The sequence below is a fragment of the Paenibacillus pectinilyticus genome (genome assembly GCF_001700435.1).
Classification (GTDB): Bacteria; Bacillota; Bacilli; order Paenibacillales; family NBRC-103111; genus Paenibacillus_E; species Paenibacillus_E pectinilyticus.
Window position 1 is genome coordinate 173,015 of sequence record NZ_LYPC01000012.1, and the last position, 56,816, is coordinate 229,830.

Sequence of the window (56,816 nt, forward strand, 5' to 3'; positions counted from 1 at the left end):
ACACGCAAAATCGCCGCCATGGCAGAGGCTTATGACGTTGCGCTTGCACCGCACTGTCCGCTGGGCCCGATTGCATTGGCAGCGTGCCTGCAGTTGGATACCTGCTCGCCCAATGCGTTCATCCAAGAGCAAAGCCTAGGTATTCACTATAACAAGGGCAGTGATTTACTGGACTATTTGAAAGATCCTGCCGTATTTCAATATGAGGCCGGCTTCGTCCGAAATCTGACAGCGCCAGGTCTTGGCATTGAAATCAACGAAGCGAAGGTTCGAGAAATGGCGGCTATCGGCCATCAATGGAAAAATCCGCTCTGGCGTCAAGAAGATGGCACGGTAGCCGAGTGGTAATAGGGCGCTAGCCAAAAGAAAACACCTAATTCCCATCAGGAATTAGGTGTTTTCTCCTTCTATCAACCCGGCTACAATTGCCGTCATTCTACTGAATTGGATCGGGAATCAGATCAATCTCGAGAAGCTCGCTGTTGGTTTTCATATGTTTCATTTCATTCCCAAGCTTTTTCATCTCACCGATATCCTGGGCCATGGACCCGTTATTGGCATCTTCCAATGATTTACCTGTTGAGCCGTTACATAGCTGCTCGAGTTCTATCAGTTTATCTAGAGCAGCCCGGCGAACTTGAAGCGGTACGAAGGTATTCCCTTCGAAATCCGCATCATGGAAGTGCACAGTGGTGTTACCATGTTCAGAGGTTAAGGTTTTTAACGTTAACGGATAGGCAACGGAGGTGGCCCCGTTATAGATATCAATTCGGTACACGGATTTCTCCAAGTATTCGATTCGTTCTAATCCAAGGTCCGTAAGCTGGCGATGCAGGGTAATCTTATCCATTGGAACCTCTCCCTTAATTTTTTTTATCTACAATTTCTGCCGTTTTTTGGCTGACATAATCGGCAATCGATTTTGATGTATCACTCACGGAGGAGGCAATCTCCTCTGTTTTATTACTCATTTTGGATGCGATGTCCTCCGTTTTATCACTTATTTTGGAGGTAACCTCATCTGTCTTTGAACATAAGGTAGAGGCAATCTCGGTTGTTTTATCCTGCCATGTGCGATACATACTCCAGATATTCTTACGCAGCTTCGCTCCTGTTTGAGGAGCTATTAGTAAGGAGGAGACAGCACCGATGGCACCGCCAATTACAAGACCTACCCATAATCCGCCTTTATTCGTTTCAACTGTTTCATTCATACGTCATCTCTCCTTTTAATCAAGTATAAGGTAACGAGCTCTCTTACTTGTTTGTACCCTGCTAGCGAAATGTTGAAACAGGAACACGATAAGTTTCTAACTATTTGCAAAATTCCCCCCAGTCTGGTTGAATTGTCTCAGCTAGGGTTATAGGATAGTAGGATAGACGATTGGAAGTAGATTCTGGCGTTGCCTACTATTTTACTTATTTACCCGAAAGGGGTTAGCGTATGAGTATCGTGATTGTGGATGATAATGCAACGAATTTATTAATCATTGAAAAGATTTTGAATAAAGCTGGTTATGCAGATTTAATTGCCGTCTCCTCAGCTAAGGAACTCTATAACGTGTTAGGTATGGATGTATCCGACGAGGTGGAAGTAACCGTTGACCTCATTCTCATGGATATGATGATGCCGGAGATCGATGGGGTCGAAGCGTGCCGTACGGTGCAAGCCGATGAGCGGTTCAAGGATATTCCTATTATTTTCGTAACGGCGATGGGGGATTCGAATAAGCTGGCGGAAGCGCTGGATGCGGGAGCATTGGACTACGTCATGAAGCCCATCAACAAGGTGGAGCTGCTTGCCCGAATTCGTTCTACGCTTCGCTTGAAATATGAGAAGGATTGGCACAAAGAGCGAGATAAGCGGATCAAATATGAGCTTGATTTGGCTAAACAGATTCAATTGAGTGTGCTTAGCAGTCCGCTGAAGAATGATCATATCGAAATTTCAGCTGTGTATAAGCCTTCTTCTGAACTTGCGGGTGATTTCTATGCGTGGTACCCGATAGGTCCTCACCGGTATGGCATTATTTTGCTGGATATGATGGGACATGGCATCTCTTCTTCGCTCGTGTGTATGTACATCTATTCTGCATTGAAGGATACGATCACGGGGGTTTGCGAGCCGATTCGTGTTATGCAGGAGTTAAATCGGCGAATGAATCAGCTGCATATCACGGATAGCTTGATTAATTATTATTTTACGGCGATCTACATGGTTCTTGATACGGAGAAGCGTACGATCGATTATGTGAACGCGGGACATCCCGCTGGCGTTGCGTTGCTGGATGGTAAAGTGGCGTTGCTGACTGAAGGCTGTTGTGCGATTGGTTTTTTTGATCATATCGAAATTACCCAAGGTCATGCCACTTACGAGAAGCAAGCCCAAATTGTCCTATTTACGGATGGTTTAACGGAATGGATTGAGGATGAAGAGCATGACGGTATTGCTGAAATTATGGGCAGTCTCAAGGAACTGTCCACACATGATCCGGAAGGGCTGATTGAACGTATTGTTCCTTCTGCCAAAAGCGGTTCCCCGCAGGATGATATGTGCCTAGTGATGATTACAGCTCCATAAGCTTCTAACGCGCAAGTATATTCCCTCGTGGAGTAAACTTGCGCATTTTTGTTTCAATGTCACATTTTGCGTGTAAGAAGATGTAGGTAATGGAACCTATCTCGCACGAAAGGATGAGATGATGATGAGGAAGCAGGAATGTGTAGCGATGTTATTAGCTGGAGGTGAGGGCTCAAGGTTGAGTCCATTAACCAAGCATATTGCCAAGCCGGCCGTACATTTTGGCGGAAAATACCGAATTATTGATTTCTCTTTGAGCAATTGTCATCATTCAGGCATCCATACGGTTGGCGTACTGACGCAGTACAAGCCCGCCGCCCTTCATGCCCATATTGGAAATGGGGAAACGTGGGGAATGGCGAGCGATCAAGGCGGACTCTCTATTTTGGAAAGAAAAGAGGGCGCACCTAATGCTTATTTGGGTACGGCTGATGCGATTTATCAGAACGAAGCGTTCATTCAATCTTACGATCCCGCCTATGTGTTAATTCTTTCGGGCGATCATATTTACAACATGGACTACCGAGCCATGCTGGCCCATCATCAAGCAACAGGCGCTGTGGCTACGATTGCTGTTACGCCTGTTCCGATGAAGGAAGCAAGCCGATTCGGTATTATCAGCACGGATGCGGAGCACCGGATTACCGATTTTGCGGAAAAGCCTAGTAAGCCAGCAAGTCATTTGGCTTCTATGGGCGTTTATCTTTTTAATTGGGACATGCTTCAAAAGGTCTTATTGCAGGATGCGGCCGATGGGACCTCAAGCCATGATTTTGGCCATGATATCATCCCTCAGCTGTTAGCTGCTGGCGAACATTTATCCGCTTACCCGTTTGATGGCTATTGGAAGGATGTCGGTACCCTGGCTAGTCTATGGGAATCGCACATGGATATACTGGGATATACCCCTCAGCTGGAATTGGAATCCGAGCAATGGTCTGTTATGACGCCCAAGCGATACGAGGCCAATGGCTACGTTGGGATCAATGCTAGAGTGAATAATGCTTGGATTAGTGACAGCAGTCGAATAGAGGGTAATGTTAGTCATTCCGTCGTGTCGGATGGGGTGAGTTTGGGGGCGCATAGCAGGGTAATCAACAGTGTGATTATGCCCGGTGTCCAAATTGGCAAGCATGCACAAGTCCTTAATGCCATCGTTGGCGAGGGTGCAATCATTAAGGATGGCGCCATTGTAGGAAATCTAGGCGATACTAGCATTACGGTCATCCCGGAGAAAACGGTGATCGGAAGACATTACGCTGCTCAGGTGGCGGTACCCGGCAGGCGTCATAGAGGACAAACCGGATTGGTTAGCGAAGGGTACCGTGCGTAGCGCAAATCGCAAGATGAACTTGTATAAAGGTGCATGACTTGTTACTATTTAGGAAATGACGAATAGGGAGTGTGGCTCATGTCAACGGACAAATTCCAGGTAGATCAAGAAGAATCGGAGAATACGATACAGCTTCATGTTCGTGGGGAGTTAGATTTGGCAGCGGCGCAAGCATTCCGTCAAGTACTGGAAGCTGTTATTCATCGGGAAGACAAAGAACTTATCTTTAATTTGAGGCAGTTAACTTATATCGATAGCACTGGCATTGGCATTGTGGTCTCTACATTGAAGCTTCGTGATGAGCTGAAGGCTCCATTCGCTGTGCGGGACATTCCGGCAGGCATTAGAAAGCTTTTTGACCTGACGGGCATTTCGGGATTTCTCAAAGAAGGGGTCGAAGGCAGCGCATGAACGTCATTCGCTTACACATCCCTGCAGCGGCGGAATATTTAGAAATCGTCAGGCTCAGCTTATATGGGACAGCGACGAAGCTGGGTTTCTCTTATGAGGATATCGAAGATATGAAAGTAGCCGTGTCCGAAGCTTGTACAACGGCGATTCTTCATGCAGAGCCAGGAGCTGAAGCGGGACATATTGATATCAGCTATGAGTTGGGCGATGATTGGCTGCGAGTAACAGTAAAAGATAGCGGTGTAAGCCATGAGGCTTACGCCTCTGAGCAGCAAACGGGACCTTACACAGGCACAACACCAAGCGAACTCAATGCAGATCGTCTTGGTGTTTATCTCATGGAGGCGTTGATGGACGAAGTAGAGATGACTACATCGGACGAAGGAACTGAAGTTACGCTAGTTAAATATTTACAAAGCAAAAACCACGGAATGACGGAGTAACCGCCAAACCGTGGTTTTCTTGTACTTCCTATTTGCCAAGATAAGCAGCGAGCATCCAGCTGTGTTTCTCCAAAGATGATCGAATGGTGATCAGCATATCAGCAGTAGGTTGATCTTTCTGATCCTCAGCCAATTGAATGCCTTCAGTCAACTCTGAGCACAGCAGCGTGAAGTCGTTAACGAGCTGTTCGACCATGACCTTACCATCTGTAGATTGCTTAGCCTCCTTAATGGAAGCCATGTTGAGATGCTCCTGCAGGGAAGCAGTCGGGATGGCACGAAGAGAAAGCATTCTCTCAGCGATGGTATCAAGATGAAGCGTGGTCTCCGTGTACAACTCTTCAAATTTTACATGCAGCGTAAAGAAATGTTCACCTTTCACATACCAATGAAAATTATGTAACTTCATATAGAGTACTGAGAAGTTAGCCACCTGTTTGTCGAGCACGTCAGTTAATGAACTTGCTTTTGTTGTAGTGTTAGCCATGAGAATCCCTCCAATTATTGTTGTGATTGTGTATATACAACTAAAATACCCTGATTGGCGCTGTTTGAAACAGAGAAATCTTATTGAAAAATAGTTCCGCATGTGGTGTTTCATTTGTCCTCAACAAGGGTAAAGAAGAAGTAATCAAGCTAATTGGGGGGATTATCATGTTACTTCAAATAAGTGCAATCGTCGTAGCTATTGCCTTTGTGTTCCTTGTCTTCTATTTGATTCAAACCTTAAAATCACTGAAACATTCTCTTGATGAGATAACGTCAACCATGGGTCAAATGAAAGATGAAATAACTGACATCACCTCGGAAGTGAAGGATGTGCTGCTCAATACGAATGAAGTTGCGATTGATATGCGTATGAAGCTATCGAATCTGAATCATTTGTTTGGCTCTGTTCAAGATGTGGGTCAAGTACTTCATGAACTATCTTCTTCCTTTAAGCAATCAGCTTCGGGCTTCATATCCGCTATCAAGCAGACGGGGAAGCCTAAACCGAGCCAATCACGAAGTGATAAATGGCGATCAATCCTCAAAGGCGTGGCCATTTCTCTGGATATATGGGATGGTATCAAAAGTAAAAAAACATCACCACAGACGGGTGCGATGAAATAGAAAGGGGTAATCACATGAACGCGATACGTAAATTCATGTTTTATAAACATTCTAATGGGGAAGAGAACAGAATCTATTTAAGCGGGGAGCTCGATCTCTCGGCTGCTCCTTCCCTAGCTGCTGTATTGGATACCGTGGTAAGAAAAAAAGATGAGGCGTTTATTTTAGATTTGAAAGAATTAAAATATATCGATAGTACGGGTATCGGGCTAATCGTGTCTGCCATCAAAGTCAGGGCTGCCATGAATGCCTCGTTCCAAATCGATCATATTCCAACGAAGGTAAGACGGTTATTCGAAATTACCGGGGTTTCCAGTTATTTGGATGACAAAGGAAGTTTACAAACAAATCAAGACATAAGCGAAAGGGAAGAACAAATCATATGAGCCCATACATCGGATTGACCATACCTGCACAAGCGGAATATTTAGATATTGTTCGACTAACTTTATACGGCGTTGCTACCAAGGCGGGCTTTTCATTTGAAGATATTGAGGATATGAAGGTAGCCGTTGCTGAGGCTTGCAACAATGCGATCCTGCATGCATATCGGGACGGTGAACTAGGTACAGTAGAAATTCAGTTTGAGCATGGTGATGGTTATATGAAAATAGCCGTGAAGGATGAAGGAAACAGCTTTCATTACGTGCAAACAGAACCTGAAGAAGTGACCTTACATCACAAATCAATCAGCGAAGCTACGGTAGGCGGATTAGGCCTCTTTCTGATGCAAGCATTAATGGATGACGTGCAGGTGCATGCACGAGGAGGTCAGGGCACTGAGGTTATCCTTACTAAGCAGCTGACAAGAAAAGAGGAGATGGTATGAACAGAAGAGCTTCAGCCTCTTCCTCTGATCCTTTATATGATATCTACGAAAAGAAAAAGATTTACCGGGAAACAGGATGCCAAGAGGCGGCAACGGAACTTCTCCTGCACTATGAACCGATTGTTCGGATGGCTGTAGGTAAGATGTCACGAAGCCGTCCAGATCTATATGAAGATCTTTTTCAAGTGGGTCAGATGGCATTGCTGAAACTATTTGTGCAGTATGACCGCACGATGGAGGTACCTTTTGAAGGGTATGCCATGAAGAGCATTATCGGACATCTCAAGAATTATTTACGCGATAAATCCTGGTACATACAAGTTCCTCGGCGTATTAAGGAAAAGGGTGCGCAAGTTCAGCGGGCTCTGGACGAGCTGACCGTTAAGCTGGAGCGTTCTCCGAATGTAGATGAGATTGCGGCTTACCTGGAGCTGAGCGCGGAAGAAACGATTGAGATCCTTGCAGGGCGTGATTATTACCACTACACGTCGCTAGATACCCCGCTAACGAGTGAAGGGGAGGGAGCAACGATCGGCGATATGCTTGCAGGAACCGCGGATGACTATCAGGACTTGGAGAGACGAATGGATCTGGCCGAAGCCATGGATAGTTTGAAGGAAGATGAGCGAGCGGTGATTGGCCTCATTTATCAGGAAGGTCACTCCCAGCGTCACATTGCTGATCAGCTCGGTATTTCTCAAATGAGTGTCTCCCGTATTCAGAAGCGAGCCATAACGAAGCTGAAGTCAGTCTTAACCCAGCACTTGTAAAGCTTACCTTCACGTGAGAGATGGTAAATGTGGTATAGTAGGTTAGTAGAATGTATACTTACATTTGCTACCAACTGTGCTAGGAGGCTTTTCGCCATGTTGCCAACCATCCAATTGAAAATTAAACCCAAAATTATACTAGGCTATATCTCCGTTCTTATTTGTCTGGGGTTAGCGCTTATGGTCGTGAGCAGTCGAGTGACTTCACTCCAGGGGGAAGTCAGTTTTATTTCTTCGCATGATATTGAAGTGCATGATCAGGTAAGCAGCCTGCAGAAAAGTGTGCTGGATATGGAAACGGGTATGCGCGGCTATGTCATAACAGGGGAAGACCAATATTTAGAACCCTATACGGCAGGTAACCGTTCCTGGCAAGATACGTATAATAAGGTTCATCAGCTCGTTAGCGATAACCCATCACAAGTGCAGAATATCGAGAGTATTAAAGATACGATTGAGGATTGGCTGGATACGGGTGGCGCTAATGTCATTCGGATGAAAAAAGAAAACAATGTGTCTGGACTTAATGAATTTTTCAAGCAAAATGCAGGCAAACAACTGATGGACCAACTTCGCACACAGTTTGACTCTTTTCTCGTGACGGAGAAGAAGCTGACAACGAAAAGAGTCCAGCAAATCGCCCAAAGCAACTATAATTTGCGGGTTGTTCTTTATACGATATTAGGCCTTATTTCCATTATTGCAGTTATTGTGGCATTGATTCTGTCGAATTCGATTACTAGGACCATCGGGCAGGTCACCCAGATGATTCGGGACATTACGGCTTCAGAGGGGGATCTGGCTTCTCGCATCGAAGTGAAAACGAATGATGAAATTCGCGTTTTGGCCGAGGCTACGAATGAACTGTTAGCAAGCTTGGAGAAGCAAAGTTGGATTCAGACGAGTATTACTGAAGTCTCTACGCTGTATCAAGGTATTCGCGATGTGACTGCGCTGAGTGAAGCGTTCATTCATAAGATCGCGCCTATGTTAGACGCTAGCTACGGTGTCATTTATTTACGGCAGAACGAAGGCGGACAAACTAGTTATGTGAAAATAGCGGGCTATGCAGCCTTCGGACAGGACCACGCGGTGGCGAGCTTTCAGCTAGGCGAAGGTTTGGTGGGACAATGTGCAGTTGATAAACGCATTTTCCTTATGGATAATCTGCCTGATAATCATGTGAAAATCACATCGGGCTTAGGGATATCGACGCCGACCAGCTTACTAGTGGCACCAATTCTAGTCGAGGGAAGAGCGGAAGCCGTTATTGAATTAGCGGCCTTAAAGCAATTCCAATCGAAGCATTTGACGTTAATTGATTCGCTGCAAGAGAAATTCGGGACAGCCATCACGAGTGTTCGTAGTCGGATGGAGGTTGAGCGTCTGCTGTCGGAATCGCAAATTCTGACCGAAGAGCTGCAAGTGCAATCCGAGGAGCTTCAGACACAGTCGGAAGAACTTCAGATGCAGCAGGAGCAGCTGCGGATGACGAACGAGTTTCTGGAGGAGCAGAACCATTTTGTCGAACAGAAAGCGGTGGAACTCGAGAAAGCCAAAGACGAGCTCGAAGAGTATTCGCTGCAACTAAAGACCAGCTCGCAATACAAATCCGATTTCTTGGCGAATATGTCGCATGAATTACGAACACCGCTGAATAGCATCATGATTCTTTCGCAAATGCTAGCTGAGAGCAACGGTGACTTGCAAATGTCCGAGGTTGTGGAGTACTCGCGCGTAGTAAATACGGCGGGGCATGATCTGCTCTCCTTGATTGATGATATTTTGGATTTGTCCAAAGTAGAGGCTGGCAAAATCGAGATTGTGTCCGAAGAAGTGAATGTCACAGAGCTTCCACAGTTGATGCAGTTGATGTTCGCTCCTATTGCGGCGAAGAAAAAGCTAATCTTCGAAGTCATTCTTGAGCCCGATGTGCCGTCGGTCATCTTAACAGATGGGCAGCGGTTGCAGCAAATTATAAAAAATCTATTGTCGAACGCATTTAAATTCACGGAAAATGGTTCTGTCTCTATGCGTATTGCACTTGCGGAATCGATGCGTATCAAAGAGCTTCTGCATCGAAATCCAGAGGAAACGGTGCTTGCGATCTCCATCAAGGATACGGGTATAGGTATTCCAATTGATAAGCAGCAAATCATATTTGAAGCGTTCCAGCAGGTAGATGGCACAACGAATCGTCAATATGGCGGAACAGGCCTTGGTTTATCGATATGCCGTGAATTTACACGATTGCTGGGCGGTACCATCGCTGTGAAGAGTGAACTAAATGTCGGCAGCACGTTCACGCTCTATATCCCCAATGGAAAAGAAACGGAATCTTTCCTCACAGACGAGACGTTTACGCAAGATCAAATTGCTGCAACGAGTGAGTTTGCGAACAGGATTGTACACGACGAAGCGGAGATTCCGGAGAGACGGCCATCTACAGTAGCAACGCTATATACAGAAGAACCCATAGAAGTTCCGATCAGCGGAGATGCTCAGCTATTCCTTGGCAAAAAAATACTGCTCGTCGATGACGATGCTCGCAATGTTTTCGCGTTGGTGAGTGCATTGGAAATGAAGGGTGTTATCGTTGAGGTGGCCGATCATGGCAAGGATGCATTAGATATTCTGAGAGCAAAGTCAGATTATGACTTGGTGTTTATGGATATTATGATGCCGGTTATGGGCGGCTATGATGCGATGAAGGAAATACGCCAAGGGCTGGGCCTGCGTGATATGCCGATCATTGCACTGACAGCGAAGGCCATGAAGGGTGAGAAAGAGAAGTGTTTGGAAGCAGGTGCTTCTGACTATATTACGAAGCCGCTCCAGATGGAACAGCTATTCTCGCTCATGCGGGTATGGCTGACGAAGCAGGTGAAGAAGCATTGACACGCGAGTTCGAGGATGGATTGTCGGAGTTTGAAGAGCTGCCAATCGACGAGCGGCAAAATGTTGAAATCAATCTGTTCCTAGAAGGTTTGTATCAGATGTACGGGTTCGATTTCCGGCATTATGTACGCTCCTCCTTGCGCAGGCGCATCTTGAATCGCATGAAGATGGAGAAGCTGCCGACAGTTACGGCACTTCTAGAGAAAGTGCTGCATGAACCGAGGTTCGTTGATAAGCTGTTGGGCGATTTATCAATTCGTGTTACGGAAATGTTCCGAGATCCTAGCTTTTTCAGTGCTTTTCGCACGCAAGTGGTACCCGAGCTTCGCGCGCATTCCGAAATTCGTATTTGGCATGCCGGTTGTGCAACGGGTGAAGAAGTATATGCGATGGCGATTCTCATGCAGGAAGAGGGTCTAGCCGAGAAGACGAAGATCTATGCGACCGACATGAATGAGAAAGCGATCGAGACGGCGCAACGCGGAGCTTTTCCGCTGAAGCAGATGCAGACCTACACCAAAAATTATTTGGAATCCGGGGGCACCAAGGCTTTCTCGGAGTACTACACCACGGATCATCAATACGCATATTTTCAGCCGATGATGAAAGATAACATGATGTTTGCTCAGCATAATCTCGTCACGGACGGTTCCTTTAATGAGTTCCACGTCATCCTGTGCCGTAATGTGATGATCTACTTCGATCAGCAGCTGCAGCAGCAGGTTCATTGCTTGTTTCATAGCAGCTTGACCCCGCGAGGATTTTTGGGACTGGGTAAGAAGGAATATATCCTCCATATGCCTGAGGGCTTGCAGTATGATGAATTCATACCGCAGGAGCGCATATATCGTAAGAAAGCGTAGCTGGCGTTATAGAGACTATCAACCACCTTCCTTGTGAGGGTGGTTTTTTCGTAGGCTTTGGGGCCGCCGCGGTTTGAAGAGCGGGAATCGAGCTCAAGCTGTGAGAGCCGGGCGGTAGGCTCGGGAATGGGGCTAAGGCCAGCGCGAGCACTGTAACGCCCGAAAAAGGCGTTACGGAATAAGCAGCTCAACGCGGACTAGCCCGTAACGCCCAAAAAGGGCGTAACAGCGGTGAATAATCGCCGAAACCCAATTGTGCGAGCACTGTAAGGCCCGAAAAAGACGTTACGGCATAAGCAGCCCAACGCAGACTAGCCCGTAACGCCCAAAAAGGGCGTAACAGCGTCGAATACCCGCCGAAACCCGACCGCGCGAGCACTGTAAGGCCCCAAATTGGAGCTTATGCAGCCCTCCATTGTTTCATCCTTAGATCATGTGGGTAATAGATGTCATAGCAAGATGAACAAGATCTAAGAGGAAGAGAGAGGTGTTGGATATGTTAGGTTGGGCAGTGATGTTTCTAATTATTGCGCTTGTAGCAGGTGTTTTCGGATTCTTTGGGATTGTCTCAACAGCAGTAGGCATCGCGAAAATTTTGTTCTTCGTCTTCCTGATTATGTTTGTTGTATCCTTAATTTTTGGCAGACGAAGAGGCATCTAGAACGTAGCAGCTAACTTCCGGGTAACACAGATTCACCCAATAAAACCCCATTGACGAGGAGGAATTACCATGAGTACGTATACCAGAGTAAGTGTGACATCAAGTCTTGAAGATACGCAGAACAAAGTGCACGAACTGCATAACGAGGGCTTTAAAAAGGATCATATTTATGTTCTGACACATAGTGCTGATGGTACAGATTACGTCGCGGAGCATACGGGTGCAGAGCAAATTACGATGGCCGAAGAAGGCTTGTTTACATCGATTGCTAATCTGTTCCGATCACGTGGTGATGAACTGAAAGCGAAGATCATGGCGCTCGGCGTGCCTGAAGAGGAGTCGGCGAGACTCACAAATGAGCTGGAATGGGGAAAAATCCTTGTGCTAGCCACACCTGAGTTAAAAGAGGATGATACCTTGTTGATGTATCAAAGCAATGTATTTCAGCCGCCTTATTAAGTGGCAGTAAAACCTACTATAGGGATCTTTGGCCGGGACCAAAGTCTATCCATTTATCAATGCTGTCGCTCACGCTGTAAGTATCTCAAACAAAGCAAAAGCCCCAGATCTCCTCAATGGAGACATGGGGCTTTTGTACGGGTTTCATCGCCTGCTGCTTGTGTTCGATAAGGTGGGGAGCATCTTTAAATCCTTGACCATGGATGAATTGCAAATCGGACATGCGGGACTATCGGCGAATGAAAAGTTATCTCTCATCCAGCAAGAGCACTGATCGGTGCTACAGGTCCAGATGCTGGTTTGTTCTTCCGGTACTGGTTCCAATGATTTTTTTGAAAAGTACAATCGAACTCCTCCTTGTCATAATAGACTCTGACGCGCAAGCAGTTAAAGCAATATGTGAGGAAGGACTACAGCTTGACTACATTTTCAGCTTGCGGTCCGCGGTTACCTTGAACAACTTCAAATTGCACACGTTGGCCTTCATCCAAGCTTTTGAAACCTTCCCCAGTAATGGCGCTGAAATGTACGAATACGTCATTACCGCCTTCCATTTCAATAAAACCAAAACCTTTTTCTGCGTTAAACCATTTTACCGTACCTGTTTCCATGTGTTCATAAACCTCCAACGATAATTTGTACCTGCGCATTCCATCATCGGACCCTATACGTTCCGAAGAGCTTGTTAGTCATTAACGCAGCTCTGATAATATATCCAATATCAGGGAAGCTTATTCCAATTTTCTGAAAAAACTTCATAGTTACTTTCAGATGGCAATGCCTCTTGACGTTTCTTTACCTAGTGCTCTATACTAATCCTAAATTTAACAAAAGTTTTACGACAATTTCATAGTTCGTATAACCTCGATAATTTGGTTCGGGGGCTCTACTGGGAACCTAAATCCTAACTACGAACACAATATATGCGTATATATTGTGTTTGTGGTTAGGATTTTTCGCGTTCCCTATTTTTATTTTAGGAGGCTGAGGGAAATGAGTTCAATCTTAATTCAAAACGCCAAGGCAATTGTCACGGTGGACACACAAGATCGGGTGCTGGAGCAGGCGGACCTCCTTATCGAGGGAAATCAAATTGTAGCTATAGGGAAGGACATATCGCCCAAAGATTCTGCTACGCGGATCATCGATGCCACGAACATGTTCGTTTATCCCGGCCTCATTAATGTGCATCATCATCTGTATCAGACATTTACACGCAATCTGCCGCAGGTGCAGAAGCTGGAGCTGTTCGATTGGCTTCGCTATCTGTATGAAATTTGGAAAGGGATAACGCCGGACGCAGTCTACCATAGCTCACTGACGGGGATTGCCGACTTGATGAAGAATGGCTGTACGACCGTTTTTGACCATCATTATGTCTTCCCGGAGCAAAATAGTGCCAACTTCATCGACAAACAATTTGAAGCGGCCGATCGTCTTGGTATCCGCTTCGTAGCTTCACGCGGGTCGATGACGCTGGGGAAGGATCATGGCGGATTGCCGCCGATGAGTGTTGTGCAAGACATCAACACGATCCTTACGGACAGTGAGCGGCTCATCGACCTCTACCACGATGCGAGCGCAGGCTCGATGAGGCAGGTTGTGCTCGCTCCCTGCTCGCCGTTCAGCGTATCCGCCGACATCCTGCTGGAATCTGCGAAGCTCGCCAGAGCCAAGGGCGTGAGACTGCACACGCATCTCGCTGAGACGAAGAACGAGGAAGCCTATACGCTCGAACGATTCGGCATGCGGCCACTTGCCTATATGGAGAGCTTAGGCTGGCTCGGCTCCGATGTATGGTATGCGCATGGCATTCATTTCAACGATGCCGAAATGAAGCTGCTCGCGCAAACAAAGACAGGCGTTGCCCATTGCCCAATTTCCAATATGAAGCTGTCCTCTGGCATCGCCAGAGTCCCGGAAATGTTGGAAATGGGCATTCCTGTCGGTCTCGCCGTCGATGGAAGTGCTTCGAACGATGGTTCGAATCTGCTCGAGGAGCTGCGCGTGTCGTATCTGCTGCATCGTTTGCAATCCAGCGCTCAGGCGCCGACGGGTTACGATCTACTAAAAGTAGCGACACGAGGCGGAGCGGAGATCTTGGGCCGATCGGACATTGGCTCCCTAGAAGCAGGCAAATCCGCGGACTTGTTCATGGTCCGCGTCGATCAGATCGACGCCGTGGGTACACATACGGACGCCAAGTCGTGGCTCGGCACGGTGGGGCTCAAACGCGCCGTCGATTACACCATCGTCAATGGCCGGATTGTTGTAGAGAACGGCAGATTAACCGGCGCCGATGAGGAAAAGCTCTTCACGGCATGTCAGGCTTCGTACGAACGCTTCATTCAGTAGGCATAGCAAAAGCGCGCTCCCTTGGCCGTATGGCCAGGGAAGCGCGCTTGATCAGCTTGCTTTGGATAAAGATTAGTTGCGAGAAATCGTTACACTTTGTGTAGCTTCATCATAACTGACTGTGCAGCCTAGCTGCTCCGCAATAAAGCGAAGCGGAACGAAAGTGGAACCGTTCTTCAGGATAGCTGGGCTAACCAGCTCGACAGAAACGCCATTCACACTAGCTGTGCGACTGCCAAGCGTTAAAATGATCGTTTTTTCGCTAAGCGGATCAACGATTGTGATCTGCTGTGCCGCGGCATTCCAAGTGACTTGCGCACCGAACTGTTCAGAAATAAAGCGGACAGGCAGCATGGCAATCTGCTCTTCATTAATGAATGGGTGAGAGGCATCCCATGGGTGCAGTTCAGTTTCGCTTTGATTAAGTAAGAGGTGAATATCCTTCTTAGCGATTTGGAAATCTTGGCGAAGGAGGGAATAAGCCTTCGAATTTTTATCAAAAAGCGTTAGCAAGGAACTGTTATCGAAGGAATCCATAGAAGCTTTCTGAGTTCCTTTAGAAATATCAATGGTACGTGCTGTAACCGGTTGATTAATGTGCCACAGTTCTGTTGTAAATGTTAAACGGATGCCCTCTATACCAGGACTACTAGCATCGACTATCGGTGCGGTCAATTCTACGTTCATCTTACGAATTTGCTTATCCATATCGATGAATAGGTCGGTTTTGAGCGAAGCTTTATCCGTGAAAAAAGCTGCTTGCTGTGGATCGGATACAGAAGAGAAAGTACTCTTCATTTGTTTATCCCAGTCTTTCAGGGTACTGCCAATCAGCTGTTGAAGCGTGGTATAGATGAACTCGACAGCTAATGTGCGATTTTCCAAGTAAGGCATAAACATATCGGACATTGCTCCGCTAGACGTATCATCTTTCGCTGTAGTTGCTTTCATTTGTTCTTGAATCAAAGGGAATAGCGCATCGTAGAGCTGGCCGATTAAATCCTTCAACCCTTTTTCATCTGCAAGAATATTGGTCATAAATGTTTTGAGCAGTGCTTCGAGTTCATTGCCGAAGATTTCGATGTGAGCTTTTTGTAAACCCATTGTTTCGTTATGTATGGTCTCGGAGACAGAAGACACAGTGAAATGCTCGGGATTCGGTGCGTTCGTAATGAAAAATTTCATGATAGCTGGAAGCATTTGTTCCGTTTTTTGCATAAAAAGTTGTTGTTGGTCACCAGAAGCTAAAGCGGTCGTAGGCAGCCCCGTTTGCGCCTCGCTGAGATCAAAGGAGATTGGCTTCTTCGCACCTTCAATTTGAATCACAAGCTGGGTCCCATTGGTCGTTAGCAGGAAGGGAATCGATCCTTTGGCATAGGTGAGGGAACCTTCAACGGATACGTGTTGTTGATCTTGCATCACGATACTTGTTAGATCAATCTTCATATCTTTCAAAACATCAATGATACGCTTCTCGTCCGCGGACAGGCCGTCTGTGTTGCTTGTGAGAATGTCCAACTTCAGGGAACCACTGGATTCAGCGGAGTGGATTGTGGCGCTGTTTTGAAGCGCTTGTGCGACGTCTAGCCCTTGAATGGCCTGACAACCTGTTAATGTCAGCAGCATGATCACGAGCGCGGTGGATATCCACCAAGTTATTGTCTTTCTTTGCATCTACGAATCTACTCCTTAGTCATGTTTTCGCTAGTGAAAAATAGCAGTGATAGATTATACGCATACCAATAGGAAAAGATGCGCTTTGAATGGGAGAATTTCACAAACGAAGGCATGGAAATAAAAAACTCGCTCCCCTGGGCCCTATGGCTTGGAAGAGCGAGTTTTTGTCATTTTAGGCAAGCAGCAGGATAACTAACAGTTCGAATAACACTAGCGTGATGATTTGATTGTATTGTGCTGGTGTATAAATCGGTCTGTGTTGACCTTGATGGTGTCCTTGGTTATGTCCATGGTGCGTATCCACGTGAAGATATACGTGGTGTCCATCCGAATTAATCAACACGCCTTCATGTGTATGGCCATCAATCGTGGTAATACGGACTTTGTGGCCCATATGTGGATGAATAGCATGCATGAGCGTGTCTCGTTTTTGCCTCATCATGTGCTGGTAGTTGCCATCTGCTTGGTAAAGGACGTGGTGTCCTTGATTTCCTTGATGACCTTGACCGTATTGACCTTGTGGCCCCTGTGGATGCATGGGGTTCGTATACATAAACGTTCACTCCTTCTCGTACGACTGCTTGGCGCAGTAGGCGTTGTGCCTAGTTTCCATACTAGACTATGCAGCCGTACAAAAAGGGTGATTGCCCATGCGTAATTTAACGCTTAGTCACGGTGGATCGTAACGACACGTGTGTCATCATTGAAGGAAACGATGCAGCCAAGCTGCTCAGCAATGAAGCGAATCGGTACGAAAGTCGAATTGTTGGACAGCGTCGCTGCACTCTCGAGCTCAGGAGCGGCAGCACCGTTTACCGTGGCATTTTTGCTATCCAGCGTAAGGAGGATCGTTTTCCCTGTAACATAATCTGTAATCGTAACTTGTCGTAGATCCCCATTCCAACCGACCTCAGCCCCAAGCTGCTCGGATACAAAGCGCACAGGAACCATCGTTTTGCCATTTGCATCAATAAATGGTTGTGGCGCATCGTCCGTAGCACCAGATCCGTCAGTCGCCATATTCACATCTTTTTTCGTCACGTGCAGATCATCTTTCAACATCGTGTACAATGTGGATTGTTTATCTTGATTCGCAAGTAATTTGTAGATTGATGTTGCATCAAGGCCAAGTTGAAGCGCGCCAGATGTATTAATCGTGCTCGCTGTTATTGGCTTATTTAAATTCCAGGTTTCATTTGTATACGTAAGTTTGAGTGCAGAAGCACCCATCTTGGAGTCCGTAAGCGGGATATTCAACGCTAAAACTTGCTTGCGCACTTGTTTGTCCCCATCGATGTAAATATCGGCTTGCAGGGAGGAATTTGCACCAAACAGTTCCTTCGTTGGCAATAAGCCTGGTTTGGAAGCATCTGTTCCAGTAATTGAAGCAGTCAAGGAATCTGCAAAGCCTTTGATGTAATCATGAATAGGTGAGTAAACCACGCCAAGTGCAAGATCTTTGTTGGTGAGAAGTTTGAGCGTTATGCTATCATCACCTGCTTGAATTTGTTCTTGAATGACTGGTAATAGCGCGTCATAGAGTTGGCTGAGCACATCTTTCAAGCCTGCTTCGTCTGTAAGGACGTTAGCTAGAAGCTTTTGAAGAAGGGAAGCGAATTCAGTGCCGCTCATTTCCATGTGTGCTTTTTGCAAAGAAAGCGATTCGCCATTCACTGTGTCCGTAACCGGAGATACGGAAAGATTAGCAGGATTCGGTGTATTTCCTAGGAGAAGTCCGATAAGAGCTGGTTTAATCTCAAGAATTTTATTACCAAATTGATCTTGAATCGCCTTCGGCAGAAGCTTCATGAATGAAATATTAGAACCGCCTAGCAGGTCAATTACGATTGGCTTTTTCGCGCCAGTAATAGCGAGGTTGATCTTCGTACCTTCTAGTGCAACCGTGAAAGGAATCGATCCTTTACTGTAAACAATCGTACCATCGATAGAGGAGTGCTGATTGTCTTGCGTTTTTACCGCGAGCTCAACTTTGACATTTTGCAGGGCGGAAAGTGTTGCTTTGTCAGCTGCAGACAGCTTCGAGGTATCGCCAGGAACAAGCTCCAATTGCAGTGTGCCTTTCGACTCGGAAGATTTCACGCTAGCGCCATTTTGAATCGCTTTTGCCAAATCTAAACCTTGTATTGTCTGACAACCCGTTAGCGTCAACATCATGATCACCATTGCGGCAGAAATTAACCAAGTCCATTTCTTTGTGTACATGGGATAATCTACTCCTTAGTTTTAATAGAATAACGATAAGTCATCGAATGATTATACGCAAGAAATAAGAGAAGGATGCGTTTTGAGGTGAATTTCATTTTTATTGGAACTGTGAAAATTGAACTAATGCGACTGATTCCACTTCTGTAGTTCGATTTGAATGTCAGTACGAAATGGAAACCGCAGGCTTAATAGCTGAAGTTCTTGTTTTGCTTCTGTTCGATGCCCTTGGGCATAGGCGATTTGGCAACGAAGGAATAAGGCGTGCACGTCTTGCGGGTTGGTCAAAAATGCTTTATCAATCTCGCTAGCAGCACGATTCAAATTCGAAGCCTGTTTCGTATTAAGATAGTCCTGTAATAAGAAATAGGCAATGCTAGTATGTTGTTCGACAGGAAAGAAAGTTAATGAAGCGCTGTGTTCAAGCAACTGTATAGCCTGCTGAATGGTTTTGGATTCGTGAGGTGCTTGCTCAGCTTGTCTGAATAAGGCCTCGGACATCCCTAGGCGGATAGAGAGAATGGATATTAGAAGCAAAACCACAGTTAAAGGGATTCGGAAGGTCCAAATTACAGGTTTCGCTACAGTAGGTGCTGTCTTATTCGAAGAAGCTGGGATCATGAGCCCTAGAAGCATCCAAAGACCAAAGAGAACCGGGTAGCTGAACGTAAAATCCACGGTACTATGAACTAGTAGGCAACCAAAACCTGTAAGGCAACTAGCGGTCCAGATTTTTGCAGCTCCTGTAGACTGCTTGTAGTTGGAAATTCCCTTCCAGATCATTAGTCCAACCATGAATAGGAATACCATCACACCAATCAGGCCAATATCAATCCACGTTTCCAGCCAATGATTATGTAGGTAAAGAACCGTGTAAGCAGCAGTTTGATACTGATATTGCAGGATGTTCCAAGCGCCTCCGCCATAACCGAGTAGGGGAGAGTTGATAATCATCTGCCAAGCGTCATGGTAATAGCCTAATCGAGTTGTCCACTCGGAGGCGTGCGTATTAATTTGGAGCAATCGATCTAGAGACATAGCATGATTAGTGTAAATAAACAGGGCAGCCAGCACGGTGAAAAATAAAATAGCAGCATTTACTATAGCGTTAGTTCGTATGCTTTTGATGAGGAAAGTAGAAATAAGGCGCCTATTCTCTTTGCCAAATGCGGCATATTGAATAGGGACGGTGATGACGAAGAGCACCAGGACTGTACGTGACTCCGTAAGCAGTATACCTACACCTAACAAGACGCAAAGCCAAATGTAGTGAAGCTTGTTTTCTATAGCAGCTAACATCAAGGACATCACGAATACCGTCAGTAGTAAGATTCCCCACGCATTTGCATAGTCCAAAGTCCCCTCGAAGCGCCCGTCCCGAAATTGGTTGAAAATAACTCCCCAAACAACTAGGCATGAGCATAAATAGACTAGTGCCCGTACCAGTGCCAATCTGTGTGCAAAAGTCAGCTGTAACCCTAGGACTGCTAGGGGCAAAAAAATAGCTACTCGAAAGGCTGCTGCAAGTGCCTCTTGTTGATTAATAGCATAGGTAGCAGCCACAAAGTAGTAACAGACAAAGGCAACTATGGCGTAGAGGGCAGGATGAAAGGTGATCTTTCCGCGGGTTAGAAATATTGCCGTTGCAGACATGTAGAGGCCGCCGATGACGACTAAATATTGATGCTTAAATAGTAGACCTTGCATGAAGAAGGACAGCGTGAAAAAAAGGATAAGCACGACTAGTGAAAAGATAGAAATCCAGTTTCGTGAAAAAGTAGGTACAGCTTGTTCTTGTATGTGTTTTACTTGACGCACAATAGGTATGTTCACTCCATTAAGAAATTTAGCGAAATTTGATGCTATGTTCCTACTTTTCATTATAATACATAGTCCTATAGTATTGTTGGATTTTCCATTTCCTCATATAATTAGTAGGTATTTATATGGGGTTGGTTTATAGACTGAGGGGGAACTATTATTTTGCAATCAAACAGAAGTATAACGAAGGGGCTCATGCAAAGAGTCTCAGCAGCCATTGCGCTGTTATTTGTACTAAACATCTTCATCCCGATCATCGCATCGGCAACTAGTTTGTTTAATTTACAGTACGATTCAGTGTCGGGTAAAGTTTACGGGTATATTTACTCGGACAAGCCATCGTTATCGGTAGGTTTAAATGATGAGACTTTTGGGATGCAAATTGCCTATAGTAACTTACAATATACCAATCGTGAAAATAATAATGATTATTACTATTATGATTTGAATGAAATTGAAAGTAATGAGAATAAAGGACTTAAGCCAGTAACAGCGGTTGTATACGAAGATTCTAACATGAGTGCGCCGGTATTCTCTTCGAGTAACGATGTGACAAATGATGTATATACGTACAATACTGGTGCAATTCCGATTCTTAGTGCACCTACAGATTTGCATGCGAGCATATACCATGGGTATTGGATAATTAATTATTCATTGTCTGATTACACTTTCCTAGGTGGTGTAAACGTATATCTCGATGGTAAACAAGTAGGCACTGTCCCTGGTAGGCAGAATCAGTATTCTATGCCATATACCTTTAACCAACCAACGGAACATATTCAAATGAAAACATTTAATCTCTTAGGGATTGAATCACCACTGAGTGAGACGCTTACTTTAGTATTCGATGCGGTGCCTGATGCCTATCACTATCAGGGGCGTGTGTACACGAACGGATATGCATCTGACAATACGAAGTTTGATATTAAGGATGCAAATGGACAAATTGTTGAAAGTTTTACATATCATGGACAAGAGATTAAAGGAGATACGTTACTTGGTAATGGTCATTATGAAATAAAACAAAACTCATCTGACATTGATTATGGTGGGAAACACTTAGCGTACTATTTCGACTTACCTAGTAATGACTATTCTATTTCTGTGACGAATTCTGCCAATAAGCAGTTCCAGGTGCAATCATACTCTACAAATTATGCAGGCTACACAGAGTATGAAGGTCTATACTCTTATGTATATCAATTGGATGTATACATGTATGGAACCTTTAAAGAAGCACCAGTTTTATTTACTGACAAGGAAGCAGGTCATTGGTTTGCTCCAAATGAAGAGCTTGTAGCATTTACGCCTTCGCAAAATACAGGAGGTCGTTTAGATATCCAATTTCCTTACGATATGTTTCCGTATCAAGGAGTGGGGTCGCATAATACAACTACTTTAGACACCGAAAACATGACAGGTTCAGACTTCCAAGTCACTAAAGTTTCGGATGGATCGAATATTAGTATAAAGTCAGTATTCGTTGGCCAACCAGATTTTCGCCCAAGTGGATTATCATTAGTTCTCGATAAAACGTTAGTCGCTGGAGAGAAATATGTGTTGAAAATGTCCTCTTCAAGCGGTGCTAATGAAATAAGATTACCGTTATGGCCAAGCGAAAAATTTAATATGGCTATTTCACTCTCGATAGCAAGTGATAAATACGATATCTTCGGAGGAAGATTAATAGATGACTACTTAGAAACTCAAACAGTCAACATTCTACCAACAGGAACTGTTACTGCTGTAGCAGCAGTAACAGCCAAAATCACAGCTCTGCCTGCGGTTACGAACCTAGTCAAAGAAGACGAAACAGCTGTAAACGCAGCCAAAGCGGCATTTGATCTTCTTACACCGGCTCAGAAAGCTTTAGTAACTACAGCAGATCAGACCAAATTATCAGATGCCCTAGCTAAGATCGCGGCATTGAAAACGCCTCCTCCGGGGCTGGGATTTGCATTCCCTATGAATAACTCACCTCAAGCATCAGAGGATGGGGCTACCATCAATACAAGCATGAACACCACGAAAGAAAAAGGCGCGGACGGTAAAGAGTTTTCCCGCGTGAAGCTAGACTCGGATGTGTTCACGAAGGCGCTTGATGTAATAAAAGGCAACGACAAGAACCATCAAGTAATTACCTTAGATGGAAAAGGCACGGAAGCAGGGGCGAAGCTTGATATTCCAGCGGCTTCTTTGATCGAAGCATGGAAGGCTAATTCCAATATTACGATCGCCATTCAATCAGACGCAGGAACCTATCAAGTACCAGTCAGCATTTTCAAAGACATTGCTAAGCAAGTAAACAAGGATCTTAAAGATGTGAATGTAACGATTTCCGTGACGAAGGCGTCGGAGAAATCATACGAAGCACTCCAACAAGCGAATCCAGGCATGAAAACGCTACTTGCCAATCCGATCGAATTTACGATTACAGCAGTATCGGGCAGTACGAAGGTAGAAATCAATGATTTTTCAGGCACGTACGTGGAGAGAACCATTGTTGTGCCATCTACTGTAGACGGTGACAAAACAACGGTCGTATCCTTCGACCCAGTCACGGGTAAAATGACATTCATTCCTGCAATTGTGTCACATGTAAAAGGCTCGACGGAGATCACGATTAAATCACCGCATAATAGCATGTACACATTAGTTGAGCTAAACAAGTCATTCAATGATATCAGCACGCACTGGGCAAAAGCAGACATCGAATTGCTGGCATCGAAATTCATTGTTCAGGGGATGAATGAAGCAAGCTTCGCGCCTGAGCAGCACGTAACTCGCGCACAATTTGCATCCATGCTTGTTTCTGCGCTAGCGGTCCCACAAGATGCGAAGTCATCCTCTTTTGTAGATGTGAAAAAGGACGATTGGTTTGCAGGCGCAGTAGGTACTGCTGCTAAACTCGGACTTGTTGAAGGTAACAGCGCCGGAGAATTCCTTCCGAATGCGGACATTACTAGAGAACAAATGGCCGTGATGATATCGCGTGCACTGAAGATTTCTGGTAAAGAAGCACAGTCAGTGCAACAAGATAAGCTTTCCAGTTTTACAGATAATGGAGCCATAAGCGATTGGGCGAAAACGGCCATTGCACAATCACTGGCAGCGGGTATTGTTAATGGTCTGTCAGAGCAAACTTTTGCGCCGCAGGAAAATGCAACAAGAGCACAAGCGACGGTCATGCTCAAACGGTTCTTGCAGTATGTAGATTTTATCAACTAAGGCTCACATACCATGATCCTCCTACTTGTGTAGGGGGATTTTTTTCGTACAGGCAGGAAGCGAAACCTTTTATTCCCAATTTCGTCTATATTTATGTGGGAGGTAAAAGCCGATGATGACGTTGTTTATGGTTTGTTTCTTTGTGGGCCTCATTCTTACGCTGCTCATTACTCTTTTCGGTGTGGATAGCTTTGAGCTGCATGGGGATGCGGGTGGTGCACAGGGTCATGGTCATGTCCATGGGGGGCCGTCAGTGTTCAACATGTCCTCGTTGCTCGCAGGGGTGACTGTGTTCGGCGGTATGGGCTATGTCCTGAACAAAGTAGGCATGACGAGTGCCTTGCTCGTTCTGCTCATTGCAATAGCCGCTGGTCTTGTGATGGGTTGGTTGTTTTTTCTTTTGTACGCGAAGGTGATTTATAAGCATGATGACAGTATGAAGGAGAGCGATTTCCAGCTGAGCGGTCAGTTGGGGAAGCTTACGGTGCCGATTATTGGAGAAGGTATTGGCGAAATGGTGTATGTACTCCAAGGTACGAAGCGCTCGATCAGTGTTCGATCAGAGAACGGTGAGTCCATCGCGAAAGGGACGAAGGTTGTTATTTTAAATATGAGTAAAGGTGTGGCTACGGTAATGGCATTTGGCGATTAAGGTTCGAGGTTCAACAAATAGCAGAAGATCGTGGGAGGTTGTGCAGATATGCTGACAGTGTTGTACATGGTAGTTGGTATTGTTATTGTCGTTTTTATTTTACTAGGGTCGATTGTAAAAGCTTATAAGAAAGTGCCGCCGAATGAGGCGATGATTGTTTTTGGTCTAGGAGGCAAAAGAGTCGTGCAAGGCGGCGGGACGTTCGTAATCCCCGGTTTTCAGAGCTATAAGACCATCTCCATGATGCTTATGAGTTTTGACGTGAAGCCCGAGCAGCCGATGTTCTCTCAGCAAGGGATTCGTCTTAAGATCGAGGCTGTCGCTCAGATCAAAATCCAAAGCGACCCGATCGCAATTGCGACGGCTTCCGAGCAGTTCCTTGACCATACGATGGCGGAGCGGGAAACGATGATTTTACATTCCGTAGAGGGGCATTTACGGGGATTAGTCGGGCAGTTGACCGTTGAATCCATTCTAAAGAACCCGGATGAGCTCAATAGTAAGATGAGGGAAACGTGTTCAGAGGATTTGGATAAAATGGGACTGAACCTCATCTCCTTCGTGCTCAAGCGAGTGGCGGATGATCAAGGCTACATCGAGAACCTCGGTGTACCTGAAGTGGAGCGCATTCGCAAAAGTGCGAGTATCGCGAGGGCTGAAGTCGAGCGGGATATCCTTATACGCCAGGCGGACACGGAGAAGGAGTCGGCCATCCGCAAAGCGGAAGCGCATCAATTAATGATTGAAGCGGAGAGCGCGGCATCGGCCAAAGAGGCGCAATACCGAAAGGAGCTCAGCATGAAGGAAGCTGAGTTCAAGCAGGAGACGACGAGTCGTCAGGCGGAAGCGGATCTGGCTTATGAATTGAAGCAAAAGCAAATTCAGCAGTTATTGGTGACGGAGCAAGTACGTATCCGTCAGATGGAAGCGGAGGCGAACAAAACCGTTCGCCAAATCGAGGTCGAGCTGAAGCAGAAGGAGCTCGAGGCTTCTGTTATTAAACCGGCCGAAGCAGAAAAGCTGACGGCGATTATGCGTGCCGAGGTGAGCAAGCAGCGGCAAATTCTTGAGGCCGAGGCGGACGCCGAGTCGACGAGAAAGCGCGGCGAAGCCACGGCGGAAGCGGAGCTCGCCAAAGGGAAGGCGAACGCCGAGGTCGTGCGCCTAGCAGGGCTTGCGGAAGCGGAGGCGTTGGAGAAGAAAGCCGAAGCCTACAAGCAGTACACGCAGGCGGCGGTGACGGTAGAGATTCTTCGCATCCTGCCGGAGCTGGCGGAGAAAATTGCTGCACCTTTGAGCAACGTGGATAAAATCACGGTGATCTCACAGGACGGTTCGACGTCTGGCGTGAACCGAATCACCGGCGATATCGCGAAAATGATCGCGCAGGTGCCGGAAATCACTCAGACGCTCACAGGCAAAAGCGTGACTGACTTGGCGCGCGCGTTCTTAGGCGCTGAGGCGGATCCTACTTTGAAAAGGGAGGAGTAGGGGATACTGTAAGGCACGGAAAGGGCCTTACAGGCGAAGCCTGCCGAGGAATCGGGCACTTCCCGCCGGCGTAACGCCTCAAAAGGGCGTTACAGCCCCGCTCTTCCGCGCGTCGGCAGCCGTAAGGCCCCAAAGGGGCGTTACAGGCGAAGCCGGCCGAGGAATCGGGCAGTTATCGCTGGCGTAAGGCCCCAAAAGGGCGTTACAGCCCCACTCTTCCGCGCATCGGCAGCCGTAAGGCCCCAAAGGGGCCCTAAGTGCGAAGCCTGCCAAGGAATCGGGCACTTCCCGCTGGCGTAACGCCTCAAAAGGGCGTTACAGCCCCACTCTTCCGCGCGTCGGCAGCCGTAAGGCCCAAAAAAGGCCTTACATCTCCAGCGAGCGCTATCACGACTGCACAAACAATACCCCGTGTGCACGCCAATCAAGGCCGCCCTCTCCAACCGAGAGCGTGGCCTATTTCTTTTGCCCAAAATGCTAGAATTCTCAGAGATATCAAGCGAAATTTGTCGGATTACGTTACAATAGAAGGGATGCGGGCCTACTTCGCAGCGAAGATAGTTTCATAGAGATGAGGCGTAGTATGCAGATATATCGAAAGTTTCTACGTGATCTTTTGCGAAATTATATCATGGGCTCCGGTATTGCGGTGCTCGTTGTTGGCGGGGTTATTATCTCGACGACTCTCTCGATCTCGAACACGGAGTTGTTCCGTTTGTTTTTTATTTTGGTGTCTTCGTTATGCGTCATGATGCTCGCGGAGTTCATGATGTTTCGCAGGCACATAAGGCCTATACGCGATATGCTGCGGGAGACCCAACCAGCTCTCGCAACGATCCGAGCAGCGTACTTACAGACGCACCGTTTCCCGGCATTATCGGTTATGCGAATTATGGGACCGCATTTTCTGGGGCTGTCGATCCCCGCTGTGGCGATGGCAAGCATCGGCATTGCTCGTGGATGGCTGAGCCTGCCTGCTTATTACATTGGCTTAGCTGGTGTTGGCGCTATTTTAATCGCGAGTATGCATGCGTTACTGGAGTTTTTTACGACGGTGCAAGCGATCCAGCCGATGCTGATCCATATCCGCGAGTTAGGGAAGCGAATGTACGGCGAAGACGTCTCTTTGGATGGTCGCGTGATTGTTTCGATTCAGCGGAAGTTTCAGCTTAGTGCCTTTTTAATCGGCACGATGCCGTTATTTCTTTTTAGCCTGGCAACGCAAATTCGGTTAAGTTCCAGTGAGGCCAGCTCCAGTCTTACCGTGGATTATTGGAAATGGGCAGCAATTATTCTTCTGCTAGGGGTGGGCTTTTCTTCCTTAGGTGCACGTATGTTGGCAAGGGATATTCAACAGCCGATCGAAGATTTACATAGGGTCATGAAAGAAGTGCAGTCCGGCGATCTCAAAGTAAGAGCTTCGGATTTATATTCAGATGAGTTTTCGCGATTAATCGCAGGTTTTAACCATATGGTGAAGGGCTTGGATGCCCGTGAAAAAATGAACAATCAGCTCCTCCAAAGCTACTACACGACTCTCGCTGCAGCGTTAGATGCTAGGGATGCGTACACGGCGGGACATTCCACACGCGTTGCTAAGTATTCCCTGATGATCGGACGTGCGGTGAACCTGAATGAACAAGAGCTCGATTGGTTGAACAAAACAGCACTGCTGCACGATATCGGCAAAATCGGGGTGCGTGATGCGGTTCTCTTAAAGGATGGTCGACTAACCGACGAGGAGTTCGAGCAAATCAAACGTCACCCTGATCTGGGGGAGTCGATTTTGAAGCAAATTGAGCCTGCAGAGGCGATGGCTCCTTTGCTGCCGGGCGTGCGCTCGCACCACGAGCGCTATGATGGTGCCGGGTATCCGGATGGCCTGAAGGGCCAGGATATCCCGCTCAATGGCCGTATTATCGCGGTGGCGGATGCGTTCGATGCGATGACGTCCGATCGGCCGTATCGGAAGGGAATGCCCGTCGAGAAGGCCATAGCCATTCTCGCAGAGGGGAAGGGGACCCAGTGGGATCCCCGATTTGTCCAAGGCTTTATCGATGCTTTCAAAATATAAGCACCTCCCGCTCATTGATAGATTCCTTCGAATTTGGGGAAAACTGGATGAAAGAGCGGGAGTTTTTGTGCTAAGTTTCTGGTATGGGAAATTTAATCCGTAGCTTAGAGCTACTTCGATAAGAGAGTTGAATTCAAATGAGTGCTACGAACGCCACACACCGTCTAGTCATGGACACGCAGTGTCCTTTTTGCAGTGTCCAATGTAAAATGCAGGTCATCCAAGAGCAGAATCCCACAGACGGTCGTTCCACCTTCTCGGTGATTCCAACGTATAATGCGGCTTCCGAGGGCCGCCTCTGCATCAAAGGTGTCTATGCGCACGAGCATGTGTTCATGGGAGACCGTCTGTTGCACCCCATGCAGAAAAAGGACGGTCACTTCGTCCCCATCTCTTGGGAAGCTGCCTACGAGCTCATGGCGAGTAAGTTTACAGCGCTTGGCGAGCAGTACGGTAAGCACGCTGTGGGCGTGTATGGTGGCGGATCTTTAACGAACGAATCGGCCTATCTGTTGGGCAAATTCGCGCGTGTCGCGCTGCAGACGAAATATATCGACTATAACGGCAGGTTCTGTATGTCGGCAGCTGCTTCTGCTGGGGTTAAGGTGCTGGGCATCGACCGTGGATTGACGAACCAAATCGCAGATATCGCGCTTGCCGACTGCATCGTGCTGGCAGGGACGAATATTGCGGAGTGTCAGCCGACGCTTATGCCTTTTTTCAAGAGGGCGAAAGCCAGAGGTGCCTTCATCATCGCCATCGATCCAAGAGAAACGGGGACAACGCGGATGGCTAATTTGCATCTCAAAGTGAAACCAGGCATGGATGCGACGTTGGTGAACGGGATGCTGAAAATTTTGCTGGATGAGGGGCTGGTCGATCAAACCTTTACTAGGGAGCGCACGCAAGGTTTTGCGGAGCTTGAGGCGCATCTTGCAGCGCTCGATTTAGCGGGAATTGCGGAGTTAACGGGCATATCTATCGAGCTGATCCGCCAAGCGGCAATGGCCTACGGTCAAGCGGCGACAGGGATGGTTTTCACAGCAAGAGGGGTCGAACAGCAGACGGATGGGCATATGACGGTTCGGAATTTTCTGAATCTGGTGCTGTTAACGGGTAAAATCGGCAAACCTGGCTGCGGCTACGGTGCCGTGACGGGGCAAGGGAATGGGCAGGGCGGCAGGGAACATGGACAAAAAGCCGATCAGCTTCCAGGCTACCGACTTATCGAAAATCCTGAGGATCGCGCCTATGTTGCGAGTGTTTGGGGCATCGATCCTGCCGAGCTGCCGGGCAAAGGTGTATCTGCCTACGAAATGATGGTGAAAGCTCATAAGCAGGAGATCCGTGGCCTTTTTGTGATGGCTTCGAATCCGCTGCTGTCGAATCCGAATGCGAATTTGGTGGAGGCAGCGCTAAGCAAGCTCGACTTCCTCGTTGTGGCGGATTTCCTGATGTCGGAGACAGCCCAGATGGCTGATTTGATTTTGCCTGCGACAGCGTTTCTTGAAAATGCAGGAACGCTCACGAATTTCGAGGGACGTGTCCTGTTGCGGGAGGCCGGGCGGCCTGCGCCGGGGGAAGCGAAGCCAGATTGGCAGATCCTTTGTGAATTGGCAGAGGAGCTGGGTAGAGGTAAATACTTCCGTTATGAGCGCGTAGAAGATATTTTTGATGAGCTTCGGTTGGCTAGCCGTGGCGGCGTGGCGGATTATTACGGCATTACGTATGACCGTCTGCGTGCGGAAGAAGGAGTTTATTGGCCTTGTCCAGAGCTAGGTCATCCTGGTGTGCACCGGTTGTTCGAGGCCTCGTTTCCACTCCCTGAGGGGAGGGCATTATTGACGACGGTGGCGAATCATTTGCCGAAGGAGCAGGTGGATGAGCAGTTCCCGCTGATTTTAACGACAGGCCGGGTGCTTTCGCATTATTTGACCGGTGAGCAGACTCGCAGGAGTCCCCACTTAGCTAAACGAGATGAGGAATCCTTCATGGAGATTCATCCCGAGACGGCAGGGAAATACAGTATCACCGACGATAGTGTTGTGAAAATAACGTCAAGACGCGGCACCATTCAGGTCCGCAGCAGGTTCAAATCCAGTATACGGACGGATACGATATTCGTTCCGATGCACTGGGGCGCCGATCAAAACGTCAATGTACTGACGCATGATGCATTGGATCCCTTTTGTCGGATGCCCGGATTTAAGGTTTGTGCGGTGAGCGTTAGCTCGACTATATAGGCAGTCCAACCAACCTCCGCTATAATAGTAGCAAAAGGAGCTGATCATATGGATGCTTTACGTTTCCCGATTGGATTATTTGAACATGTTGGTGATATCTCGGAATCGCAGCTTCAGCAGTGGATGGCCGACATTGCATCGACGCCAAGCAGACTGCGTGAAGCCGTAGCTGGGCTCACAGACGAGCAGCTAGACACACCGTATCGCCCAGGAGGCTGGACAGTGCGTCAGGTGGTGCATCACGTCGCAGACAGCCATATGAACAGCTACACACGGTTCAAACTAGCACTGACGGAAGAGTCCCCGACGATTCGGCCGTATTACGAGGATCGCTGGGCAGAGCTTAGCGACGGGAAGTCCGCGCCAGTGGAGTTGTCGCTCGCGCTGCTAGATGCGCTGCATAGCCGCTGGATGATCCTTCTGCATGACATGCAGCCAGAACAATTTGCGCATGCTTTTGTTCATCCTGAGTCGGGCAACACGATTCGACTGGATTGGAATGTTGGCAACTATGCTTGGCATGGCAATCATCATATTGCTCATATTACAAGATTGAGGGATCGCAAAGGCTGGTAGGGACTGAGGGACGATGCGGGATGTCGATTTAATACGCAATCGCTTCGTCTAACGGGCGCTTGATGACACAGTATGTCGATTTAATCGACATACTGCCTGATAGGCGGAGCTTGCGCGCGCTGTAAGTCGAATTTATGGACATACAGCTCAATGTGTGGAGCTTGCATGCACTGTAAGTCGAATTTACCGGCATGCAGTTCGATATATGGAGCTTGCGAGCGCTGTAAGTCGAGTTTATGGACATACAGCTTGATATGCGGAGCTTACGCGCGCTGTAAGTCGAATATATCGACATGCAGCTCGATAGACGGTTCTTGAGCACATTGTAAGTCGATGTTATATAGCTCGGCTAGTGATGAGTGAGCGCCAAAAGCCGGAGTCGCCCAGAAGATAGCCGGTTTCCCCGACTAAGTACCCGCCAAAAGCCGAAGTCACCCAGGAGATAGCCGGTTTTCCCGACTAAGTGAGCGCCAAAAGCCGGAGTCGCCCAGAAGATAGCCGCTTTCCCCGACTAAGTGCCCGCCAAAAGCCGAAGTCACCCCCGAGATAACCGGCATTTCCGACTAAATGAGCACCAAAAGCCGAAGTCGCCCAGAAGATATCCGGTTTTTCCGACTAAATGAGCACCAAAAGCCGGAGCCGCCACCAAGATAGTCGGTTTTCCCGACTAAGTGAGCACCAAATGCGGCAGTCACTCACGGGGCAGTCGGTTTTGCGACAAACACCCCACCGATAAACACCAAAAAAATGGAGCTAAGCACATTTGCTTAGCTCCATTTGCATTCAATTATTCATGGCATTATCGAACAGCTGTCCTAGCCCCTGCCAAGTCTTCCACGACGACAGGTCCAGATGCTGCCGGCAAATATCGGTCGACCTTGTCGATCCACTCCTGGACGTAGTGATCCGTCGCCCACTGTGCCATGACGAGTTGCTCGCCAGGCTGTAGCGCGAGCGTAAGCTGAGGCTCACTGCCTGGCGCCTGCCCGTACGAGTAGAATTTCAGCTTGCCCTCCTCGAAAATAACGAGCATGTCGTTCATCGGCGAGGTTAACGCGTCCGTAGCTAACGGCCATGAGGCCTTAATGTTGCCCCAGGAGCAGCAGAGGTCATCGTGGTTGCTGACTTTATCGGGCAGCTCACGTGGGAAATCACGCAGCACATAGCCATCATGTGCTGCGGAACCAGCGCGTGGCGTTTCTGCTACTTTGCCGACCCATCGGCCAGGCTCACGCTGGACCGTCCAGCTTTGACCAGATATTTCGCCAAATGAATTATCTGCAAGGTTGGATATATTCGCAAGATCACTCGTCACACTCGTGCCATAGACATCCATGATGGACACATGGTTCTTGTCCACCGGCTTTTTATAGAATTGCATAGTGCGCGCTTCTTTCAGTTGCATAAGTGTGCGCACCCAGATGCGATTCGCTTTATAAGGGGCATTCCCATCCCATGCCTCTTCCGATTCCGCTACGGAAATATATTGGTTGCCTGCAAACAACAGCGTTTCCGCACGGTTAAATTCTTTGTCTGGAGGATCAACGAATTTTTCCGGTTTGACAGGCTGATCAGCTAAGTGTGCTGAGAGATAATGGGACTCCCCTGTGTTCGTAGTATGGGTGAGGGAGTCAATTTTCCAGAAGTTTTGCTTATAGGGCATCAGGATACCTGTGCCTTCTGCGGTTTTCTGTAGCTGCCCACGAACAGGTGCAATGAGCATCGTGCGATAGGTACTGTAAGGCAGTGGCGACAGAACACGCCCAGATCCACTCGGAGCAGGCTCGTGCTCCGTCCGTAGACCAATTAGCAGCGCTGTGCTAATGGGCGTAGGGGGGACGGTAGAGACGGCCATCGCTTCCATCGGAGTGCCTTCTAGGGCAGCAGCCTCGCTTTGGGTGTGTAACGACTGCCAAGGGAAAACGAACACGCCGGTCAGGACGATTCCAATCCCTGCGAAGAGAAGAATGGGCCTGAGCTTGGACTTGGTCCGTTCCTTTTGTCGAATCGTATTTTCGATATCATGCTGAAGCTTGGAGGTGAATCCCTTCTGTTTAAGGGGGCCATCTTCCAAGTCCTTCTCGAAATCATCCGGCTCAGGAGTGTTCAAGCGCTTCACGCTCCTTCAGACTTAGCACTTTAAGTCTGGCGTGGTGAAGCCTGGATTTGACCGTACCTTCCGAGATGGCTAAGATCGCAGCCATTTCTTTGGTGGTCATCTGATAATGCGCATGAAGAATGAGAATTTCTCTATATTTAGGCGATAAAGAAAGAACCTTTTGCCAGATTTCACTCGCGTATAAATTTTCGACAGCTTCGGTTTCTGCTGAACTGGAGATTCCTCCTGATTGGACGAAGCCTACAAGCGTCACCTTACGCCAAAAAGCTTTGCGTAAATAATCATATGCCGTATTGCGTGTTATGGTCAGTAACCAAGTTTTTACCGCAGCTTCACCACGGAAAGTCGTTAGATTACGATATACTTTTAGGAAGGTATCTTGGGCAATGTCGTCGGCAGCATCCTTGTTGCGACAGATGCTGAAGGCGTAGTTCCACACATCGTTCCCGTAGGTTTCCATGATATTGCGTAGGATCACTTTCTGATCCGTTGTTTCTGCTATGTACTTCAAATAATCAAATACATGGACACCGGTCGTCTCCAATTCTCTCACCTCTCCTATATAGACGCTTTAAGTTGCGAAAAGTTCATGTGCTAAGAAAAATTTTTCGTCTCCACCAAGCACTGTTCTTACAGTATTCGTAAGCAATAGCTCTTTTCCGCCTCAACCCAGCGTATTCGTTGAGCTGTCTGTTCATGCCAAGGCGCTACCTGCGGTAATTCAAGCTGGTTAGGTCGTAAACGGCAGGAAATGCAGCGCTGTTCAGAGAAGTTTAGCGAGGAGGAACTGCAAACGCTATCACGATTTCCTATTCGTACATTCCAAACATATTCGGAACAAGCTTGACATAGCAACGCTTTAACGCGCAATATGAAGAAAGGACTAGATCCTTTGGAGAGGAAGAACACCATGAATTTCGTTGAGCATGTAGCGGATCATCTGCGATCCGGCCTTATAAGCAATTATCCGCAGCCGATTGCCCTGAACTTAGGCTTAGTGTACACCGTAAAGCTTGAGGACAAGAAGACGAATTTAATTTGGCTTCCTTTTGAATATACAGGATTAGCGTACATTGATATGGGTCTGCAGGTGAATGTGTACCCGTACTATCGCGGTACAATCATTGAGGAAATTGAACTTTCCCGAGGCACGGATCTCTATAAACCACAAACAGAAGAAGCTTTTATTAAGGTGTTGTATGTCAAAGGGTACGAGCTTCATCAACTACTGCAGGACGAAAAGTACAGTCATTTACAAGGGAGCGCACCCGATTTCCTAGCTAAAATGATGTACATTGTCGATTGGATGCGATATTACAATTCGGCCAAAACGGTCGTAAATAACAAAATGAACGGCTAATTCCATTCACATTCGAGATCACGGATCTTGCTTTCTACCTAGTAGAGAGCAGGGTCTTTTTGCCATTTTCTGTGGCTATAGTCCCAGTGAGGGTAGGGCTTTGCAGGCTGTGATGATTGGGCTTTTAAGCATGTTCTCAAAGGCTAGTAGAAGGCTTATCCTAGAGAATGGTGGAAGTGAGTGCCGAAAATTCGGGAAGAAGCGGAGAATATGACAATGATACGACTGAATAAATGGCTAGTCATCGCGACAATGAGTTGCCTATTCCTTATAGGCAGCCTGCAGAGTAAAAGTGAAGCAGCGGGGTTCACAGACATTCGCGGGCACTGGGCGGAGCAAACGATTAATCAAATGGTACAGCAAGGCTTGCTGGATGGATTCCCTGATGGGACCTTCCGTCCTGATGAGACCGTAACGGCAGACCAATTTGTGAAAATTGTGCTGTTGGCCTTCACGGATAAGTTCCCGAATGGGGAACGGAAGTGGAAGACAAGCTTCTTGCAAACGTTGAGTGCAAGTAACCAAAACATTTTGCAACAGGATTATCGGGATTTCACGTTTAAGCCTAACACGGTCGGTTACTGGGCGAAGCCGTATTTGGATCTCGCGAGTGATTTGCATTTTATAAGCAAAGGTCAGTTCGGGGATTACAAAGCTTCGCTGAAGCGGGAAGATGTTGCTGAGATTTTGTACTATTTATTGAAGGAAACCGAATATTTAGAGGATGAAACGTATAGCTTAGCGCTAGCATCGCAATTCGGCGATCTGCAGAGCGCAACGAGCAGACAGCAGAAGTTTATCGGTGAGTCGATGACCAAAGGTCTCATGGAAGGGTATCCGAACGGTTACTTCGGCGTGGGGAAATATGTGACGCGGGCTGAGGCCCTTGAAATTATTTCTCGTTTACAAACGAAATCCAAACGCATCGTCGTGAAAAATGATAAGGAAGCATTCGTCAAAGTGGTGCCTACGAAGGATGGCAGCTACAAGAAGCTGGTGTTCCCGGATCAGCGTATGCTGCAGGCGTATGAAGTGATGGAAGAGGCGGGTAAGCTGCGCGGAACCAATTATGATTTGGAAGAGACCACCTTGCGGTTGTTCCGAGATGCGGATGCCAAAGGGCAAGCCAAGAACGGTGCGACGGTTGAAGCACGTAACAGTAACGAGGCTTCGCTCTGGTTAGATCCACAGTTCGTAACCTATGGCGTCACGGTGCGGCTTGAAGATGGCGTGTTGGCTCGTAATACGGAAAGCATCCGTAAATTTACGGATTTCTTGTTCGGGTATGATGCAGACATTTTCTATCGGCAGTTCTCAGATGCATGTGCGCGTGCGGCAGCGAAGGGTGTGCTCGAGACGACGACGACGCAAATTGGCAGCTATTCCGTGGAAACACGTCTAGAGTCTGATGGGAAAACGATCATTTTCTCAATTATTCATTCTTAAAATAGTGAATTAGGCGCGTATTACGGGCAAAAGTAAAACATTCTCCGGCTCATCGTTATGGAAGAACGATTTCGAAATAAGGGCAATCGGCTTATATAGCCGGTTGCCTTTTTAGTTTTTGGCGAGAGGGCATTCTTTTGGTATGATGGAGATAGACAGAGGAAATGAGGATGATGACGATGTTTACTAAATCGAACTATAGCGGAACGAGAGAAGAACAATATACGTTGCTCATTGGGCAGCTTGAAGCATTAATACATGATGAACCGAACCGTGTGGCTAATTTGGCGAATGCGGCGGCATTGCTCGGACAGTTCTTGGAGAACATCAACTGGGCAGGTTTCTATGTGGTGGATCAGCAGCAGGATAAGAACGAGCTGGTGTTGGGGCCTTTTCAAGGATTGCCCGCTTGCGTGCGGATTCCTTTCGGTAAAGGCGTTTGCGGCACGTCCGCTGAGCGGAGAGAGACCGTGGTTGTTGCGGATGTCCACGCATTCCCGGGACATATCGCCTGCGATGCGGCTTCGCAATCGGAGATTGTGATCCCGATTGTCGCGGGTGGCGAGCTCATCGGTGTGCTAGACATCGACAGCCCGATCCTAGATCGATTCGATGCCGTCGATCAGCAGTTTTTGGAGCAGTTTGTGCAGAAGCTAGCCGCTGCTATGTAAGGTGGAAGCCCACTGCTTGGAGACCCAACGTGCAAAAGGGAATGTATGTGCATATGAGAGAAGCATCGAACTTTTACCAAAGATCCAAGCGTAGAGGGTTCTGCCAAGGCTTTGCGTGCAGCGAATAAATGGAAAACATCCAGTTATATATCGCCTTATCTCATGAAGAACAAGAATACCTGGATAACCTACAGCTAATTTTAGGCATTCTGCCTGACAATGAGAATAACGAGAGAATTAACTACCTATTTTCCATTTATTTGGGTATTTCGACGAAAATAGGGCAGATTAGCTGGACGTTCTCCATCTATTTGCAAATGCCTTGGGAAGCTTGCCACCACAGCTAAAAAAGAACCGCCAACTGCTAAGCAGCTGGCGGTTCTTTTTTCCTCATTATGAAGGGTAAGCGTCGGTGCTAATAATGGCGGATAGGAGCTTGCGCATCGACCGCGTTCCGACTTTATCCATAATTTTCTCGATGTGGACTTTCACTGTTTTCTCACTGATGAAGCAAACGTCAGCGATCTCTTTATTGCTATATCCACGTAAAGCGATAAGGGCAATAATCTGAGCTTCACGATTCGTAAGGACATGTTGGGAGGCAAAGTGTGTAATGACAGAAGGTAGCTGTGTAGGATAAAGAGTTTTCACAAGGTTCTCTTGTACAGGGGGCATGCTTAAACGACCTCAATATCTCGAAAGATGACTAGCCTACCCCTAATTGTAACAGAATTAGCTGCGGAATAACGTAAAGAGAGTGTCGAATTTCCAAATTTTTATGTAATTTATATCGTACAATTTAGTGATCAGACTCGCTTTGGAATACGGTTTTCCCTACCTGCAACGCTGAAGCAGCCCGCGGCCACCCTACATAAAAAGCGAGATGTGTGATGACATCGAACAGCTCAGCCTCTGTTAAACCATTTTCCTTCGCCAACCCCAAATGATAGGGCAATTGCTGGGTGTGCTCCCCCGCGACTAAGGCGGCCACGGTGATGAGACTTCGGTCTCTTAGGGTTAAAGCCTCGCTTCGCCACACATCTCCAAATAAAATCTCTTCCGTATAACGCACAAAGTCTGATGCAAGCTCACCAATCGTTTCTCTAACGGTTGGAGTAATCGGCGGGTGACTCATGATAATTCCCTCTTTCTCTATAAGTAAGTTAGGACAAGCTTAGATCATCTGGGCGAGCCCTTTCCCAAAGCTCCAATCCTCTCTCTCGGTTTCATGCAAAACGACGAAAATATCATTGTCGCAGATCTGGCATTTCGTCGAAATCAGTGATGCTAATGCGCGATAGAACTGACGTTTCTGCTCCGTACTTCTGCCAGAAGCCAGGGAAATATGGATATATAATAGTCGATCGGACCTAGCGACCCCTAGATACTGAGGATCATAATAAAACTCGTGCTTGCTATGCCCATGGAAAATTTGAAAATAATCGTCCGCCGGGACATGGAAATGAGTCATCAAAGTTTCCAAAATGCATTGACTGATGATCGGGAGTTCGGCTTCGGTATATTGATTGTCGAGATAGCTCACGCGAACGAATGGCATGGGATGAATCACTCCTCGTATTGGATTAATCCTATTTTACTCGCTCTTTCTTCATTGGTATAATTGAAAATAATCATAAAGAAATTCGATTTTATCGATGGAGATGAACATGGTTGGATCTTAAAGAGCTACTCACCTTTCGGACGATTATTGAAGAGGGATCCTTTACCAAGGCAGCAGCTAAGCTGAATTACGCGCAGTCTACGGTTACGAATCAAGTGCAGAGATTAGAGAAAGAGTTGGGGTTCAAGCTGTTTAAACGAGGCTGGGACGCTATTCTAACGCCATCGGGCACGATTTACGCGGAACAAGTGGAGGGGCTGATTCAACATTGGATTTATGTGGCCGACCAGGCGAAGGCGTTGGAGAAGGAGGAAATCGGCACGCTGCAGATTGGGGCGATTGAACCTGTCCTGATGCGCACGCTGCCGGCAGTTCTGGCGGAATTTCGCGTTGTGAAACCGAAGGTTAGCTGTCATTTTACAATGGGGAATACCGAAGGACTCGCTCAAGAGGTGTTGGCGAATCGAATTGATTTCGCTGTGAGTGGCGAGCCTAAAGCGGCTGCGGGTATGCACTTTGAGCCGCTGTATGAGGAACAAATGACGTTCATTGTGGGAAGAGATCACCCGCTAGCGTCTCGAAGTGAGCTTGTGTCAGAGGATGTATTCGCTTATCCCTTGATCATCGGCGGAGCTAGTTGTCTGTATCATGCACGGTTGATGGAAGAACTGCAGGGCTTTTCCTCCCAGCCTTTGATGCATACGGTGAGCCAAATTTCAGCCATACCCGCCTTCGTCGAACACTTATCTTCCGTAGGCGTCGTACTTGCTTCAACCGTGCTTCCGCAAGGAGTGGTGACCATACCCGTCCCTCTAACCAATCCGAATTTCAGCATCGGTTTATTGCAAAATAGGAAACAAGACTATGTACCCTCGACGCAGCGACTTTTTATGAGGCTGCTGAGGGATCATTTTACAAGGACTCAAGCTGCCGCTCAGTCTTTACTTTGAATCACAAGGAGCAACCCCGAAGATAGGGCAATAAGCCCTTCGGATTCCACCAAAACATTGCTGATACCGAGCGACATGCCGATTTCAAGCGTCGCTTCATGCAGCGGGTACTGGAAGCCATGCAAGGTGATACCTGTGACCGTTAAGCTAAGCGGAAGCAGGGAAAGATGGGTATAAGGGCCGCGTCGCACGGATGTTGGTTGATCGATCACCATGATGAGATTGTTCGCATCCATAATGGCACAAGGAATCCCTAGAGCCATGCCTTTGCGCAGCAAATGCACATTGGCAAGCGAATGATCGAATCGCGTGCCTAACGCGCCGACGATTAGGATCTGGCTCGGCTTTTGATCCAGCGCCCAATTAAAGGCCATCTCCGTGTCCGTCAAGTCCTTGAAGATGGGATCGCAATCGATGAAGGCATGACTAGAAGCTCGAATGCGTGCCAGTTCGTCAGCCGTAACGGAATCGAAATCTCCCATGGAGATGTGCGGCCGATACCCATGCTGGATGAGAAACAACGCTCCGCGATCAGAGCCGACGAGGATATCATCTGCTTGGATTTCAGCGAGCGCCCAATCACCGAGTGTGCCACCTGTGATTATCATAATGCGATTCATAACTTGTTGACCCCCAGGGAGAAATTAGAACATATCATCCCTTTAGTATAGCATAGACGGGCAAAAAACCGAGCAACCCTTGAAGGCTGCCCGGTTTCTCTTAGGTTCGTGCATCTACACGCTTGCGCATCGGATTAAGTTCCGATTGATCGTGATCAATCTCCGCCTCATCGGCGAAGCCTTGTAATTCGTAGGTAGTGCGCCCTAGAACAGGGTCGGCGGGGAACTCATCCCCCCGTTTTAGCGTAATCTCTTGCCCAGACTCATTGGCATAAATACCGTCGGTTTCAACCGTATCGCCTGTCATCGGATCCATTCTTTTGTCTTTCGACATTCAACATGCCTCCTTTCCCGTTGCTTATCCTTACCTTCTCCAACGTTAGAGGAAATTATGAGGGGAATCGTGTAGAATAAGTGAGTCATCATAGCTTATACGCAAAGGGGAATGAAAGGCATGGCTTTATGGGGGACGATTGTGAACGCAGCCGCCATCATCATCGGAGGATTTCTTGGCATGCTGCTGCCCCGCATCTCAGATAGCATCAAAAACACAGTCATGCAGGGCCTTGGGCTCGCAATAACTGTGCTTAGTATTACAATGGCACTCAAATCGAATCAAATCGTGATTGTCATTATGAGTGTTGTGCTTGGCGGAATCATCGGTGAGCTGATGCGAATTGAGGCTAGGCTCGGACAACTCGGTGACTGGCTGCAGGCTAAGCTTAGCAAACAGTCGGACGCTCCATTAACCGGGACAAGCTCGATTTCGGAAGGATTCGTGACTACGACACTCGTCTACTGTATTGGAGCCATGGCGATACTAGGTCCCTTAGATAGTGGACTGAGGCATAATCATGATATTTTATATACCAAATCGCTGCTCGATGGGTTCTTATCTATCATTTTCGCCTCAACATTAGGCATTGGTGTTGTGTTCTCAGCGGTATCGGTCTTTGTCATGCAAGGAACAATAGCCCTGCTGGCTACCGTGATTGCGATGGCATTTACCCAAGCTTCGCTAGATGCGATGATTGTTCAAATTACAGCGGTTGGAGGCATCCTCGTCATCGGTGTAGGTATTAATATTTTGCAAATAAAGAAGATTAACGTGGCGAATATGCTCCCAGCCCTCGCTATTGCAGCGGCGGCAGTCCCCATTCAGCAATGGATCACCGCATGGTTGAGGTAAATAGGACTAACCGGTAGACCCATTAAATTTATAGCCAACGCCTCTAACCGTAATGATGTACCTTGGTTCAGCTGGATTGGCTTCAATTTTTTTGCGCAGATTACTGATATGTACGATGAGTGTTCGTGGATCTCCCATGCTGTCCAAACTCCAAATCAGCTCAAACAAATGCTCGATCTTGTACACGCGGTTAGGCGTTTTGGCCATAAGTGAAAGCAAATCAAATTCCTTGGCAGAAAGAGAGATCGTCTGTCCGTTAGCTCGTACGATGTGGCTGACGAGGTCGATTTCTAGTCCTGGGAATTTGACCAATTGCGGATCATCCTGATGCTGCTCTCGAATCGAGTTGCGGCGAAGCAGCGCTTTGACTCTAGCGACTAGCTGGCTCGGGCTGAACGGCTTGGTCATATAATCATCGCCACCCATACTTAGGCCCAGAATGATGTCAATATCTTCGCTTTTGCACGAAATGAACAGGATCGGTGTATGGCTTGTTTTGCGAAGCTGTCGACACACCTCTATACCATCAAGTCCTGGGAGCAAAATATCCAGAATAATAAGATCAGGTCGATGTTCTTTCACAATTTCAAACACGTCATGTCCATTATTGGCACTAATCACTTTATAGCCTTCACGCACTAGGTAGAGTTGAATTAATTGGACAATCTCTTGTTCGTCATCTACGATTAAGATAGTTTCTCCTGCCATGCCGAAATCCCCCTCAGTAGTGAAACAACTCCCATAACTTACAAAGAATGAACGGTGTCCCCGCTCAAATATTACCCTTATTATAGAACGATTTGCTCACCAATTCTATCCAATTATTGACAAACTCCGTGCTCTATTCTGGAAAATACGAATAAATAGGTAAAAAGTTGCAGAATCGCCTGCCAATTGCGTTATAAAGTGAAATAATTTGTCATTTTTTCGCGAAAATTAATTGAGATTTAAGTCTGACTTTATTAAATCTTTATGTAGATATGCTACGCTACCAAAGTCTCTATGTATAGGCATAAGAGGGGGCGACGCAAGTATGAGTCAAAGGGCTGAATTTAATCCACCGGTAATCCAGGATTCTTTCGCACGTCAAATTATGGAACAAGCATGGGATTTATATTGCAAGTTCGATGTTCATGGCAAATTAACCTACGCCTCCAGTCGCTGTCTCGATCTTATCGGGTATATGCCAGAAGAATTTCAACAAATTGTGGGGTTAATCGATTCTGAGTATCGCATTGATCTGCATAAATTATTTATCCAAATCCTGCAAGGCAGTTCCAGCAGTAAGCTTGAGTTTCGCGCACGAGCCACAAGTGGTGCTCATCTCTGGCTGGAGTGTACCGCATTCCCTATATGTGATACGCAAGGAGAGCTATTAGAGATCATTTTTGCTCTAAATGATATTACACTGCGCAAAAATCAGGAAAGTCGTCTCGTTGCAATGGCCTTCCGTGATCCGCTGACTAGCTTGCCTAATCGTCGACTGTTTAAGGAGCATTTGCTGCAGCAGCTGCAGCAGGCCAAACGCACGAACCGCGCTTTCGCTCTTTTGTACGTAGACATAGACGATTTCAAAATCATAAATGACACGATGGGTCATGATGTAGGAGATGCTTTCCTGCAGGAGTTTGCTAAGCGTATTCAAGGTTGTTTACGCGAGGTGGATACATTCGCCCGAATGGGCGGGGACGAGTTCACTATTTTACTGCCAGGGGTCGATTGTTCTGAGCATGTAGAAAGTGTGGCACAGCGTATTATCCAATGTGTTGAGCAGCCGTGGGAGGTACAGGGACATACGTTCACGACCACGATTAGCATGGGGATCACCATGTATCGTTCAGATCAAACGGACGCCGTCCAAATGATGAAAGAAGTGGATATTGCCTTGTATCAAGTGAAAGGCAAAGGTCGAAATCACTACCAATTCTATGACAAAGCGTGTGCCAATTCACCCGCTGACTGCTAATGAAAAGAACTGCTGCGAATGGGGTTAATCCTCACTTGCGGCAGTTTTTTTCTGCCATCCCCATTATTTACTCGTAGCCAATTTGATAGCTTTCTAGGATGATAGAAGGAATCAAAACGAACAGAATAGGGGATGAGCGAGGATGAAGTCTAGCCGTCGGTGGAGCAAACTTGTCGTTGCCCTAGTCGTTGTCGGTGCACTGTGTAATATAACGCCAATGAAGCACGTCCAAGTGCTGGCAGAGGCGACAGCGGCGCAAGGGAAATTTAATATGTCGTATTTGTTCTTTGGAGATCCAAGCACCTATACGTCTCAAGTGAATAAAAGCGGCGATACGCTAGACGAGGTGTCTCCGAGTTATTTCCATCTAAACGCAGATGGTAGTTTGCAAGTGTCTGACCTCGATGCTACTTTCATAGCAGACATGCACAAAGAAGGGAAGAAGGTAGTCCCTTTCCTTAGCAATGACTTTGATCAAGCTGTAGGTGAAATCGCACTGAATGGGCGAGATGCACTTGTAGGACAAATCGTCGCAGCTATTCAAGCTAATGGGCTCGATGGCATTCAGCTGGATATTGAGAATGTGGGCGCGGTGTATCGCGATGAATATACGGATTTTGTTCAAAAATTGCGTGCGCAGCTGCCTAGCAATCTTGAAATCTCTGTGGCGGTTGCAGCGAATCCAACAGGCACGACAACAAGCTGGATCGGGATGTATGATTATAAAGCGTTGGCGGCTGTCTCCGATTATTTGATGGTCATGGCCTATGATGAGAGCTATCCTGGTGATCCTACACCGGGTCCTGTGGCTAGCATGCCCTTTGTGGAAAAGTCCATACAGTACGCGCTCACGCAAGCGCCTTCCAATAAAATCGTACTGGGCGTGCCGCTCTACGGCCGATATTGGAATCAGGATCCGATCTCGAATGGGGCTAGTATATCAGCCAAAAGCATTCAGAAGCTGGTTACGCAGTACGGAGGCTCGGTACGCTATGATACAGCTAGTCAATCGCCTGTTGCTACGTTTACGATCGGGCAAGGCGATGCCAAAGCTACGATAAATGGCAATGTGCTTTCCGCGGGGACCTACACGGTCTGGTATGACAATGAGCAATCCCTCAAAGCCAAGCTGAAGCTAGTGGGCAAGTACAATCTCAAGGGAACCGGAAGCTGGAGCTTGAATCAAGAGGCAGATGATACCTGGTCGTATTATCAGCTGTGGGCGGATGGTTTTTATTTCTCGGATATGCAAAATAACTGGGCGCAAGCCGAGGTTCTGAATGCCGCTAATCGCGGCTGGATGGTCGGCGTAGCCGCAGATCAATTCGCGCCCGACGCGGCGCTCACACGAGCAGAGGCCGCGACGATCATCGTGCGTGCGCTCGGTTTGGAGAGCGTGGCAGGCGCAGCCAGCGGCACGTTCAGCGACGTTCCTGCGACCCACTGGGCGTCGCAGGCGATCGGGATCGCGCAGCAGAACGGGCTGATGCAGGGCATTAGCGAGGGTCGCTTCGCGCCCGATCAGAGCATGACGCGGGAGGAGATGAGCGTACTGCTCTCCCGCGCTTTGAAGCTGACCACGCCTGCTAGCGGCGTGGCGAAGCAGTTCACTGACGTGCCAGCGGATAGCTGGTCGGCAGGGGCCATTGCTGCGATGAGCAGCAGTGGCCTTGTCGACGGCTTCGCGGGCGGCACGTTCCGTCCGAGCGCGTCGCTGACGCGCGCTCAGATGGCGGCGCTGCTGAGCCGCGCGCAGCCGCTGCTCACGAAGTGAGCCTGCGGCGTGATGCCGCAGATAATGGCTTGTAACGCCGCTTGAAGGTGTTAGAGATGAATAGCCCGCCCCCCGATTTATGGGGGCGGGCTATTTGTGTTTCCACGCAGCAACGTCGCGTCTGGAGATAGTCGGAAAATCCGAGTAAGTAGGAAGCAGCAGAGTGGAAATGAGAGTAGATAGCTGGAAAATCCGATTAAGTAGGAAGCTGAGGAGTAGAAATGAGAGTAGATAGTCGGAAAAGCAGAGTAACTCGAGAGCTCCAGAGTAGAAATGAGAGTAGGTAGCCGGAAAATCCGATTAACTAGTGAGCTACAGAGTGGAAATGAGGGTAGATAGCTGGAAAATCCGAGTAAGTAGGAAGCAGCAGAGTGGAAATGAGGGTAGATAGCTGGAAAATCCGAGTAAGTAGGAAGCTACAGAGTGGAAATGAGAGCAGATAGTCGGAAAATCCGAGTAAGTAGGAAGCAGCAGAGTAGAAAAGAGAGTAGATAGTCGGAAAATCCGAGTAAGTAGGAAGCAGCAGAGTAGAAAAGAGCATAGATAGTCGGAAAAGCCGAGTAAGTAGGAAGCTACAGAGTTGAAATGAGCATAGATAGTCGGAAAATCCGAGTAACTTGTGAGCTACAGAATTGAAATGAGGTATGTAAGTCGAATAAATTCGACTTGCATACCTCGCCGGAGGCCTAACGCAAGCCGCAAGTTGACCAAATCGACTTGCATCCCCCGCCGGAGGCCTACCGTAAGCTGCAAGTCGAATAAATCGACATCCAGCCCCCGCCGGAGGCCTAGCGTAAGCTGCAAGTCGAATAAATCGACATCCAGCCCCCGCCGGAGGCCTATCGTAAGCTGTAAGTCGAATAAATCGACATCCAGCCCCCGCCGGAGGCCAAACGCAAGCCTCAAGTCGACCAAATCGACTTCGAGCCCCCGCCGGAGGCCTATCATAAGCTGTAAGTCGAATAAATCGACTTACACGCCTCGCCGGAGGCCAAACGCAAGCAGCAAGTCGAATAAATCGACTTGCATCCCCCGCCAGAGCACCACACTTCCAATCTACTGTGCACTCATCCCTGCACTGCACTCGCCCCTGCCCCAGCAGGCGACGTCTGCTGCGTAACAAACACAAGCTTAGGCGGATTCGTCTTTCCAGGGGTCGGAGTTGGCATCGGTGTCGCTCCTGCTGCAGCCATTGGGACGTTGCCAATCGTGTCTGGTTGCCCTGTTTGGACGAAGGTCGTTTGATGTTTGGGACCCGGTTTATCGGTCACGAATTGACGAATGTTTTTGACACGCGTTTCGGAGCTGGTGATGCGGTTGCTGCCAATTAGAAAAAGGGAAGAAGCCGCTATCCCGATGATCCGAACGTTGCGTACCGTAATGTAGCAGCCTAAGTTATCCACACACATTGTAAAAGGCTCAGGAGGCTGTGGGATGGGAAAAGGCCGCTGATAGAAGTTATAAGCCGCAAAGCTGCCCTCATTCCCGTAATAGATAGGTACTTCGCGCTGTACAGCAAAAACCCTGGTTTGCAGGGCTGCGTTCACGTTATCACCGAAATGGACCGTACTGGAGGAGCCCACAGAATTGACATAGATGTTGCCGACGATCGATAAGCGTGCCATGCGGTTACCCCTCCGATGGAAGCGGAACAAAGGGAGCGATAATAACGGATTCGGGCGGTGTATCGAACATCGAAGATAGAGAGATGACCTCGGTGTCTCCAATTAGGAAAACGGATGCACTGGATACCCCAACGATCCGAATGTCGCCTACGCATAATTGTTTATTTTCCACATGTAAATTGAACATTGGTTATCCCTCTTTCCTTGGCAGACTGGATATGTAAGTCTCAATCGCTGTGAAAATGTCGTTCTTCGTTTTTTCCATAATGCTCGTCGTGACGGCTTCCATCGGTTCTTTGAACCCTACCCCGCGGTATTGATTCACATAATGCTGAATGCGAGTATCCAACTGTTTGCGGATATCATCGATGATCAAGTCCTTATAATCCTCGTCGAGCGCGTACTGATATTTATTTTCCAAATTATGGATGTCAGCCTGAACGCCAAATTGCAAATACTGTTCAATCCCACTTGCTACATCCGCTTGAATCCCTTGCCCTTGCTGCGCAGCCGTCTGGCGCGGGCTTCTTGGACCTGTGCCGCCATCCCCGTTAGGTGCCACGCCCTGATACTGTCCTCCCTGGTAAAAAGGATTCATATCACTGCTGCTACTTGGTCCGGCATTGGTGTTGTCATCTTTATCTTTACTAAACTGGTTGCCATTCACGGTGAAATCTTCGATATGATCCAACGAACTGGGACTGATTCCAATCGTTAGTGTCCCATCTAATTTCTCAACCTTCAGCTGGTCGAAATTGTATTCGATTTTATCAATGTGAAAACGCTTCTCGTCCTTCAAGGACTTCAAATCCGCTTCCAGTTTGCTAACGGTTTGTTCGAGCTTATCGATTCTTTGTTTCTGCATCTCAATACAGGCGGAGATTTGCTGGGCCCACTGCTGCCATGTGATAGGATTATTCATCTGGTATAAGCACCTCCTTGGGCATCCTCAGGTCTTCAGATTGGTTTTCTAAGCCTGGCTTATTTTGAAACGCACAAAAAGATGTACTCTTACTCTTATAGTGGCTCCATTTCTCATTGTGCTCTTACTCCTCGTAATGTTCTATCGTTGAGCACTTTCTCTCGTTATCCTCTTACTACCTGTGCTCACGTAGCCCGCGGCAGTGGAACTAATGCCACCGGATTAACTTCACTGGTTCCAAGCTCGGGCGCAGGCTCCACAAAACCGCCTGTATTGTAGAGATTAGACAACGAACGAATCGAGCCCGCCGTGCCTATCTGGAGAACCGAAGAGTTGGCGACAGAGTTCACTTTTAATTGCTGAATCATGATCGTTTGATGGATGGTCCAGTTCATTGCAGTTGAACACCTCGCTCTGGTTTATCAGGGTGAAAGAATCTAGAGAATATTACCGCTCGCATTGGCATCAATAAAGTCAGAATCATTGGTAACGGTCGTGCTGTAGGTATTGTAGACGCGGGGGAAATCCCCTGTGTTAAATGAACCAGCCCCGGCAAACGTTTTGGAGGAACTGGTTGGTGAAATGATAAATGAATCGCCAAAATGCACGACGGAGCTGGAGCCTACACTAATAATTTTCACATTCCCCACGATAGCTGGCATATTCCGGTCCCCCTTGCGCTTATCACACCTACAGTATATGAGGCATCCGCCCAGAGGTTCGCTGAATTTGCATAAGGGTGTCACATCGGGAGGTAGGCACATATACTGTTAGCAAAATGAGGTGATAGGCTTGAGCGGATTTAATCGCCATCCTTGGCTGAAGTGGGAACAGGTGGAAAAGTTTCTTGGACAAAAGCTGCCGTTCGCCGAAAAAGGGCAGACCTTTCTAGATAATATGACGTGGGCTGAAGGATATGTACAGGACATGCTGAAAAAAGCGATGCCAGGTTTCGACGCGAACATTTCAACCTCTGGATCTATCGGAACAGAGATTTTTGAAACGCACGAGCATGTCATCATCAAAGTGAAAATTGCCAAAGATGAGGATCCTAGAGCGCTCCAAGTATTTGTCAAATCGAGTCAAATTAAGCTGACCGGTTTCGTGAACGGGAAGCCTCGGATCATTAAGCTCACTACACTTGTGCTGCCGCGAACGGCTAATGTAAGGTACAAGCAACGTCTGTTGGAAATCAAGGTTCGTAAACGCGCTTTGAAGGAGAATTATCATGAGGCTTATATCCGATACTAAATCGCGTGCCCAAAAAAGCCTGATCAGATGGACATTCTCCATCTAATCAGGCTCTAAAGGTACATGGGTATGCAATTATAATGTCAGCAAGTGATCTATTTTAACACACGACGTGCCGTCATATAACGGGATGACCATGTGCCGCTATTCATATCTGTAATCCGTACACCACCTGCACCGTAGGTTTGCAGGACTTTGTTATTCCCCATATAAATGGCTACGTGATGAATGACGCCAGGCTTACCAGGGATCGAGAAGAAGACCAGATCGCCAACGCGAAGGTTACTTCTGGATACATACGTACCCACATGGGATTGTTGCTGAGATGTACGAGGCAGACTTACGCCTACTTTTTTGAATACATATTGTGTGAAGGAAGAACAGTCAAAGTTACGCGTTTGACCTGCGGTAGCACCAAATTTGTAAGGTGTACCTAAGTATTTTTTACCGATGGAAATGACTTGGCTGCCTTTAGATGAAGTAGCCGTCGCTGTAAGCGCTGTAGCATCAGCTGTTGCCGTAGTAGATGTTACTGTGGCCGCTTCCACTTTACCAGGTGCACTAGCGGCAGCCACGGATAATCCTATAGATACGGACAATGCCGTCACGACTAATTTCTTGTACCAAGTTTTTTGTGGGTTTTTCATGGGGTTGCCTCCTTAGAGTTTTCGCTGAATTTTCGCAAGCTATCTTACATCGAAACCATGAAGCTTCGAGTAGTTGCAAGACCCTTGATCAGTTGACTCATATTCGAGTACCTTGCGAGGTGGTTGTCCACCTGAGACTCAGTATAGCAGATGAAAATTGCCCTATTATTTACCACGGCACCCTGAAAACAGTGATATAACTAGGGGAAACCCCGATTCTGAGAAAATGATGAGAATCCCCTTATAAAGTTCTTATTGACAGGATTGTGGAAGCGCTACACTAGCCGTCGTGCCTTGACCAAGGCTGCTTTGAAGCTCTATGGTTCCTTGGTGTTTCTGCACAATATGCTGAGCAATCGCTAGTCCAAGCCCCGCCCCTCCTTGCTTCCGATTCCTTGCTTTATCCGCGCGATAGAAGCGATCGAAAACATGCTGGAGCTCGTCCTCCGCAATACCGATGCCATGATCTATGACCTTGATCGTAATCCAGAACTCCTTCAGACTGATGTGAATATCGACGCGTTGTTGGCTATATTTCAAGGCATTGTCTACTAAAATAATAAGCAGCTGCCGGATCTGATAGGGATCTCCAGACATCGAAAGCTCGTGCATATCCGCGTCTACACGAATTTCTCTAGAAGACGTCACGCGGAGGGAGGCTGCAGTTTGCTCCACAAGCGGTATCAGATCGAACGTCGTATTCTGCTCACAGTTTTCACGTGTGGTATCTGTGAGGGAAAGTAGATTTTGCGTGAGCAGCTTTAATTGCGCCGACTCGGATACGATGGCTTCCAAGGCTTCTTCCCGCAATTGATCATTACTGGAGGCCCATCTTCGCAATAAGCTGGCATAGCTTTCAATAATGGTGAGCGGCGTTCTAAGCTCATGGGATGCATCGGCTAGGAATTGTTCCTGCTTACGGAACATTTCCTGCAGCCGATCAATCATCCGGTTGAAGGTGGCACCCAGCATCATGAGCTCATCGTTCGCATGTTTGGTAGGCAAGACAATATGACGGAATGAACCGCTTTTCTCGATGTTTTGCATCGTTGTAATAAATTGTTGAAGCGGACGAAAAAGAACATTCGTATAAAAATAACCACCGATGAGTGTCAGAATCAGCGCGCCGATGGACGTTAGGACGAGGATCGAGATCAACATATTGGCGTAAGTCCCTAATCGTCTCAAATTCCGGCCAATTTCTAAGAGCGCCACCTGTTTGCCATCCTTGAATACTGGCGTTCTCACGAAAAGGAGAATACCTTCTTCATGATTCGTGATTAATACATCGGAAGCCACGGTGGCATAGCTGGCTGGAAATTTTGCGAGACTGGTATCTGAAGAAATCTCATGAGCTACTTGGGAGTCAGGCGTTATATAACGCAGCATTTCTTGGGGAATGAGAAGCTCGTCCATTTGCGAATTGTCCTTCCAATACTCTGGATGGTTAGGCAGATCCTTCAGGAGAAGAGCGCTGGCTTTATCTTTCAAAAGGTCAATTTCGCCTTTGGTCGTTACCCGAATGAACATGTAATACACGAAGGTAAAACTGAAGAAGAGAATCACCATCAAGCCGACCGTTACCCACAATGTGATCTTGAGTCTTAGGCTCATACAGGCTCTCGCCCATCGGCAGAGGAGGTGCCAACATTCTCTTCTGCGGCAGAAGGGGGCTCGTATTTAATTAAATAACCGATGCCGCGGATCGTTTGAATGAGCTTTGTTGAGAAGGGCTTGTCTACCTTTTGCCGCAAATAACGGATATACACATCGACGACATTGGTATCCCCGATGAAATCATAACCCCACACTTCGGTGATGATCTGCTCCCGGGACATCACCTCGTTCTGATGCTGGATAAGAAAGCGCAGCAAATCAAACTCGGTTGGCGTCAGTTCGATTGCGGTGCCTTCACGCGAGACGGCTCTGCTTTTCAAATCCATTGTAAGCTCGTCGATGCGAAGCAAATGCGCCTGTTCAGCCGCAGGTGCCGCCAGCTCCTGCAGACTTTTCTGCCGAAGCAGACTGCGGATGCGAGCAAGCAGCTCGATTGTAGCGAAAGGCTTCGTGACATAATCATTAGCCCCTTGATCTAATCCACTGACGCGATCAGGAATTGCATCACGCGCCGTCAGCAGAATGACAGGCAGCGAGGGATTCAGCTGCCTGATACGCCGCAGAACTTCAAGTCCGTTAAGTTCAGGGAGCATCACATCAAGCAGGACGAGATCCCACTCTTGCTCGTTCAAGGCTGCCTCAAGACCTGAACGCCCATCCCCTCGGATTAATACTTCATAACCTTCATGCTCTAATTCTAACTGCAGGACACGAGCAATACGTTCTTCATCTTCAATTAGCAAAATGCGGCTCATAACGGATCGTATTCACTCCTATTGGTCGCCGCTTGAGGGCAGCAGCATCGTCAGTATCGTTCCCTTAGTTTCCTCTCACCGACAGCGTTACATACCTCTGGCGAAGCTAGAGCCGTTTCGGCAGCCAGAAAATCTCTTCACATTTGATAAAAGATTGTAGAAATTCCGGTTCAACCGCTATTTGAGATCGGTAAGCAAGCATTGCTTGCCATTTACAATAAGCCTGCCCCATCGAGAGGGGACGCCGAATAGGTGGAGGCCATGACACATGCATAGGAATGCGGTGGCCGTCTGCCCAGTGTGCTTCGAAAGGTTGTTCAGGTGTAATCCCGCGCGGCCACGGCCACTGGGTTTCCACTCCGCTGTGGATCAAATAGGTGTACACCGCCCCTTGGTAATGCAGCTGTGTGACAGCTTCCATGACGAAGGCATGCGCAGCAGCGTGGTCGAGATGGGTATCGGCAGCATCGGTGACGTAGATTTCTTTGGGCTGCAGCGCGTAGATGAGTGCCTTCGTATCGCCTAAAGCGCAAGCGTGGCGATACGGGGCGGGGCAACCGTAACGCTGTGTGTGAAAATCAGGCACAAGCGCGCCGTACGTAGCCTGGCGCTCTGTAAAACGCTGCTGAAAGGGCGGCATCTCTCGCGTAGTGGCAAAAACACGATCAAGCCCGGCATCGGGGTAGCCGAGGAAGGTAAGATCCTGCGGGCGGAGTCCGATCCGCGCAGCGGCTGTCGTGGCTTCTTGCTGGCGTATGCGAGCCAGCTCCCAATAATCCGCAGGCCCCAGCGCCTCAGGCGGCTTATTGAACAAGCGTGTAGCTGCCTCTGGATAGCCGTCCCCATTGGTGAAAAACACAACATGAACCCTTTTGCCGCACGCGACGGCTTCCATCATGATACCAGCAGCGCCCAATATTTCATCATCGGGGTGTGGGGCAAACACCAGTATATCTACAGGACAGAGACGTAACGGCCATCCCGTCCCCCTCATTCCATCCCATTTGTCCAAATTCAACGAAAATTCCTCCCTACATCCTAGCTGCTTCCATGCTAGCAATGTATGTAGGCAGGGGCGGAAACGTGAGGAGAGGCGGGAGACTTGGCTTACTTCCAGGCTGGGAATATGGGCTTGGTGGGTTCAGGTAGGTGAAGACCGCCGATATAGGCACAGCCAACTCCCCAAGCTATGATCATCCAGAGGAGGAAGATCAACGACTGTTTACGCGTACCATTTTTGCGCCAATAGTTCATTTGTTGCAGGGTGATGAGAATAGAGACGAGCGTAAGCAGGATCCATTTGAGCCACATTAATCGCTCACCTCATCCTCTTCCAAGTAATAAGGGGCGCCTTGAACACCCATATCATCAATGTTTGCAGATACGTTCATTTGGATGTCCACATCAGGATATAGGGTAGGCCACTTCTTCTCAATTTGTTTCCAAACCTTTGGATACTTGCGGTACACCGTTTGCCCAAGGCCTGCAGAGTCGGTCTGGTAGGTTTTCTGCAAAGTGTGGAAGAGCTTCTGAAAAACTTCCGTGATTTGCTCTTGAAAGGACACATTAAGCTTCTCCATGATGGCGGGGTCGCTGGTGTCAAGGGCTGTTCGATTATCCACAATATTCCCAGACGCTTTAATAGCTAAGGTGAATTGGGGCTGCTCATTGACGATTCGAACTTGCCTGGCTATGTGTATTTTAGTTACCCGCACAGAAAGATGATTGGTCTGTCCGGGAATCGTGACATTCACGTTTCCAAAAGGCTTTTTCCCAAGTAACGTAATAAGCGCAACAGCTTGCATGTCACTCACATAGCCGACCAAGGATGTTTTCTTAAATAGGGCCAGGCTATCCATTTGAATCTTGCCGTCTTCACTTTTCGAAAACGCAGCAGCAACCGGCTCTATCCCTGCAGCGGCAGACGAAACATAGAAATCACGAAGCATCGATGGTGCTCTCATTTTTCTAACTATGATTTCGCGCAGCGCCTCTTCCTTCGTAGCTTCTAATGGATATTCAGTCTCCACTAGACTTTTGGCATCCGTGTCTCGTGCAATAACGATATAGGTTCTTAAACGATTCTTGGGATCCCTAGAAATCATATCGAGCAAAGAGGACAGATCATGACGAGCTAGATAGTCGCCAACGATGAAAATACGGCGGTGAGAAGGCAATTCATCCCTAGATAGCTTGCGTTCCATCCGCAAGGTCATAGATGCGATATTATCACCATAGTCCATGAGGGGCATGTATGTTTTCTGTTGCGTCCCACCGCTCGTGGTCAATTGACCCGCGCCGATTGATTTGGGAATGGCAATCTGGACATATCCGCGATACTTGCCTGTCTCCGGCATTTGATCGAATGCGGTAAGCTGCAGAATGGCGATATCATTAATCTCTTTACGATCCCAGCAGCCTGTGAGTGTAACAAGACTGAGTACACACGTCGTAAGCAGCAGCTTCGCTTTCATTATTCATGCCTCTTCTTATTGAATTTAGGAGGAGGGGGGACGGTATCACGGTTAATTAGCCAGTGCGGAGAACGCACAAGGAAATCGCGCAAGCCTTTTAACTTCAATGGCGCAATGGGACCCATGTAGGGAACGCCTACGGAACGAATACCCGTCAAGTAAATAGTCAGTGTGAATAATCCTAACAGAATCCCGACGAATCCCAGCGTGCCTGCTAACAAGAGCAGAAGTAAGCGCAGAATTCGAATGGAGAAGGTCATGTTATAGCGCGGAATCATGAAAGATGCGATGCCCGTCACAGAAACAACGATGACCATTGGCGTCGACACAATTCCTGCTTGCACAACAGCTTGACCAATAACAAGGGCACCGACGATGGAGACGGTTTGTCCCATGACCCGAGGCAAGCGAAGTATAGCTTCACGCAGCGCCTCGAACGTAATTTCCATAATGAGCGCTTCGACCAGTGCAGGAAAGGGGGAGGCTTCACGTGCCCCTGCCACGGAGAGTAGCAAATTGGTTGGCAGCATTTCAGGATGGAAAGTTGTAATCGCCACATACAACGATGGTAAGAGGAGAGCAAGTACGATAGACAAGGTCCGGATGAGCCGTATAAAGGTTGCACTTGTGAACATCAAGTAATAGTCTTCACTAGACTGGAAGGCTGACCAGAATTGAAAAGGAGCCAGTAAGACGAAGGGGGTATTGTTCGTGAAAATAGACACCTTGCCTTCAAGAAGTGCGCCAGCGACGACATCGGGTCTTTCCGTATATTCCATCGTTGGAAAAATACTAAAAGGATGATCACGAATCATTTCTTCGATATAGTTGCTCTCTAGAACCGCATCAATATGGATGGCAGATATTCGCTTGGTCAATTCATCGACAATGCCTTGATCTGCGATCCCATCCAAATAAATCATGCGCACTTCAGTTTGGGTCAGCGCCCCAATTTGCCAAGTCTTCATGCGGATCTTATCTGTCTTCAAACGGCGTCGCAGCAAAGCAATATTCGTCTCTAAAAGTTCTGTAAAACCTTCCCGCGGCCCGCGTACGCCTGATTCTGTTTCTGGTTTCTCAATCCCGCGATGCGGCAGGGAGATTAGATTCGCCAGAAGCACCTGCTGCTGGCCTTGCTCGGCAATCATAACAAAGCCAGTTAACAGGTTGTCTATTAAGGATTCGAAGATGTCGACTCGGGTCAACTCGGGCGTCAATACGTGAGAAGAGAGCGTCTCGATCGATGGTTGAGCCTCTGTGAGGGGCTTGATAATTTCTCGTTCAACGCGCTCAGCATCGACAAGTCCCGAGATATAGGCAATCAGTGTTGTTCGTATAGATACGAATACCAAATCTGGGTCGTGACCCAGTTGTTGATTGATATCAACTTGCAGTTGCAGCGTATCAATAGTTCCATCTAAAGGAGCTTGTTGCCTCATCGTAATCCTCCTTAATGCTGTACGCTTCGCTTTTTGAAGATCCCATTCAGCAGTAAAACAATCATGGGGATTACGACGAATAACGGAAGCTCAACAATCCAAGGTACAATTCTCAAACCAACAAAGATATGGCTCGCTATATTTTTGGCTGTATAAATGGAGATAAACCATATCAACAAGGAGACGGGAATAATAACGACGCGATGGTTATCCGTTCTCCACTGCGTGGTGATCGTTGTGCAAGCTGCATAGGCATACAGAATAATTTTGAACAAACCGCCTGTAATGAACGTCGTGACCACGAAGGGATCCAGATTATCGATGAAATCGGCAATTCGAATCAGTTGAAAGCTCGTCAGAAGCGGGTAGTAGGAGCGGGAAAATAAATCAGGACCTAGTGTACTGACGGCAATGAGATCGAGTATGACAAATACCACGCCGACCAATAGGGAGGAGTACAGTGCGGCCTTACGGAACTTTTTGGGCTTCACTGTCAATTTCCAGAATACCGCGAAGACAATGACTTCGCCGAAGGTGGTCGTGAAACCAAGCGGGAGTACAGTCACGCCAATGCTTTTCCAATCCGAGGCAACCGGAAGCAGCCATGCGAAGTTGATAACATCTGAGAAGGCAAGCAAGATGAGCTGGATGCAGGTAAATAGGAAAACAATAATAATGCTTAGCTCAGCTAACCGAGCGATGCGTTCGATCCCCGCATAACAGGCATAAGCCACTAAGAGAACAACAAGCAGCATTAAGAGCGGAGCTGGGGTGGTAGGAAGCAGAAAAGTTCCCATGAGCTCGCCTAAATCCCTAAGAATCCTCCCGGCTTCGTAAATGAAAGTGCATGTATAAAAAGTGGTGAACAGATGACCAATATGGCGGCCGAAGGTGATTTGGAGCAAGGAAACTAAGGTTTCTCCTGGGTTGCGTTCATATAAACGAGTAAACATCCATACAATGCCTATTCCGATTATCGCGCTGAGTAAAGCGGCCAGCCAAGCGTCTTGTTTCGCACCGCCAGCAAAGCCAAATACAATGGTCGTACCTAGCTGGAATAAGAACATGAGGCAGAATGTTTGCCATGTCGAGAGTACTTGAATCAAACAGAGCCCCCCTGACGTGCTAATGTCCTTACTATTTTCAAAAGGAAGCAAAATTATCCTTACTTTCCCAGACTTACCTTGCAGCCCATTAAGGGGAGAGGAGTGTCCAAAAAGGTCGATTAGCCTAGTCCACCTCCCCTTGTTGCTACATAAAATACAAATATAGACGAATGAAGGAGCAGAACAAATGAGTATAACTACGAAAAAGAAGGTGCCCATCAAACTTAAGCGGAAAGTAGAGATATCCCTCCGAGATCACGATGCGAGCGCTAAAGTCTACGTAGTGATTCATGGGAAGCTCAATCCGCGGGAAGTTATGGTGCAGGCAATGCTGCGTTTAGAGGAAGGTCTTATCTATGCGGATGAGGGATGTTCCCAGATCATTGATAGTGACTTTATTGAGGTATACCGCAGAAGGAATCTTCATCGCCGAGTAGAGGAGGATTTCATCTTCTTGATTGATCGGGCCTACGCAGAGAATTATGTCGTTTCGGCAAAAATTATCAAGTAGTGAAGACGCATTATGACTAAAATGACAAGCGAGCTTCGTGAAATTGAAC

61 protein-coding genes and 1 riboswitch (1 of these 62 cut by a window edge) are annotated in these 56,816 nt (G+C 47.6%); of the genes, 30 read left to right on the forward strand and 31 right to left on the reverse strand.

Annotated elements, in window-relative coordinates; translation table 11 throughout:
• Positions 1–348 carry the 3' portion of a galactonate dehydratase gene (gene dgoD / locus A8709_RS06715; RefSeq protein ID WP_065851417.1) on the forward strand. The gene continues 801 nt to the left of window position 1, outside the view, so the window shows 348 of its 1,149 coding nt (coding positions 802–1,149); the start codon falls outside the window, past its left edge; it ends in the stop codon at positions 346–348.
• A gap of 88 nt (positions 349–436) precedes the next feature.
• Here dgoD and A8709_RS06720 read toward each other — a convergent pair whose 3' ends face one another.
• A complete protein-coding gene (locus A8709_RS06720; RefSeq protein WP_065851418.1) occupies positions 437–850 on the reverse strand; it encodes a hypothetical protein in 414 nt (137 codons plus the stop codon).
• Between the two features lie 13 nt (positions 851–863).
• Positions 864–1,214, reverse strand: coding sequence for a YtxH domain-containing protein (locus tag A8709_RS06725; RefSeq protein ID WP_065851419.1), 351 nt, complete (start codon positions 1,212–1,214; stop codon positions 864–866).
• A gap of 230 nt (positions 1,215–1,444) precedes the next feature.
• On the opposite strand from A8709_RS06725, the gene A8709_RS06730 reads away from it, so the two are divergent.
• From A8709_RS06730 to rsbW (A8709_RS06745), 4 genes are all read left to right on the forward strand, one after another.
• A complete protein-coding gene (locus tag A8709_RS06730) occupies positions 1,445–2,581 on the forward strand; it encodes a PP2C family protein-serine/threonine phosphatase (RefSeq protein ID WP_065851420.1) in 1,137 nt (378 codons plus the stop codon).
• Between the two features lie 124 nt (positions 2,582–2,705).
• On the forward strand, positions 2,706–3,914 hold the full coding sequence (locus A8709_RS06735) for a glucose-1-phosphate adenylyltransferase (protein WP_065851421.1): 1,209 nt from the start codon (positions 2,706–2,708) through the stop codon (positions 3,912–3,914).
• Between the two features lie 78 nt (positions 3,915–3,992).
• Complete coding sequence (locus A8709_RS06740; protein WP_065851422.1) at positions 3,993–4,325, forward strand: STAS domain-containing protein; 333 nt, start codon at positions 3,993–3,995, stop codon at positions 4,323–4,325.
• Positions 4,322–4,768 (forward strand): anti-sigma B factor RsbW, encoded by a 447-nt coding sequence (rsbW, locus tag A8709_RS06745; RefSeq protein ID WP_065851423.1) that lies wholly within the window; start codon positions 4,322–4,324, stop codon positions 4,766–4,768. The genes A8709_RS06740 and rsbW (A8709_RS06745) overlap by 4 nt, the downstream gene beginning before the upstream one ends.
• Positions 4,769–4,796: 28 nt before the next feature.
• On the opposite strand, the gene A8709_RS06750 is transcribed toward rsbW (A8709_RS06745), so the two are convergent.
• Complete coding sequence (locus A8709_RS06750) at positions 4,797–5,255, reverse strand: Dps family protein (protein ID WP_065851424.1); 459 nt, start codon at positions 5,253–5,255, stop codon at positions 4,797–4,799.
• A gap of 167 nt (positions 5,256–5,422) precedes the next feature.
• On the opposite strand from A8709_RS06750, the gene A8709_RS06755 reads away from it, so the two are divergent.
• The 8 genes from A8709_RS06755 (at position 5,423) to A8709_RS06785 (ending at position 12,361) form a co-directional block, all read left to right on the forward strand.
• Positions 5,423–5,881 (forward strand): DUF948 domain-containing protein, encoded by a 459-nt coding sequence (locus A8709_RS06755; RefSeq protein WP_065851425.1) that lies wholly within the window; start codon positions 5,423–5,425, stop codon positions 5,879–5,881.
• 35 nt (positions 5,882–5,916) lie between these two features.
• The gene (locus tag A8709_RS06760) at positions 5,917–6,267 is read left to right on the forward strand and encodes an STAS domain-containing protein (RefSeq protein ID WP_244163117.1); all 351 of its coding nucleotides are present in this window, start codon (positions 5,917–5,919) and stop codon (positions 6,265–6,267) included.
• Positions 6,264–6,710 (forward strand): anti-sigma B factor RsbW, encoded by a 447-nt coding sequence (gene rsbW / locus A8709_RS06765; RefSeq protein WP_065851427.1) that lies wholly within the window; start codon positions 6,264–6,266, stop codon positions 6,708–6,710. The genes A8709_RS06760 and rsbW (A8709_RS06765) overlap by 4 nt, the downstream gene beginning before the upstream one ends.
• Positions 6,707–7,480, forward strand: a complete 774-nt coding sequence (locus A8709_RS06770; protein ID WP_065851428.1) for a sigma-70 family RNA polymerase sigma factor — start codon at positions 6,707–6,709, stop codon at positions 7,478–7,480. The genes rsbW (A8709_RS06765) and A8709_RS06770 overlap by 4 nt, the downstream gene beginning before the upstream one ends.
• Before the next feature lie 96 nt (positions 7,481–7,576).
• Positions 7,577–10,378 (forward strand): CHASE3 domain-containing protein, encoded by a 2,802-nt coding sequence (locus A8709_RS06775; RefSeq protein WP_065851429.1) that lies wholly within the window; start codon positions 7,577–7,579, stop codon positions 10,376–10,378.
• On the forward strand, positions 10,348–11,241 hold the full coding sequence (locus A8709_RS06780) for a CheR family methyltransferase (RefSeq protein WP_084224736.1): 894 nt from the start codon (positions 10,348–10,350) through the stop codon (positions 11,239–11,241). Before A8709_RS06775 ends, A8709_RS06780 begins: the two co-directional genes overlap by 31 nt.
• Positions 11,242–11,737: 496 nt before the next feature.
• Positions 11,738–11,902, forward strand: a complete 165-nt coding sequence (locus A8709_RS33565) for a DUF1328 domain-containing protein (RefSeq protein WP_084224737.1) — start codon at positions 11,738–11,740, stop codon at positions 11,900–11,902.
• A 69-nt stretch (positions 11,903–11,971) separates the two neighbouring features.
• Positions 11,972–12,361 (forward strand): YflT domain-containing protein, encoded by a 390-nt coding sequence (locus A8709_RS06785; RefSeq protein WP_065851430.1) that lies wholly within the window; start codon positions 11,972–11,974, stop codon positions 12,359–12,361.
• A gap of 144 nt (positions 12,362–12,505) precedes the next feature.
• Here the strand turns inward: A8709_RS06785 and A8709_RS33570 are convergent, their stop codons facing one another.
• Together A8709_RS33570 and A8709_RS06795 are read right to left on the reverse strand one after the other, a co-directional pair.
• A complete protein-coding gene (locus A8709_RS33570) occupies positions 12,506–12,706 on the reverse strand; it encodes a cold-shock protein (RefSeq protein ID WP_081787428.1) in 201 nt (66 codons plus the stop codon).
• Between the two features lie 65 nt (positions 12,707–12,771).
• Entirely contained in the window at positions 12,772–12,972 is a 201-nt protein-coding gene (locus tag A8709_RS06795; protein ID WP_028555458.1) for a cold-shock protein, read from the reverse strand.
• Positions 12,973–13,195: 223 nt separating this feature from the next.
• A riboswitch (purine riboswitch) is annotated at positions 13,196–13,292 on the forward strand.
• Positions 13,293–13,354: 62 nt separating this feature from the next.
• Here A8709_RS06795 and A8709_RS06800 point away from each other — a divergent pair.
• Entirely contained in the window at positions 13,355–14,716 is a 1,362-nt protein-coding gene (locus tag A8709_RS06800) for an 8-oxoguanine deaminase (protein ID WP_065851432.1), read from the forward strand.
• A gap of 72 nt (positions 14,717–14,788) precedes the next feature.
• On the opposite strand, the gene A8709_RS06805 is transcribed toward A8709_RS06800, so the two are convergent.
• From A8709_RS06805 to A8709_RS06820, 4 genes are all read right to left on the reverse strand, one after another.
• A complete protein-coding gene (locus A8709_RS06805; RefSeq protein ID WP_065851433.1) occupies positions 14,789–16,390 on the reverse strand; it encodes a copper amine oxidase N-terminal domain-containing protein in 1,602 nt (533 codons plus the stop codon).
• Between the two features lie 175 nt (positions 16,391–16,565).
• The gene (locus A8709_RS06810) at positions 16,566–16,946 is read right to left on the reverse strand and encodes a hypothetical protein (protein WP_084224720.1); all 381 of its coding nucleotides are present in this window, start codon (positions 16,944–16,946) and stop codon (positions 16,566–16,568) included.
• A 113-nt stretch (positions 16,947–17,059) separates the two neighbouring features.
• Positions 17,060–18,616 (reverse strand): copper amine oxidase N-terminal domain-containing protein, encoded by a 1,557-nt coding sequence (locus tag A8709_RS06815; RefSeq protein ID WP_065851434.1) that lies wholly within the window; start codon positions 18,614–18,616, stop codon positions 17,060–17,062.
• A gap of 123 nt (positions 18,617–18,739) precedes the next feature.
• Positions 18,740–20,434 carry an O-antigen ligase family protein gene (locus A8709_RS06820; RefSeq protein WP_208607651.1) on the reverse strand — a complete coding sequence of 565 codons (1,695 nt, stop codon included), beginning with the start codon at positions 20,432–20,434 and terminating at the stop codon, positions 18,740–18,742.
• A gap of 165 nt (positions 20,435–20,599) precedes the next feature.
• Here A8709_RS06820 and A8709_RS06825 point away from each other — a divergent pair, with 165 nt between their 5' ends.
• The 6 genes from A8709_RS06825 to A8709_RS06855 all read left to right on the forward strand — a co-directional run bounded on the left by A8709_RS06825 (position 20,600) and on the right by A8709_RS06855 (position 30,704).
• Complete coding sequence (locus A8709_RS06825) at positions 20,600–23,668, forward strand: S-layer homology domain-containing protein (RefSeq protein ID WP_065851436.1); 3,069 nt, start codon at positions 20,600–20,602, stop codon at positions 23,666–23,668.
• A gap of 112 nt (positions 23,669–23,780) precedes the next feature.
• Entirely contained in the window at positions 23,781–24,320 is a 540-nt protein-coding gene (locus tag A8709_RS06830; protein ID WP_065851437.1) for an NfeD family membrane protein, read from the forward strand.
• A 48-nt stretch (positions 24,321–24,368) separates the two neighbouring features.
• On the forward strand, positions 24,369–25,811 hold the full coding sequence (locus tag A8709_RS06835) for a flotillin family protein (RefSeq protein ID WP_065851438.1): 1,443 nt from the start codon (positions 24,369–24,371) through the stop codon (positions 25,809–25,811).
• 583 nt (positions 25,812–26,394) lie between these two features.
• On the forward strand, positions 26,395–27,885 hold the full coding sequence (locus tag A8709_RS06845) for an HD domain-containing phosphohydrolase (RefSeq protein WP_065851440.1): 1,491 nt from the start codon (positions 26,395–26,397) through the stop codon (positions 27,883–27,885).
• A 137-nt stretch (positions 27,886–28,022) separates the two neighbouring features.
• Positions 28,023–30,128 carry an assimilatory nitrate reductase catalytic subunit NasC gene (gene nasC / locus A8709_RS06850; RefSeq protein WP_244163118.1) on the forward strand — a complete coding sequence of 702 codons (2,106 nt, stop codon included), beginning with the start codon at positions 28,023–28,025 and terminating at the stop codon, positions 30,126–30,128.
• Between the two features lie 48 nt (positions 30,129–30,176).
• Positions 30,177–30,704, forward strand: coding sequence for a YfiT family bacillithiol transferase (locus A8709_RS06855; protein WP_065851441.1), 528 nt, complete (start codon positions 30,177–30,179; stop codon positions 30,702–30,704).
• A gap of 799 nt (positions 30,705–31,503) precedes the next feature.
• Here the strand turns inward: A8709_RS06855 and A8709_RS06860 are convergent.
• The gene (locus A8709_RS06860) at positions 31,504–32,814 is read right to left on the reverse strand and encodes a hypothetical protein (protein WP_065851442.1); all 1,311 of its coding nucleotides are present in this window, start codon (positions 32,812–32,814) and stop codon (positions 31,504–31,506) included.
• On the reverse strand, positions 32,801–33,367 hold the full coding sequence (locus tag A8709_RS06865; protein WP_065851443.1) for an RNA polymerase sigma factor: 567 nt from the start codon (positions 33,365–33,367) through the stop codon (positions 32,801–32,803). The genes A8709_RS06860 and A8709_RS06865 overlap by 14 nt, the downstream gene beginning before the upstream one ends.
• A 366-nt stretch (positions 33,368–33,733) precedes the next feature.
• Here A8709_RS06865 and A8709_RS06870 point away from each other — a divergent pair, with 366 nt between their 5' ends.
• The 4 genes from A8709_RS06870 to A8709_RS06885 all read left to right on the forward strand — a co-directional run bounded on the left by A8709_RS06870 (position 33,734) and on the right by A8709_RS06885 (position 36,647).
• Entirely contained in the window at positions 33,734–34,183 is a 450-nt protein-coding gene (locus A8709_RS06870; RefSeq protein WP_244163119.1) for a hypothetical protein, read from the forward strand.
• A 180-nt stretch (positions 34,184–34,363) separates the two neighbouring features.
• Positions 34,364–35,629, forward strand: coding sequence for an S-layer homology domain-containing protein (locus tag A8709_RS06875; RefSeq protein ID WP_065851444.1), 1,266 nt, complete (start codon positions 34,364–34,366; stop codon positions 35,627–35,629).
• Between the two features lie 179 nt (positions 35,630–35,808).
• Positions 35,809–36,300 carry a GAF domain-containing protein gene (locus A8709_RS06880; RefSeq protein ID WP_065851662.1) on the forward strand — a complete coding sequence of 164 codons (492 nt, stop codon included), beginning with the start codon at positions 35,809–35,811 and terminating at the stop codon, positions 36,298–36,300.
• 128 nt (positions 36,301–36,428) lie between these two features.
• The gene (locus A8709_RS06885; RefSeq protein WP_065851445.1) at positions 36,429–36,647 is read left to right on the forward strand and encodes a hypothetical protein; all 219 of its coding nucleotides are present in this window, start codon (positions 36,429–36,431) and stop codon (positions 36,645–36,647) included.
• 46 nt (positions 36,648–36,693) lie between these two features.
• Here A8709_RS06885 and A8709_RS35405 read toward each other — a convergent pair whose 3' ends face one another.
• From A8709_RS35405 to A8709_RS06900, 3 genes are all read right to left on the reverse strand, one after another.
• Positions 36,694–36,951 (reverse strand): response regulator transcription factor, encoded by a 258-nt coding sequence (locus tag A8709_RS35405; RefSeq protein ID WP_167357020.1) that lies wholly within the window; start codon positions 36,949–36,951, stop codon positions 36,694–36,696.
• 148 nt (positions 36,952–37,099) lie between these two features.
• Positions 37,100–37,435 carry a carboxymuconolactone decarboxylase family protein gene (locus A8709_RS06895; RefSeq protein WP_065851447.1) on the reverse strand — a complete coding sequence of 112 codons (336 nt, stop codon included), beginning with the start codon at positions 37,433–37,435 and terminating at the stop codon, positions 37,100–37,102.
• Between the two features lie 39 nt (positions 37,436–37,474).
• Positions 37,475–37,858 (reverse strand): tautomerase family protein, encoded by a 384-nt coding sequence (locus A8709_RS06900; RefSeq protein WP_065851448.1) that lies wholly within the window; start codon positions 37,856–37,858, stop codon positions 37,475–37,477.
• A gap of 113 nt (positions 37,859–37,971) precedes the next feature.
• On the opposite strand from A8709_RS06900, the gene A8709_RS06905 reads away from it, so the two are divergent.
• Entirely contained in the window at positions 37,972–38,871 is a 900-nt protein-coding gene (locus A8709_RS06905) for a LysR family transcriptional regulator (RefSeq protein WP_065851449.1), read from the forward strand.
• On the opposite strand, the gene A8709_RS06910 is transcribed toward A8709_RS06905, so the two are convergent.
• Together A8709_RS06910 and A8709_RS06915 are read right to left on the reverse strand one after the other, a co-directional pair.
• Positions 38,856–39,491 (reverse strand): thiamine diphosphokinase, encoded by a 636-nt coding sequence (locus A8709_RS06910; protein ID WP_065851450.1) that lies wholly within the window; start codon positions 39,489–39,491, stop codon positions 38,856–38,858. The genes A8709_RS06905 and A8709_RS06910 overlap by 16 nt on opposite strands.
• A gap of 100 nt (positions 39,492–39,591) precedes the next feature.
• Positions 39,592–39,825, reverse strand: coding sequence for a hypothetical protein (locus tag A8709_RS06915; protein WP_065851451.1), 234 nt, complete (start codon positions 39,823–39,825; stop codon positions 39,592–39,594).
• A 120-nt stretch (positions 39,826–39,945) separates the two neighbouring features.
• On the opposite strand from A8709_RS06915, the gene A8709_RS06920 reads away from it, so the two are divergent.
• Positions 39,946–40,680 (forward strand): DUF554 domain-containing protein, encoded by a 735-nt coding sequence (locus A8709_RS06920; protein ID WP_065851452.1) that lies wholly within the window; start codon positions 39,946–39,948, stop codon positions 40,678–40,680.
• Positions 40,681–40,686: 6 nt separating this feature from the next.
• Here A8709_RS06920 and A8709_RS06925 read toward each other — a convergent pair whose 3' ends face one another.
• Positions 40,687–41,388: a response regulator transcription factor gene (locus tag A8709_RS06925; protein ID WP_065851453.1), complete on the reverse strand. Its 702-nt coding sequence runs from the start codon at positions 41,386–41,388 to the stop codon at positions 40,687–40,689.
• 325 nt (positions 41,389–41,713) lie between these two features.
• Here A8709_RS06925 and A8709_RS06930 point away from each other — a divergent pair, with 325 nt between their 5' ends.
• Positions 41,714–42,646, forward strand: coding sequence for a sensor domain-containing diguanylate cyclase (locus A8709_RS06930; RefSeq protein ID WP_065851454.1), 933 nt, complete (start codon positions 41,714–41,716; stop codon positions 42,644–42,646).
• Between the two features lie 142 nt (positions 42,647–42,788).
• Positions 42,789–44,420 (forward strand): S-layer homology domain-containing protein, encoded by a 1,632-nt coding sequence (locus A8709_RS06935; protein WP_065851455.1) that lies wholly within the window; start codon positions 42,789–42,791, stop codon positions 44,418–44,420.
• 624 nt (positions 44,421–45,044) lie between these two features.
• Here the strand turns inward: A8709_RS06935 and A8709_RS06940 are convergent.
• The 6 genes from A8709_RS06940 to A8709_RS06965 all read right to left on the reverse strand — a co-directional run bounded on the left by A8709_RS06940 (position 45,045) and on the right by A8709_RS06965 (position 47,629).
• Positions 45,045–45,368 carry a hypothetical protein gene (locus tag A8709_RS06940; protein ID WP_065851456.1) on the reverse strand — a complete coding sequence of 108 codons (324 nt, stop codon included), beginning with the start codon at positions 45,366–45,368 and terminating at the stop codon, positions 45,045–45,047.
• 119 nt (positions 45,369–45,487) lie between these two features.
• A complete protein-coding gene (locus tag A8709_RS06945; RefSeq protein ID WP_065851457.1) occupies positions 45,488–46,045 on the reverse strand; it encodes a spore germination protein GerPE in 558 nt (185 codons plus the stop codon).
• Between the two features lie 4 nt (positions 46,046–46,049).
• Positions 46,050–46,232 carry a spore gernimation protein GerPD gene (locus A8709_RS06950; protein ID WP_065851458.1) on the reverse strand — a complete coding sequence of 61 codons (183 nt, stop codon included), beginning with the start codon at positions 46,230–46,232 and terminating at the stop codon, positions 46,050–46,052.
• Between the two features lie 3 nt (positions 46,233–46,235).
• The gene (gene gerPC, locus A8709_RS06955) at positions 46,236–46,967 is read right to left on the reverse strand and encodes a spore germination protein GerPC (RefSeq protein WP_065851459.1); all 732 of its coding nucleotides are present in this window, start codon (positions 46,965–46,967) and stop codon (positions 46,236–46,238) included.
• A gap of 185 nt (positions 46,968–47,152) precedes the next feature.
• A complete protein-coding gene (locus tag A8709_RS06960; RefSeq protein WP_065851460.1) occupies positions 47,153–47,362 on the reverse strand; it encodes a spore germination protein GerPB in 210 nt (69 codons plus the stop codon).
• Between the two features lie 42 nt (positions 47,363–47,404).
• Positions 47,405–47,629, reverse strand: a complete 225-nt coding sequence (locus A8709_RS06965; RefSeq protein WP_056610720.1) for a spore germination protein — start codon at positions 47,627–47,629, stop codon at positions 47,405–47,407.
• Positions 47,630–47,759: 130 nt separating this feature from the next.
• On the opposite strand from A8709_RS06965, the gene A8709_RS06970 reads away from it, so the two are divergent.
• Positions 47,760–48,218 (forward strand): hypothetical protein, encoded by a 459-nt coding sequence (locus tag A8709_RS06970; RefSeq protein ID WP_065851461.1) that lies wholly within the window; start codon positions 47,760–47,762, stop codon positions 48,216–48,218.
• A 95-nt stretch (positions 48,219–48,313) separates the two neighbouring features.
• Here the strand turns inward: A8709_RS06970 and A8709_RS06975 are convergent, their stop codons facing one another.
• From A8709_RS06975 to A8709_RS07010, 8 genes are all read right to left on the reverse strand, one after another.
• Positions 48,314–48,865, reverse strand: coding sequence for a C40 family peptidase (locus tag A8709_RS06975; RefSeq protein WP_065851462.1), 552 nt, complete (start codon positions 48,863–48,865; stop codon positions 48,314–48,316).
• A gap of 252 nt (positions 48,866–49,117) precedes the next feature.
• Positions 49,118–50,479, reverse strand: coding sequence for a sensor histidine kinase (locus A8709_RS06980; RefSeq protein WP_065851463.1), 1,362 nt, complete (start codon positions 50,477–50,479; stop codon positions 49,118–49,120).
• A complete protein-coding gene (locus A8709_RS06985) occupies positions 50,476–51,237 on the reverse strand; it encodes a response regulator transcription factor (protein WP_065851464.1) in 762 nt (253 codons plus the stop codon). Before A8709_RS06985 ends, A8709_RS06980 begins: the two co-directional genes overlap by 4 nt.
• A 106-nt stretch (positions 51,238–51,343) precedes the next feature.
• Complete coding sequence (locus A8709_RS06990; protein WP_141692451.1) at positions 51,344–52,297, reverse strand: PIG-L deacetylase family protein; 954 nt, start codon at positions 52,295–52,297, stop codon at positions 51,344–51,346.
• A 47-nt stretch (positions 52,298–52,344) separates the two neighbouring features.
• A complete protein-coding gene (locus A8709_RS06995) occupies positions 52,345–52,548 on the reverse strand; it encodes a hypothetical protein (protein WP_065851466.1) in 204 nt (67 codons plus the stop codon).
• Positions 52,548–53,711, reverse strand: a complete 1,164-nt coding sequence (locus A8709_RS07000) for a Ger(x)C family spore germination protein (RefSeq protein WP_065851467.1) — start codon at positions 53,709–53,711, stop codon at positions 52,548–52,550. Before A8709_RS07000 ends, A8709_RS06995 begins: the two co-directional genes overlap by 1 nt.
• Positions 53,711–55,150: a spore germination protein gene (locus tag A8709_RS07005; RefSeq protein WP_065851468.1), complete on the reverse strand. Its 1,440-nt coding sequence runs from the start codon at positions 55,148–55,150 to the stop codon at positions 53,711–53,713. Before A8709_RS07005 ends, A8709_RS07000 begins: the two co-directional genes overlap by 1 nt.
• 11 nt (positions 55,151–55,161) lie before the next feature.
• Entirely contained in the window at positions 55,162–56,256 is a 1,095-nt protein-coding gene (locus tag A8709_RS07010) for a GerAB/ArcD/ProY family transporter (protein ID WP_065851469.1), read from the reverse strand.
• Positions 56,257–56,443: 187 nt separating this feature from the next.
• Between A8709_RS07010 and A8709_RS07015 the strand changes: the two genes are divergently transcribed.
• Positions 56,444–56,767, forward strand: a complete 324-nt coding sequence (locus A8709_RS07015) for a hypothetical protein (protein WP_065851470.1) — start codon at positions 56,444–56,446, stop codon at positions 56,765–56,767.
• Positions 56,768–56,816 lie beyond the last annotated feature (49 nt).

What these genes read in the sequence shown, in the direction of transcription:
- A8709_RS06720 (WP_065851418.1), bottom strand. Translation starts at nt 850, where the DNA reads ATGGATAAGATTACCCTGCATCGCCAGCTTACGGACCTTGGATTAGAA.
- A8709_RS06725 (WP_065851419.1), bottom strand. Translation starts at nt 1,214, where the DNA reads ATGAATGAAACAGTTGAAACGAATAAAGGCGGATTATGGGTAGGTCTT.
- A8709_RS06730 (WP_065851420.1), top strand. Translation starts at nt 1,445, where the DNA reads ATGAGTATCGTGATTGTGGATGATAATGCAACGAATTTATTAATCATT.
- A8709_RS06735 (WP_065851421.1), top strand. Translation starts at nt 2,706, where the DNA reads ATGAGGAAGCAGGAATGTGTAGCGATGTTATTAGCTGGAGGTGAGGGC.
- A8709_RS06740 (WP_065851422.1), top strand. Translation starts at nt 3,993, where the DNA reads ATGTCAACGGACAAATTCCAGGTAGATCAAGAAGAATCGGAGAATACG.
- rsbW (WP_065851423.1), top strand. Translation starts at nt 4,322, where the DNA reads ATGAACGTCATTCGCTTACACATCCCTGCAGCGGCGGAATATTTAGAA.
- A8709_RS06750 (WP_065851424.1), bottom strand. Translation starts at nt 5,255, where the DNA reads ATGGCTAACACTACAACAAAAGCAAGTTCATTAACTGACGTGCTCGAC.
- A8709_RS06755 (WP_065851425.1), top strand. Translation starts at nt 5,423, where the DNA reads ATGTTACTTCAAATAAGTGCAATCGTCGTAGCTATTGCCTTTGTGTTC.
- A8709_RS06760 (WP_244163117.1), top strand. Translation starts at nt 5,917, where the DNA reads ATGTTTTATAAACATTCTAATGGGGAAGAGAACAGAATCTATTTAAGC.
- rsbW (WP_065851427.1), top strand. Translation starts at nt 6,264, where the DNA reads ATGAGCCCATACATCGGATTGACCATACCTGCACAAGCGGAATATTTA.
- A8709_RS06770 (WP_065851428.1), top strand. Translation starts at nt 6,707, where the DNA reads ATGAACAGAAGAGCTTCAGCCTCTTCCTCTGATCCTTTATATGATATC.
- A8709_RS06775 (WP_065851429.1), top strand. Translation starts at nt 7,577, where the DNA reads ATGTTGCCAACCATCCAATTGAAAATTAAACCCAAAATTATACTAGGC.
- A8709_RS06780 (WP_084224736.1), top strand. Translation starts at nt 10,348, where the DNA reads ATGGCTGACGAAGCAGGTGAAGAAGCATTGACACGCGAGTTCGAGGAT.
- A8709_RS33565 (WP_084224737.1), top strand. Translation starts at nt 11,738, where the DNA reads ATGTTAGGTTGGGCAGTGATGTTTCTAATTATTGCGCTTGTAGCAGGT.
- A8709_RS06785 (WP_065851430.1), top strand. Translation starts at nt 11,972, where the DNA reads ATGAGTACGTATACCAGAGTAAGTGTGACATCAAGTCTTGAAGATACG.
- A8709_RS06795 (WP_028555458.1), bottom strand. Translation starts at nt 12,972, where the DNA reads ATGGAAACAGGTACGGTAAAATGGTTTAACGCAGAAAAAGGTTTTGGT.
- A8709_RS06800 (WP_065851432.1), top strand. Translation starts at nt 13,355, where the DNA reads ATGAGTTCAATCTTAATTCAAAACGCCAAGGCAATTGTCACGGTGGAC.
- A8709_RS06805 (WP_065851433.1), bottom strand. Translation starts at nt 16,390, where the DNA reads ATGCAAAGAAAGACAATAACTTGGTGGATATCCACCGCGCTCGTGATC.
- A8709_RS06810 (WP_084224720.1), bottom strand. Translation starts at nt 16,946, where the DNA reads ATGTATACGAACCCCATGCATCCACAGGGGCCACAAGGTCAATACGGT.
- A8709_RS06815 (WP_065851434.1), bottom strand. Translation starts at nt 18,616, where the DNA reads ATGTACACAAAGAAATGGACTTGGTTAATTTCTGCCGCAATGGTGATC.
- A8709_RS06830 (WP_065851437.1), top strand. Translation starts at nt 23,781, where the DNA reads ATGATGACGTTGTTTATGGTTTGTTTCTTTGTGGGCCTCATTCTTACG.
- A8709_RS06835 (WP_065851438.1), top strand. Translation starts at nt 24,369, where the DNA reads ATGCTGACAGTGTTGTACATGGTAGTTGGTATTGTTATTGTCGTTTTT.
- A8709_RS06845 (WP_065851440.1), top strand. Translation starts at nt 26,395, where the DNA reads ATGCAGATATATCGAAAGTTTCTACGTGATCTTTTGCGAAATTATATC.
- nasC (WP_244163118.1), top strand. Translation starts at nt 28,023, where the DNA reads ATGAGTGCTACGAACGCCACACACCGTCTAGTCATGGACACGCAGTGT.
- A8709_RS06855 (WP_065851441.1), top strand. Translation starts at nt 30,177, where the DNA reads ATGGATGCTTTACGTTTCCCGATTGGATTATTTGAACATGTTGGTGAT.
- A8709_RS06870 (WP_244163119.1), top strand. Translation starts at nt 33,734, where the DNA reads ATGAATTTCGTTGAGCATGTAGCGGATCATCTGCGATCCGGCCTTATA.
- A8709_RS06880 (WP_065851662.1), top strand. Translation starts at nt 35,809, where the DNA reads ATGTTTACTAAATCGAACTATAGCGGAACGAGAGAAGAACAATATACG.
- A8709_RS06885 (WP_065851445.1), top strand. Translation starts at nt 36,429, where the DNA reads ATGGAAAACATCCAGTTATATATCGCCTTATCTCATGAAGAACAAGAA.
- A8709_RS06895 (WP_065851447.1), bottom strand. Translation starts at nt 37,435, where the DNA reads ATGAGTCACCCGCCGATTACTCCAACCGTTAGAGAAACGATTGGTGAG.
- A8709_RS06900 (WP_065851448.1), bottom strand. Translation starts at nt 37,858, where the DNA reads ATGCCATTCGTTCGCGTGAGCTATCTCGACAATCAATATACCGAAGCC.
- A8709_RS06910 (WP_065851450.1), bottom strand. Translation starts at nt 39,491, where the DNA reads ATGAATCGCATTATGATAATCACAGGTGGCACACTCGGTGATTGGGCG.
- A8709_RS06915 (WP_065851451.1), bottom strand. Translation starts at nt 39,825, where the DNA reads ATGTCGAAAGACAAAAGAATGGATCCGATGACAGGCGATACGGTTGAA.
- A8709_RS06920 (WP_065851452.1), top strand. Translation starts at nt 39,946, where the DNA reads ATGGCTTTATGGGGGACGATTGTGAACGCAGCCGCCATCATCATCGGA.
- A8709_RS06925 (WP_065851453.1), bottom strand. Translation starts at nt 41,388, where the DNA reads ATGGCAGGAGAAACTATCTTAATCGTAGATGACGAACAAGAGATTGTC.
- A8709_RS06930 (WP_065851454.1), top strand. Translation starts at nt 41,714, where the DNA reads ATGAGTCAAAGGGCTGAATTTAATCCACCGGTAATCCAGGATTCTTTC.
- A8709_RS06935 (WP_065851455.1), top strand. Translation starts at nt 42,789, where the DNA reads ATGAAGTCTAGCCGTCGGTGGAGCAAACTTGTCGTTGCCCTAGTCGTT.
- A8709_RS06940 (WP_065851456.1), bottom strand. Translation starts at nt 45,368, where the DNA reads ATGATAGGCCTCCGGCGGGGGCTCGAAGTCGATTTGGTCGACTTGAGG.
- A8709_RS06945 (WP_065851457.1), bottom strand. Translation starts at nt 46,045, where the DNA reads ATGGCACGCTTATCGATCGTCGGCAACATCTATGTCAATTCTGTGGGC.
- A8709_RS06950 (WP_065851458.1), bottom strand. Translation starts at nt 46,232, where the DNA reads ATGTTCAATTTACATGTGGAAAATAAACAATTATGCGTAGGCGACATT.
- gerPC (WP_065851459.1), bottom strand. Translation starts at nt 46,967, where the DNA reads ATGAATAATCCTATCACATGGCAGCAGTGGGCCCAGCAAATCTCCGCC.
- A8709_RS06960 (WP_065851460.1), bottom strand. Translation starts at nt 47,362, where the DNA reads ATGAACTGGACCATCCATCAAACGATCATGATTCAGCAATTAAAAGTG.
- A8709_RS06965 (WP_056610720.1), bottom strand. Translation starts at nt 47,629, where the DNA reads ATGCCAGCTATCGTGGGGAATGTGAAAATTATTAGTGTAGGCTCCAGC.
- A8709_RS06975 (WP_065851462.1), bottom strand. Translation starts at nt 48,865, where the DNA reads ATGAAAAACCCACAAAAAACTTGGTACAAGAAATTAGTCGTGACGGCA.
- A8709_RS06980 (WP_065851463.1), bottom strand. Translation starts at nt 50,479, where the DNA reads ATGAGCCTAAGACTCAAGATCACATTGTGGGTAACGGTCGGCTTGATG.
- A8709_RS06985 (WP_065851464.1), bottom strand. Translation starts at nt 51,237, where the DNA reads ATGAGCCGCATTTTGCTAATTGAAGATGAAGAACGTATTGCTCGTGTC.
- A8709_RS06995 (WP_065851466.1), bottom strand. Translation starts at nt 52,548, where the DNA reads ATGTGGCTCAAATGGATCCTGCTTACGCTCGTCTCTATTCTCATCACC.
- A8709_RS07000 (WP_065851467.1), bottom strand. Translation starts at nt 53,711, where the DNA reads ATGAAAGCGAAGCTGCTGCTTACGACGTGTGTACTCAGTCTTGTTACA.
- A8709_RS07005 (WP_065851468.1), bottom strand. Translation starts at nt 55,150, where the DNA reads ATGAGGCAACAAGCTCCTTTAGATGGAACTATTGATACGCTGCAACTG.
- A8709_RS07015 (WP_065851470.1), top strand. Translation starts at nt 56,444, where the DNA reads ATGAGTATAACTACGAAAAAGAAGGTGCCCATCAAACTTAAGCGGAAA.